Genomic DNA, 43141 nt, shown 5'->3' with positions numbered 1-43141 from the left:
CCTCCAAGATGAGCCGCAACATCCTCATCGAAGCCCTCTTCCGCGTCACCGGCTGGGGCATCACCTCCCGCATCAACAAGCTCACCGGCAAGAAGCAGAAGTAAGCAGCCGGCATCCCGGTCTGCGATCGAGCGTCCCGCCCTTCGGTGTTGAACGGGCGGGACGCTCTGCTGTTGCCCGTGCCGATCCGGCGCAGGGCCGGGCCGGGGGAGCCGTTGGGCGCGCCTAACCGGCAATCCGGGGTCGGTGATCCCAAGCTGGTCCCGTACGGGACCCGGCCTGGGCCCGCCGAGCCGACCAGGGAGCCGATGTGACGCCGTCCCCGACCGACCAGACCGCCGGAGCCGAACCGGCCGGTGGCGGCACCGGGACTCCGGCCCCCGCTCCGCTGCGGGTCGACGTGTTCACCGGCCCGGAGACGGCGTTCTTCGCCACCTCCAGCCTGATCATCGGCGAGCGCACCGCGATCCTGGTGGACGCCCAGCTCACCCGCAGCGCCGGCCGGGAACTCGCCGAGTGGATCGCCGGCAAGGACCGCCGGCTGCTGGCCATCGTGATCACCCACCAGCACCCCGACCACTACTTCGGCGTCGAGGAGGTGCTCCGGCTCTTCCCCGAGGCCCAGCTGCTGGCCGCACCGCCGGTGGTGGACGCCATCGCCCGGACGGCCGCCGCCAAGGTGGCCCAGTGGAAGCCGGTGTACGGGGACGACATCCCGGACCAGCCGCTGCTGCCCGCGCCGCTGCTGCCGCAGCCGCTGATGATCGACCGCCAGCTGATCCGGGTGCTGCACCTCGGCCAGGCCGACTGCGGCGCGTCCACCCTGGTGCACGTCCCGACCGCGCGGACCGTCGTCGCCGGTGACTTCGTCTACAACGGCACCCACGTCTGGACGGCCGACACCGACACCGCCCAGCGCGCCGAGTGGATCCACAACCTGGCCCGGATCGCCGACCTCGGCGTGGAGCGGGTGATCGCCGGCCACCGGGCGCCCGGCGCGGACGACGACGCGATGCGGGTGATCTCCTTCACCGGCGAGTACCTGCAGGACTTCGACCAGGCCCTCGCGGACCACCCGCACGACGCCGAGGCGCTGGTGGCGGCGGTCAACGAGCGTTACGGCGGCCTGACCCTCCCCGCGATCCTGGAGCTGGGAGCCGCCGCCAACACCGCCCGCCACCCCCTGGAACGCCGCGCACCGCAGCCCGACGAGAACGGCATCATCGACGCCGAGATCGTCGACGAACCCTGAGGGCCAGGTTTTCAGCCAGGCTCTGGGGCGGTACCGCCGATACTTGGCGTATGACGGCCTACGACGCGATGGTGCTGGCGGGCGGCGGTGCCCGCAGGCTCGGCGGGGCGGACAAGCCGGCCCTGCTGGTCGGCGGGCGGAGCCTGCTCGACCGGGTCCTCGCCGCCTGCCCCGACGCGGGGACGACCGTGGTGGTCGGGCCGTGGCGGGAGACCGTACGCGACGGGGTGCGTTGGACGCGCGAGCAGCCGCCCGGCGGCGGGCCGGTCGCGGCGGTCGCCGCCGGGCTCGGGTACGTGACCGCCGACCGGGTGCTGCTGCTCGCCGCCGACCTGCCCTTCCTCGACCGGCCGACTGTCATCCGCCTGCTCGCGGCTCTCGGCGATGCCCCCGAGGACCCTTCCGAGGACCCTGACCGGCCGGACGCGGCGCTGCTGGTCGACGCCGCCGGCCGCGACCAGCCGCTGGCCGCCGCCTACCGGACGGCCGCGCTGCGCGCCTCGCTCGCCGCTCTCGGCGACCCGGCCGGACTCCCGTTGCGCCGCCTGACCGCCCCGCTGCACACCGTACGGCTGGCGGACCCGGCCGGGGTGGCGTACGACTGCGACACCTGGGAGGAGCTCGCGCAGGCCCGCGAGCGGGAGCGCGCGGAGAGCCGCCGGGAGGGCTGCTGACGGGCTCTCCGCACGGCCCGTCAGCCCCGGTGGTGAGGGAAACGACGCGCGATGGTCATCCCCGGAACCTTCCATGCGGCGCCGGATCAGGCAGCATGGGGGCCATGGAGCGCACGCTGGATGACTGGGTCACCGAGGTCAGCACCGAACTGGGGATCGACCTCGAGGTGGATGTGCGGGGGCTGCTCGACCTCGCTCGGGTGGTCGCGCACGGGGTGGCCCGCCCGGCCGCCCCGCTGACGGCCTTCCTGATCGGCTACGCCGCAGCCCAGCAGGGCGGCGGCCCGGCCGCTGTGAAGGCGGCGAGCGACCGCACGGCCGCGCTCGCCGAACGCTGGGCCGCGGACGCAGACGCAGACACAGCCCCCGCCGACGCAGATACAGCCCCTGCCCATCCCCAAGCGGGACCGGCGTGAACGGGCTGACCGCGCTCTCCGACGTGACCGAAGCCGTACCGACGCCGCAGCACCTGCGCGACTGCCCCTGGCCGCAGGCCCGCCGGGCCGCCCGGCTGGCCGGCCGTCGGCCGTTGCCCGCGCTCGACGTGGCGCTCGCGGACGCGCTCGGCCACACCCTGGCCGCGCCGCTCGCCGCGCTGACCGACCTGCCCGCCTTCGACACCTCCGCGATGGACGGCTGGGCGGTCTCCGGCCCGGGCCCCTGGCGGACCGCCGGACGGGTCCTCGCCGGACAGCCCGCCGCACCGATCGCCGACGGCGAGGCGGTGGAGATCGCCACCGGCGCCCAGCTCCCACCCGGCGCCACCGGCGTACTCCGGCGCGAGCACGGCCGCCTCGCACCGGGCGGCACCGCGCCCGTCACCGGCACCGCGCCCGGGCTGCTGCACGCGCTGGGCAGCTCGGTGCCCCCCGGGCAGGACGTCCGCCCGCGCGGCCAGGAGTGCCGGCGCGGCGAGCCGTTGCTCCCGGCGGGCACGCCCGTCACCCCGGCGGTGCTCGGCCTCGCCGCCGCCTGCGGGCACGACAGCCTCACCGTGCACCGCCGTCCGACCGTCGAACTCCTGGTGCTCGGCGACGAACTCGTCGAGTCCGGCCTCCCGCTCGCCGGGCTGGTCCGGGACGCGCTCGGCCCGCTGCTGCCGCCGTGGTTGCGGGCCTCCGGTGCCGAGCTGCTCGGCCGACGGCAGGTCAGGGACGATCTCGGGCTGCTCCGGGACGCCGTCCGGCACTCGCCCGCCGACGTGGTGATCACCACCGGCGGCACTGCCGCCGGACCGGTCGACTTCCTGCACGCGGCCCTGGCGGAGGCCGGCGGCCGACTGCTGGTCGACGGTGTCTGCGTCCGTCCGGGGCACCCGATGCTGCTCGCCGAACTGCCGGGCGGGCGCCACCTGGTGGGGCTGCCGGGCAACCCGCTGGCCGCCGTCGCGGGTACCGTCACGCTCGCGCTGCCGCTGCTGCACGGCCTGTCCGGGCGCCCCACGCCCGTCGCGCTGCCGGAGACCGCCGCCGCCGTTCTCCCGGGACACCCGACCGACACCCGGCTGCTGCCGGTGGTCCGGACCGAGCGCGGTGTCGCACCGCTCGCCTTCGACGGCCCGGCGATGCTGCGTGGTCTCGCGCTGGCCGAGGCGCTCGCGGTCGTCCCGCCCGGTGGCCTGCCGTCCGGTGCCCGGGTCGAGCTGCTGGCGACCCCGTGACGCGCCGCCCGGCCCTGCTCCGCCCCCGGGGCGAGAGCGGGCCGGAAGTGGACGGCATCCTGCTGCCCGCCCGGCAGGCCGCACCGCCGCTGCGGCAGGTCGGGTTACGGCTGGCGCTGGCGATCAGCGTGCTGGCCGCCACCACGGTGATCGTCTGGCTGGACCGGTCCGGCTACCACGACAACGCGGGCGGCACGCTCAGCTTCCTGGACGCCGCGTACTACGCGACCGTCACCCTCTCGACCACCGGTTACGGCGACATCACCCCGGTCAGCGCCGGTGCCCGGCTCACCAACATCCTGGTGATCACGCCACTGCGGGTGGTCTTCCTGATCATCCTGGTCGGCACCACGCTCGAGGTGCTCACCGACGTACCCGCAAGCAGTGGCGGCTGAACCGCTGGAGGTCAACCGTGCGGGAGCACACCGTCGTTGTCGGGTACGGCACCAAGGGGCGCAGCGCCGTCGACACCCTGCTCGGGCAGGGCGTGGCCAAGGAGTCGATCGTGGTCGTCGACCCGCAGCGCAAGGTGATCGACCAGGCGGCCAGGGACGGTCTGGTCGGCGTACTGGGCGACGCCACCCGGACGGATCCTCGGACGGCCTGGCCCTCGTACGGCCTGATCCTTGTACGGCTCGACCTTTGTCGGGCAGGGCGCACGCGCGGGAGTGCTGGGAGCGGACGGCCGTCGCGGCGTAGCGTGGCGGGCATGCGAGCAATCATGATTTCCGAGCCCGGTGGTCCAGAGGTACTGACCTGGGCGGAGGTGCCCGATCCGGTACCCGCCGAGGGTGAGGTGCTGGTCGAGGTGGCCGCGACGGCCGTGAACCGGGCCGACCTGCTGCAGCGTCAGGGGTTCTACAACCCGCCGCCCGGTGCGTCGCCCTACCCCGGGCTGGAGTGCTCGGGCCGGATTGCCGCGCTCGGCGCCGGGGTGTCCGGCTGGGCGGTGGGCGACGAGGTGTGCGCGCTGCTGTCCGGCGGCGGATACGCGGAGCTGGTCGCCGTTCCGGTGGGCCAACTGCTGCCCGTACCGAAGGGGTTGAGCCTGGTGGAGGCCGCCGCGCTGCCCGAGGTGGCCGCGACGGTCTGGTCCAACGTGTTCATGGTGGCCCATCTGCGGCCGGCCGAGACGGTGCTGCTGCACGGCGGGGCGAGCGGGATCGGGACGATGGCGATCCAGTTGGCGAAGGCGGTCGGTGCGCGGGTGCTGGTGACGGCGGGCAGCGCGGAGAAGCTGGCGCGCTGTGCGGAGTTGGGCGCGGACGTCGGGATCAACTACCGCGAGCAGGACTTCGTCGAGGCGGTCCGGGAGGCCACGGACGGAGCCGGGGTGGACGTGATCCTGGACATCATGGGCGCCAAGTACCTGCAGCGGAACGTGGACGCGCTGGCGGTGAACGGCCGGGTGGTGATCATCGGCCTGCAGGGCGGGGTGACGGGCGAGATCAACCTGTCCACGCTGCTCGCCAAGCGCGGCGCGGTGGCGGCGACCAACCTGCGGGGCCGTCCGCTGGCGGAGAAGGCGGCGATCGTCGCGGCGGTGCGCGAGCACGTCTGGCCGCTGATCGAGTCGGGCGTCGTCAAGCCGGTGGTGGACCGCATCCTGCCGCTGACGGACGCGGCCGCCGGACACCGGGTGGTGGAGGCCGGCGAGCAGGTTGGGAAGGTCGTCCTGCAGGCCTGAGGGCAGGCGGCTCACCGGAAGCCGGGGGCGGGCTGGAAGTCCGGCCGCCGCAGCGGCGCATACCGGCCGCATAGCAGGGCTAGGCCGCCTCTGGACCGCCCCGGCCTAGCTTCTGGGACATGGCAAGGGCGGCCGTCATCCTCGATGGTCCGACCGCCCGGCCTTCCGTTCCGGGAGAAGGAGAAGACCATGGCTGACATCAACGAGCCCACCATCGACGAGACCGAGTCCGAGGTCGAGGCGCACGCCGAGGAGGTGCTCGCGCTGCAGGGCGTCGACGCCCCGCCGTCCCAGCTGGCGGGCAGCACCGTCAGCCTCGCCGCCTGCGCCTGAGCGACACCCCGCCCGGTGGCGTGCCCCGCAGCCCGACGGCTGCGGGGCACGCCACCGGCACGGGACGCGGCCGGCTCGCCTCCGTACGGCCCGGCCGCGCCCCGCCGCTCCCGAACGGCCCGCCGCTGTCGCGCTCCTGGAGAGGTCTCATGAACCAGCTGATCGGATACGCGGTCGCGGATCCGGACTTCTACGCGCCACTGGACACCATCGGCTCGCGTGGTGAGCTCTTCCGCCCGAGCCGGGTCCCCGAGGGCTGGCACCGGGCCGAGTCCGGGGTGTGGACCATGTGGTACCGCGAGAAGGTCCGCGCCGGGACGGACGGCTGGAAGGTCCACGTCTCCGCGCGCCCGGACCGGCTGAGCCAGGTGCTCGACCTCGCCGCCGAGGTCTGCTTCGAGCACGGCGTGCCGTTCAAGCACCTGGCCTCGCAGACCTTCCACCACTGGACCCACCACAAGCACGCGTCCCGTCCACAGAGCGGGAAGTTCGTCGCCGCCTACCCGGCGGACACCGCCGCCGCCCGCCTGCTGATGGAGCGGTTGAGCGCGGCACTGGCCGACGAGGACGGACCGTACATCCTGACCGACCGGCGCTTCCCGGGCTCCCGTACGGTCCACTACCGCTACGGCGCCTTCACCCACCAGGCCCGGGTGCAGGCCGACGGCACCCGGTTGCCGCTGGTCCGGGACGGTGGCGGCCGGCTGGTCGAGGACCAGCGCGGCGTCCGCTTCCAACTGCCGGACGGGATCACCGATCCGTTCGCCCGGCCGACCGCCGCGAGCCGTGGCACGACGAGTTCGGCGGCTGCCGGGCCGACGGCTTTCAACGGCTTCGTGTTCGAGGAGGCGATCCGGCACAGCAATTCCGGGGGCACCTACCGTGGCACCGAACAGGCCACCGGCCGAACGGTGTTCATCAAGGAGGCCAGGGCGCACAGCGGCGTCGTGGAGGACGGCGTCACCGCGCCCGAGCGGCTGCGCGCGGAGTGGCGGACCCTGCGGGCCCTGCACGAGGCCGCGCCGGGTCTGGCGCCCGAGCCGCTGGCGTACTTCCGCCGGTGGGAACACGACTTCCTGGTCACCGAGTTCGTCGACGGCACGATCATGAACCACTGGATGGCCGCCAACCACCCGATGCTCACGGCCGGTCGGACGCCCGCCGACCAGGCCGCGTACTTCGCCCGCTGCGAGCGGCTGGTCGCCGGGGTCGAGGAGGCGCTGCAACGGCTGCACCGCTGCGGCTACCTGTTCGTCGACGTGAGTCCGGGCAACGTCCTGGTGGACGAGGACGACCACGTGCGCCTGGTCGACTTCGAGGCGGCTCACCGCCCGGGCGCCGCCTTCACGCCCCTCGGCACCCCCGGCTACGCGCCCCCGCAGGCCCTCGTCGCGGACGACCTCGCGGTGCACGACGAGTACGGCCTGTCGGCCCTCGCGCAGCTGCTGGTCGGCCCGTTCCACCAGGTCGTCCGGCGCAATCCCGACGCGCTCGCCCATCTGCGCCACGACGTCACGGAGTCCGGGCCCGTCCCGGACCGGCTCTGGGCCCGCGTCACCCGGTTCCACCGGCCCGGGGCCGGCCCGCAGCTGCCAGGCCCCGAGGAGGTGGCCGCAGACCCGCAGACCCACCTCGCCGACCTGCGGGACCGGATAGCCGACGGTCTGCTCGCCATGGCCGATGCCGGGCACCCGGCCCGGATGTTCCCCACCATCGCCGAGGGGTACCAGACCAACACCCTGTGCCTGGCCTACGGCGCCGCCGGCGTCGTGCACGCCCTGCACCGGGCGGGTCGGCCGCTCCCCGAAGGGGTGCTGGCGCGGCTCGGCCGCGAGGCGCTGGCCGGGGCCGACGCCCTGGCGCCCGGCCTCTACGTCGGTCTCGCCGGGATCGCCCGGGTGCTCGCCGACCAGGGCCGGCTCGACGAGGCGCGGGCCCTGCTCGACACCGCCGACCGACACCCGCTGACCGAGAGCTGCGCCACCCTCTACGGCGGTTCCGCCGGAGTGGCCCTGGCCCATCTCGCCCTGTACGGCCACACCCGCGACGAGCACCATGTCGACCGCGCGCTCGCGCTCGCCGAGGCGCTGCCCCCGGACGACCTGCTGCTGCCGCACCTCGGCGCCGACGACGCCACCGGCCTGGTGCACGGCCGCTGCGGACTCGCGCTGATGCTCCAGCAGCTCGCCGCCGTCACCGGCGACCCACGCCATCTCGCCCGTGGCGTGGGCCTGTTGCACGCCGAACTCGACCGGGAGTCCTTCCCCGACGAACTCGGGATGACCTTCCCGATCTCCGTCACCGACCAGCGCACCCTGCCCTACCTGTACAGCGGCTCGGCCGGGATGCTGCACACCGTCGGCCGCTACCTGCGCGTCGTCGAGGACGAGCGGCTCAGCGCCGCCCGGCCCCGGCTGCTCGCCGCCCTGCGCACCACGTTCACCGTCATGCCCGGCCTCTACCAGGGGCTGTCCGGCCTCGGGCTCGCCCTCGCCGAGCACGCCGACGCCACCGGCGACCCGGCCGACCGGCAGGACGCGCTCCGGGCGGGCCGGGGCCTGTTCAAGTACGCCGTCCCGCACCCCAGCGGCGTGCGGATCCTCGGCGATCAGCTGCTGCGCTTCAGCGCCGACCTGTGGAGCGGCTCGGCCGGCGTCCTGCTCTTCCTCACCCAGCTGCTGGCACCCCGGCCCGACCCGCTGTTCACGGTCGACGCGCTGTCCGGTGTCAACGCGCCGTCCTTGGTCGACGCACTCGGCTGACCGACCCGCCGTCAGACCGGGCCGGGCGGCCGTACCTCCCAGGGGAGCACCGTGAAACGGGAAAGCACAGTGAAACGCGAGCCGAACCTCCACCGCGAGCCGAACCTCCACCGCGAGCCGAACCTCCACCGCGATCTGAACCTCTACTGGGCCGGGCAGACGGCCTCCACGTTCGGCTCGGTCCTCACCGGGATCGCCCTGCCCCTGGTGGCCGTGGTCGAGTTCCGCGCTTCGGCCGGCCAGCTCGGTCTGATCGGTGCGGCGGCCACCCTGCCGGTCATCCTGCTCGGTCTGCCCGCCGGGGCCCTCGCCGACCGGATCACCCGTCCTCGGCGCGCCCTGCTGGCGCTGGACACGCTCTCCGCGCTGGTGGTCGGCGTGGTCGCCCTCGGCCTCGCCCGGCACGCCGCCTCGATCGGCTGGCTGATCGCGCTCGACGTGGTCCAGGGCGCGGTCGCGACGCTGCTGGGGTCCCTCTACTTCGTCCATCTGCGACAGCTGGTCGGCGCGGAGACGATCGGAGCGGTCCGGGCCCGGCTGCAGGCCGGGCAGTTCGGCGCGGCCATGGTCGCGCGGGTCCTGGTCGGCCCGGTCATCGCCGGGTTCGGCGGTTCGGCGGCGTTGGCCGTGGACGCCGTCAGCTACCTCCTCAGCGTGCTGGCCCTGCTGAGCATGAGTGCGCCGACCGAGCTGCCGCGCGGGGCGGGCCGGGACGGGAGCGGGTCGCTGCGCTGGGCGGCCGGTGGACTGCGGTTCTTCGCCGGACACCCGTTCCACCGCGCGCTGCTGGTGTTCGTGGCGGTCCCGGCCGCCTCGCTGGCCGGGGTCGACGCGCTGACCGCGCCGTTCCTGCTGCGCACCGTCCACGTGCCGACCGGCGCCTACGGGCTGGCCTTCGTCCTGTCCGGTGCGATGGGGCTGACCGGATCGGCCGTGGCGAGCCGGCTGCTGCGCCCGGGCCGTGATCCTCGGCAGCTCGTGGTGGCGGGCTTCGCCGGGGCGATGGCGTGCACCCCGCTGCTGCCGCTCGCGGCGGGCCCGGTGCCGCTGGCGACGGCCTGCGCGGCCCTGGGCATCGGCCTGCCGGTGTTCTTCGCCGCCATCGCGAACGTGGCCCTGGTCACGGTGTTCGGCGTCGACGTCCCCGAGGACGCGATGGGCCGGACGATGGCCGCGCTGTACGTGCTGACGGCTTCGGCGGCGATGTCCGGCGCGCTGGCCGGCGGCGCCCTCGGCGACGCTCTCGGGGTCCACCCGGCGCTCTGGGCGCTGGACGCGGCCGCGCTCGGCGCCGTGGCGCTGGCCGCGCCGTGGGCCCTGCGCGCGGCCCGGCAGCTGCGCGAGGCCGCGCCCGCGTCGGCGCTCCCCGAGGCGGTGCAGGTATAGGACCGGACTCCGTGGGTGGTCCCGGCCCGACTGGTGGGGGTCACGGCAAGAACACGGGGGCCGGTGCCCGATGTCGCTCCACCCGCGCGGCGGCAGCATCGGACGCGCACGGTCGGACGGAGAGTTCCAGGCCGGCCCGGAACCGTCCGCCGAAGGGGAGCCACCATGCAGCCGCCGGATCACGCGCCGCTACCGGGCACCGTGCGCTTCGCCATCCTCGGCCCGCTCGCCGTCGAGGTCGACGGCCGACCGATGCCGCTCGGCCCGCCCAAGCAGCGGCTGGTGCTCGCCACTCTGCTCTGCCGTCCCAACACCCGGGTCTCCGTCGACCTGCTGATGGAGGCGGTCTGGCCGGAGGAGCCGCCCCGGACGGCCCGCAAGAACCTCCAGCTGTACGTCTGGGCCGTCCGTCGGCTGCTCGGGTCGGCGGGCGGCGACGACCGGCTCACCCACACCCTCGGCGGCTACCTGCTCAAGGTCGCCGAGCCGGAGCTGGACGCCCTGCGGTTCCGCGCGCTCGCCCGGGCCGGCCGCGAGCACGCCGCCCGCGCCGCCCACGCCGAGGCCGCCCGCCTGTTCCGGCAGGCGCTCGACCTGTGGCAGAGCTCGCCACTGCCCGAGCTGCCCGGCTCCGAGCTGCTGCGCGCCGAGGCCGATCTGCTGTCCGAACGTCGGATCGCCGTCCAGGAGGACTGGGCGGAAGCCGAGTTGGCGTTGGGCAACGCCCAGGAGGTGGCCGACACCGTCCGCGAGCTGGTCGACCGCCACCCGCTCCGCGAACGCCTGCGCGCCGCCCAGCTGACCGCGCTGTACCGCACCGGCCGGCAGACCGAGGCTCTGGCCGCGTACGACGGCCTGCGCCAGCAGCTGGCCCGCGAACTCGGCCTCGCCCCCAGCCTTGCGCTGCAGGCGCTGTACCGCTCGATGCTGGCCCAGCAGTCCGGCCCTGCCGAGCGCCGGGCGCCGGGCGCGCCGCCCAGGGGACTCCCGCACACCGTGTCCGCCGACAGCCTTCCTTGTGACACCGCCGACTTCACCGGCCGGATCCAGCAGGTCGCCGCCCTGGTTGACGCGCTGCACAGCGGCGGCGGGCGGACGGTGGTCGCGGTCGGGCCCGGCGGTACGGGGAAGACCGCGCTCGCCGTCCACGTCGCGCACCGGCTGCACCAGGAGTTCCCGGACGGCCGGGTGCTGGTCGCTCTGCGTGACGAGCGCCGCGCCGCCCGGCCGACCGCCGCCGTCCTGGCCGAACTCGCCCGGCTCACCGGCCTTCCCGGCCCGCTCCCGGAGGACATCGCGCAGGCCGCCGCCCGCTGGCGGGCCTGGCTGGCGGACCGCCGCATCCTGCTGGTGCTGGACGACGCACCCAACGAGTCGGCCGTCCGGCCGCTGCTTCCCGGCGCCGGGGCGAGCGCGGCCCTGGTGACCTCGCGGACCCCGCTGGCCGGCCTGGCCTCGGTGGACCGCCTCGGCCTCCCGCTGTACTCCCCGCCGGAGGCCCTCGACCTGCTCGGCCGGATCATCGGCCCGGACCGGCTGGCCGGCGACCGTGCCGCCGCCGAACGCATCGTGGCCGCGAGCGGCCTGCTGCCGCTGGCCGTCCGGGTCGCCGGTCTGCGCCTCGCCGTCCTGTTGCACCTCCCGCTCCGGGAGTTCGCCGACCGGCTGGCCGAACCCCACGCGGTGCTGGACGAGTTGGCCGCCGGTGATCTCACCGTCCGTTCCCGGTTGGCCGACTGCTGGCGGGACCTGCCCGAGCAGGTCCGCACGGCCGTCCTCCGCCTCTGCCGGCTACCACTGTCCCGGCCCTTCACACGGGACGACGCCGCCACGGCCCTGGGCTGCGACCCCGGCCGCGCGCTACGCCGGCTCGAAGCCCTGGTGGACACCAGCGTGGTCATCTCCCCGAGTGGCGAGGTCACCGCGCACACCGCGCAGTACGCCCTGCCCAGGCTCCTCCACCTGTACGCCCGAGAACTGGCCGCCCGAGAACTGGCCGCAGCCCAGGCGACGCAGGAGGCGGCCGTGCCGCTGCTCGCCGGGGCCTCCGAACGGAGTTAGCGATGCGAGCTCGGTCGGACGCGCGAGCGCGGCACCTTTCTGCTGACTGTCAGTCACCACCACTACCGTCGGGGTGGACCCGTAGAGATTCGGAGTCCGATGCGGAGGTTCGAAGGGCCTCTTGTGCGAGTCGGGCGTCTGCTGCCACCCTCAGCGCTGTGATCAGTCCGTCGGTAAGCACTGTGGCCGGACCGGCTGCGGACCCCTGGTGGTCGCGGGGCCTGTCCGCAGCCGAGCGGCCCGCCGCCCGGATCGGCGCGAGCCGGCGGCCGGACTGGGCCGCCTTCGTCGAGACGGTCCTGGCGACCTCCGCCGAGCCGGTCGTGCCACCCGGGGACCTGCCCGGCACGACCGGGTTCAGGGCGGTGACGGCGCCGTTCGCCGAGCTGGCCGCGACCCGGCTGCCGACGGCCGGCTCCGTGGCCGGGGTCGACCTGCCCGCCGTCCGGGCGCTGTTCGTGGACCAACTGGCCGACGCCCTGGCCCGGCAGGCCGCGCGCACCCTGGTCCTGGAGCTCAACGTGGCCAGGGTGGACGGACGGCTGGTCGGTGCGGCGCCGTCGACGCGGTTCCGCCACTTTCTCGCCCTGGCCGCGAGCCGCGACGGTCTGCGCTCCCTGTGCGACGAGTACCCGGTGCTCGCCCGGCTGCTGGCCCGGACGGCGCTGGCGGCCGCCGAGGCCCTGACGGAGCTGCTGGCCCGCTTCGCCGCCGACCGGGCCGACCTGGTCGCCACCCTGCTGTCCGGCGTCGATCCCGGAGCGCTGGTCGCGGTGCGGCGGACCACCGGTGACGGACACCGTCGCGGTCGCAGCGTCGCGGTGCTGCACTTCGCCGACGGTCACCGGGTGGTGTACAAGCCGAGATCGCTCCGCGCGCACCGGCACTTCAACGAGGTGGTCGACTGGTTCAACGAGCAGCCCGGGACGCCAGGACTGCGAACCCCCGCACTGCTGGACCGGTCCGGCTACGGCTGGGTGGAGTTCGTCGCCCCCCAACCCTGCGCGAGCCCCGGGCAGTTGGAGCGGTTCTATCTACGCCAGGGCGGGTGGCTCGCCCTGCTGCACGCCGTGGACGGCACCGACCTGCACTTCGAGAACCTGATCGCCTGTGCGGACCACCCCGTCCTGGTCGACATCGAGACCCTCTTCCACCCGCCCAACCCGGCAGGCCCGGACCGGGCGGACCAGGACCCGGCGGCGCTGGTGCTGGAGGCGTCGGTGCAACGGACCGCACTGCTGCCCCGGCTGGTCATCGGTGACCGGACGGCGTGGGACGCCTCGGGCCTCGGTGGCGACCCGGGGACGCGCTCGCCGACCGAGGTCGTGGCCTGGGCGGCCGCCGGAACCGACGAGATGCGGCTGATCCGCCGGGCCGTCGAGCTGACCGGTGCCGGCAACCGTCCCCGGCTCGACGGGGTGGACGCCGACCCGGCGCAGCACACCGAGGCGCTGGTCGCGGGCTTCCGCGCGGGCTACCGCGCGATCACGGCCGGACGGGCGGACCTCACCGGTCCGCACGGCCTGCTGCACCGGTTCGCCGACGCCGAGGTACGGGTGATCACCCGGGCGACCCAGGCGTACGCGACGCTCCTGGACGAGTCGACCCACCCCGACGTCCTGCGCGACGGGGTGGAACGGGACGGACTGCTGCGGCTGCTGGAGACGGACGTGCTCGGCCGCCCGGCCCGGCCCGGTCTCGTCGACGACGAGATCGCCGAACTGTGGGACGGTGACGTCCCGTTGTTCACCGCCAGGCCGGGCAGCACGGACCTGTGGACCGGTACGGGCCGCCGGATACCCGACGCCCTGGACCGGCCCGGCCTGGACCGGGTGGCGGACAAGCTCCGGGCGATGGGGCCGGCCGACCTCGACGAGCAGGAATGGATCATCCGGGCGTCGATGGCCAGCAGGTCGACGGCGCCTGCCCACGCCCCCGGCGCCCTGCGGCCGGAACCGCCCGCCCACGCCCCCGGCGCACTGCCGGAACCGCCCGCTCAGGCCGCCGGGCCCGCTCCGGACCCCGGACGGCTGCTCGCCGCCGCCCGGCGCATCGGGGACCAGCTGGTCGATCGGGCCCACCAGGGTCGGCAGTGTACGAACTGGCTCGGGCTGCACCTGCTCGGGGACCGCTACTGGCGGGTCGCGCCGGCCGGCGCCGACCTGGGCGGCGGCTACCCGGGGCCGGCCCTGTTTCTCGCGCAGCTCGCCGCACTCACCGGGGACGCACGCTACGCGGAGACGGCCCGTCGAGCACTGCGGCCGGTCCCGCGCCTGCTGGACCGGCTCGCGGCGCGGCCCGACGAGCTCGGTGCGGTCGGATCAGGGGCGTTCGGCGGACTGGGCGGCCTGCTCCACGCGCTCACCCAGGTCGCCGGGCTGCTGGACGACCGCGAGCTCCACGGTTGGCTCGAACCGGCCACCGCCCTCACCGTCGCCGCCGCCGGGGCGGAGCACTCGTCGGGGGTCGCGGACGGTACGGCCGGTGGCCTGGTGGCGCTGCTCACCGTGCACCGGGCCACGGGCAGCGCCGAGGCCTGGCGTGGCGCGCGGAACTGCGCGGTCCGCATGCTCGGCCGCCCGCTGCCCGCCGCACCGGGCTTCACCGCCGGTGCGGCCGGAGTCGGCTGGGCGCTGCTGCGGTTCGCGGCGGCCGGTGGCGGAGCCCGGTACGAGCGCGCGGGGTTGGCCGCCCTGCGCTCGGCGGCTCGTGCGGCGGGTGGTCCGTCCTGGTGCGCGGGCCTGCCTGGTGTCGCGCTGGCGGTGGCCGACGGCGCGGTCGCGGTGGCCGACCCGGAACTGGCCGCGCTGGTCGAGCGGGCCGTTCGCGAGGTCGTGGCCAGGGGTCCGCTGCCCGATCACAGCCTGTGCCACGGCGAACTCGGCGTCCTCGAACTGCTCGGCCGGGCCACCGGACCGGCCGCCCGCGCCGCCCGGGACCGCCGGGCCGGAGCACTGGCGGCCACCCTCGAACGGACCGGGCCACGCTGCGGCACCCCCGGTCACCTCGCGTCTCCCGGCCTGCTGACCGGTCTGGCCGGCATCGGCCACGGCCTGCTGCGGCTCGGGTTCGCGGACACGACGACTTCGGCACTGCTTCTGCGGCTGCCGAGCGATGAGCGGTTGTCATCCCGGGGGCCGCTCCCTTGTAGAGATCGCGACCAGTCAGAGAATGACCAGTCAGAGAACGACCCGTCAGAGAAGGAGACCCAACGCCATGGACGACCGGAACACACTTGGTCAGTGGAAGCAGTCGAGTGGGCGGCGGAGTCAGGCCGCCGATCACCCGGCCGGTGAGATCCAGCTGCGGGCCGGCGGCGGGCTCGCCCGTCGCGCCGATCTGATGAGTGAGGCGAACGACCCGCAGAACCCCTTCCCGACCATGAGCATCATCTGAGACCGACCCGACCGGGCAACGCGGAACGGCCGCCGGACCGGTGGATCACCGGTCCGGCGGCCGGTACTCCGTAGGCGTACCGGCCGATTGCCCGACCGGACGATGTCCGTCGGAGCCATCCACTACCGTGTGGCCATGCCAACTACTTCGCCGGTTGTCGTCGGCCGTGACGTCGAACTCGCCTTGCTGCAGGAGGCCCTGACGGAGCTGCAGGGTGGCTCCGGCCGTGCGGTGTTCCTGTTGGGGGAGGCTGGGATCGGCAAGTCCCGGCTGATCGGCTGCTGTGCCGAACGGGCCGCCGCCGTGGGCCTGCCGGTCCTGCGCGGCCGGGGGAGTGCGATCGGTGCGGGCACCCCGTTCCGTCCGATCGTCGAGGCGCTGAGTTCCCGCTTCCGGACCAGCGGGCCTCCCGAGAACCCGGAACTCGGTCCGTACCGGCCGGTGCTGGCCCGGGTGATCCCGGAGTGGCGGCAGACGCCGGCCCCGGACTACCCCGAGAGTCTGGTCGAGCTCGGCGAGGCGCTGCTGCGGCTGCTCGCCGTGCTCGGACGGGAGGCCGGCTGTGTCCTGGTGCTGGAGGACCTGCACGAGGCGGACTCCGAGACGGTCGCCGTGGTGGAGTACCTGGCCGACAACCTGGCCGGACTGCCGGTGCTGCTCGTCGTCGCGCTGCGACCGGAGCCCGGGGCCGCGCTCGATCTGGCGCGCTCGGTCGAGCGGCGCCGGACGGGCTCGGTCGTCACACTTCAGCCCCTGCCGAGATCGGCGGTCCGGGACCTCGCCGCAGGCTGCCTGGGTGTCCCGGCCGGCCGGGTGCCGGCTGCGGTGGTCGAGCGACTGACCGTCGGAAGCGACGGGAATCCGTACCTGGTCGAGGAGTTGCTCGGCGAGATGGTCGCCTCGGGGGCGCTGCGAGCGGGTGGCGGCGGCTGGCAGGTGGCCGGCGACCTCTCGGGGAGCGTCCCGGCGGCGGTCGTCCACCTCTACGGCCAGCGGATGGCCCTGCTGGACGCCCCGGCGCGTGAACTCCTGCTGCTCGCGGCGATCCTGGGGCCGAGGTTCTCGGCCGTCACCCTGCAGGTCATCACCGGGCACGACGACGCCGACCTGTTCGCCCACCTGAGGGCCGTGGTCGCGGCGAACTTCGTCGTCCCCGACGAAGCCGTACCGGGTGAGTACTCGTTCCGGCACGCGCTCATCGCGGACGCCGTGCTGGCGAGCATCCCCGCAGCCGAACGGGCCGCCCCGGCTCGGCGGGCCGCCGCCGCGATGCAGCAGGCAGAGCCGGAGCTCTCCGCGGATCTCTGCCAGCTGGTCGCCAAGCTGCTCCTGGCGGCGGGCGACCGGACCGGCGCGGCCCTGCTCTACGCCGACGCCGGTCGCCGGACGCTGGCCGACGGTGCGTCGGGATCGGCCGTCCTGCTCCTCGAGCGAGGCCAGGAGCTCGGGGCGGCGGCGGACCGCGCCGACATCACGGCGTCACTGGCGTGCGCCCTGGCCGAGGCCGGTCAGCTCGACCGCGCCATCACCCTCACCGACGCCCTGCCGCCGATGGGTGCGGCGAGCCCGGGTGCCGAGAGCAGGATCGCGCTGCACACCCGGCTGGCCTGGGCGGCGGTGATAGCCGAACGCGGCCAGGACAGCGCCGCCCAGCTGGCGGCGGCCCGGAAGCTCCTCGGCAACCGTGGCGGACCGGAGCAGACCGCCGCGCTCGCCGTGGTCGAGGGACACCTCGCGCTGCTCCCCGGCCAGGACGAGCGGACCGTCGACGCCGAACGGCTGGCTCTCGAGGCGGCCGAGGTGGCGGAGCGCGAGAAGCTTCCGGTACTGGCCTGCCAGGCCTGGCAGTTGCTCGCGCTGCTGGCCCGCGAACGCGGTTTCGACGACGCGGACGGCTGTCTGGAACGCATGCTCACCGTGGCCGAGACGCACAGCCTGCCGGTCTGGCGCCTCGAGGCCCTGCTGCGGTTGGGGGCCAACGCGTTCATGCGGACCGGCGACGCCCGCAGGCTCGAACAGGCCGGAGTGGCCGCTCAGGAGCTGGGCGCGATCATGCTGCACCAGCGGGTGGAGAGCCTGCTCGCGATGAACGCGGTGCTGCGGGGAGATTCGGCGGCGGCCGAGGACATCTTCGCCCGATGTCTCGACACCAGCGCCCGGATGCGAAACCTGGACACCCATCGCTATCTGTTGCTGGTCTCGGCCATCCTCGCCGCGCACCGTGGCCGGCGACGGGAGATGGACCAGGTGTTGCTGGCCTTCCGCCAAGCCGGGGGTGAGAGTTCCTTCCTGACGCCGGTGATGCTGGGGCTGTGCCGGGCCGTCTGCGCGTTGCTGGAGGAGGACCGCGAGGCGGCGGCTGCCGAGCTGGCCGCCGGCGCGGAGTGGGAGGCCCGGCACCCGAACGTGTTCTACCTGGCCGGGCGGTACGGCCTGCGGCCGCTGCTGGCGGTCCTGGCCGGCACTGCGGGGCGGGCCGAGTACCTCGTCGCGGCCCGGGCCCCGGCGGCGGAACTGGCCTGGAACCGGCAGTTCCTGCTGCTCGCCGACGCGGTCCTGCTGGGGCGGGAGGGCCGGGGTGAGGAGGCCGCACAGGCCGTCGACCAGGTGTGCCGGACGGGCGGCCTCTTCCCGACGGGCCATCACCTCGGCCTGCGCCTGGTCGCGGAGGCGGCGCTGGCCGACGGCTGGGGTGACCCGGTGGGTTGGCTGCGGACGGCCGAGGAGTACTTCCACGGCCTCGACGTCCCCTCGGTGGCGGCGGCCTGCCGGGCCCTGCTCCGGCAGGCCGGCGTGAGCGTCAACCAGCACCGCAGCGGGAGTCGACTGATACCCGAGGCACTGCGCAGATACTGCCTCACCCCGCGCGAGTACGAGGTCCTGACCCTGCTGGTCGAACGGCCCGGCAACCAGGACATCGCGCGACGGCTGTCCATCTCACCGCGCACGGTCGAGAAGCACATGGCGAGCCTGATGAAGAAGACCGCCCGGCCCGACCGCGCGGCCCTGTGCCTCCTGGCCACCGAGTTCTCCGAGGCCGGCTGAGCCGAGGCCGGCTGAGCCGGGGCCGGCTGACTCGAAGCCCGCGAGAGAGGGCCGCAGCGCCGAAGCTCACAGGGGGTGTCCGAACAGGACACCCCCTGTGAGCTTCGGCGTTCCTGGCGGACCGTCAGGTCTCTGCGGGGCCGACGGCCGACCGGTCGGGTACCCGTTCGGAAGATGGGTGCCGCGTCCCCATGTCCCGCTCCGGCCGCGCCGCAAGGATAGGCAGCAGCAGACGGAGACCCGAGCCGGGCTCGACTGGCCCTTCGCCATCAAGGAGGCGCGGCGATGACAGGTACAGATGGCGCAGCAACCACCCAAGTCTCGGGCCGGGACACCGAGTTCCTTCCGGAGATCGTCCGGTCGCTGCTGCAGGCCCGGGGCGGATCGCCCTGGACGGTGACATCCGAGGAGTTCTGGTGCCGGGTCGACCCCGACCAGCGCCGGAACCGGCCGGCCCAGGGCTGGAAGCTGCACGTCTCGGCGACCCCGCTCTCCGCGCCGTTGATCCTCCACCGCTGCGCGTCCGTGCTGATCGACGACCGGGCCTCGTTCAAGTTCGCCGGGACCCTCCGGCGGGTGGCCGAACTGGTCGACGCCCGCTACGACCGCTCCGCCGGCGGCAAGTTCCTCACGGTGTATCCGGACGACGACGAGCAGTTCCGCCGCCTCGCCGAGCGCCTCCATCTGGCCACTACGGGGCTGCCCGGTCCGGGGATACTCTCCGACCGGCAGTACCGGCCCGACAGCCTGGTGCACTACCGCTACGGTGCGTTCCGGAGTGTCGTGCGGCTCGGCAACGACGGCACCTGGGACCACATGTTGACGGCGCCCGACGGGGAGCTGGAGGAGGACCGGCGACTGGCCTGGTACAGCCCGCCGTCCTGGGCGCGCTCGCCGCTCCCCGACCCGCCCGGCGCGAGCGCCGAGCGGCCGACCGCCGTACTGCTGGGCGGCCGGTACGTGGTGAAGCGGGCCATCCGGCACGCGTACAAGGGCGGGGTGTTCCTGGGTACGGACCAGGAGACCGGCCGCGAGGTGGTCGTCAAGGAGGCCCGGCGGCACGTCGGCGCGGGCCTGAACGGTGAGGACATCGCCACCCGGCTGCGCCACGAGGCCGCCATGCATACGCTGCTCGCGCCGCTCGGGCTCTCCCCGCAGGCGCTCGCCGAGTTCGGCCAGGGCGGGAACCAGTACCTGGTCCAGGAGCGGATCGCCGGGGAGACCTTGCGGAACTGGGTGGCCGGCCAGTCGGTTCGCCTGCTCGGGCCGGTGCTGCACCTGGCCGGGCAACTGGTCGCCGCAGTGGCGGCGGTGCACGAGGCCGGACTGGTCCTGCGTGACCTGAACCCGAACAACCTGATGGTCACCGCCGAGGGCCGACTGCGGCTGATCGACCTGGAGACGGTCTGCCGACCGGGTGAGCCGGCCCGCCGGAGCTACACCCCCGGCTACGGCGCGCCCGAGGTGGTCGCCGCACCGGCCGACGGGCCCGCGCCCGGCTGCGAAGCCGATCTCTTCAGCCTCGGTGCGACCCTGTTCCACCTGGTCGCCGGCCTGGATCTGCTGCTCGCGCCGGACCGGCCGACGACACGTCCCGAGGACGAGCGGCGCTTCGAGCTGGTCAGGAAGGTCCTGGCCGGGAGCGGCGAGCTGCGGCGCCTCGAACCCGTGATCCTCGGCCTGCTGGCCGAGGAGCCCGAGACTCGCTGGAGCCTGCGGCGGGTACGGGAGTTCCTCTCCTCACTCGCCCACGCGCCGGGTGCCGGCGACGAAGCCGGTCCGCCACCGGACTCACGTCTGGCGCCCGAGGAGGAGGAGCGGATGATCACCGACGGCCTCGCCCACCTCCTTGCCGGCCGGACGCCCGACGCCCGCTGGTTGTGGCCCGTCGAGGGCTTCGCCCTCCGCACCGACGCGCTGAACGTGCAGTACGGCGCCGCCGGTGTACTGGGGGTCCTGACGGCGGCCGCCGAGGTCCGGGACGATGCCCGGCTGCGGCTCGCCGTCGCCGAGACCGCGCAGTGGATCGCCGACCGCTTGGGGAAGGGTGAACAGACGCTGCCCGGCCTGTACTTCGGCCGGTCGGGGACAGCCTGGGCACTCCTGGACGCCGCCCGGTCGACCGGGGACGACGCGTTGGCCGCCACCGCGCTGGGGCTGGCTCGCCAGGTGCCGCTGGACTGGCCGAACCCGGACGTCTGCCACGGGGTGGCGGGGGCCGGCCTGGCCCAGCTGCACTTCTGGCAGGTCACCGGGGAGGCCTGCTTCCGCACCCGGGTGGTCGAGGCCGCCGAGCGGCTGGTGACGGCGGCCCGGTCGGGCCGGTCGGGCGTGGTGTGGCCGGTGCCGGCCGACTTCGACTCTGTCCTGGCCGGCGCGACCCACCTCGGCTTCGGCCACGGTGTCGCCGGCGTGGGGACCTTCCTGCTGCTCGCCGGAGTGGCGGCCGAGCGTACGGACTTCGTCGACCTCGCCCACCAGGCGGGGGACACGCTGGTGGCGGCCGCCCGGTCGGACGGCACGACGGCCGGCTGGCCGATGAGCGACACCGGCGCCGGGCCCGTCCATCCGCCGTACTGGTGCAACGGTTCCTCGGGGGTCGGCACCTTCCTCATCCGGCTCTGGCAGGCCACCGGCCTCCCGCAGTACCGGGAACTGGCCGAGCAGTCGGCGGCGGAGGTGTACCGCAGGCGCTGGGAGGCCTCGCCCACCGCCTGCCACGGCCTGGCCGGAAACGCCGACTTCCTGCTGGACCTGGCCGCTGCGCTGGACGACCCGCGCTACCACCGGTGGGCCGCCGAGCTCGTCGCCTGCGCCCACGCGCGCCGGGTGTTCCGTGCCGGGCTGCTGCTCGTCCCCGACGAGAGCCTGATGGGCGTGTCGGCGGGCTACAGCACCGGCCTGTCCGGGCTGCTGGGAACGCTGCTGCGGCTGCGTCACGGCGGCCCGCGGATGTGGCTGCCGGACTCCCCGGCGCTGTCCGCCCACGCGCAGCCGCCGAGCGACCTGGCCGACGCCCGGGCCGGACGGCGATGACTCCGCGCACCCGGCGCCGCGCGCCGGTGCGCGGTGACCACACAGACCTGCCAGGAGGCCGGACGAGCCGGTCTCGACGACACGGTAGGAGAAGGGAGGTGATTCAGATGACGAACGACGTCAACGCGCTGCAGACGCTGGACAGCGAGGAGATGGAGGCCACCAGCGCCAATCCTCCGGAGTGCACTTACACGTGCTACTGGACCAGCTGGTAGAACTCTGCCGGCAGCTCACCGGCTCTGGCCCCGCACCCGCCACTGGGTGCGGGGCCAGACCCGTGCCCGCCTTGACCGCCCGGAGCGGGCTTATGCCCGGAATGCCCGGAGCACCCGAATATGTGACGCTGGTCCGGAGCTGTCCCGTCGCCGCCCGCGTCCCAGCGCGGCCGGCCGTCGGAAGGACCTCCGTCCGTGGCCGCAATTCCGTACGTGTTCTCCGAGCTCCTCTCCGCCCTGCCGACCGGCTGCGCCGCGTCGCGCCGTTGGGCGGCTCTGACGGCCGCCGGGCTGGCCGTCCCGTTGCTGCTGGCCTGCCCGGCGGCGGCCGCCGGTACTTCGGACACCCCGGGCGCGGCGGCGGCCGTGGCACTGCCCATGCCGTCCATACCCTCGTCCGCCATACCGTCGCTCCCCGTCCTGCCGGAGCCGTCCGTCCCCCCGATGCCCACCCTGCCGCCCCTGCCGCCCCTGCCGCCCCTGCCGCCCCTGTCGATCGTGCCGCCCGTGCCGCCGGTCCCCACCGCGACCGAGACCCCGTGCCCGCCCACCCCCTGCCCACCGACCTCGGCACCGGACCCGGCCACGCCCACCCCCGCCCGGTCGACCCCGCCCTCGGCCCCCGCCGGTGCCCCGGTCACCCCCGGCCCGTCCGCGACGCCGCCGCCGAGCACTCAGCCGTCGGCGACCTCTCCGAGGCCCGAGCCGCAGACTTCGGCCGACCGGCCCGCCGAGGTCCTCCCGAGTGCGGAGCCTTCGGCGGCCGACTCCCGCAGGCCGGTGCCGGTGCTGGAGCCGGAGACCGCCCAGCCCGAGGCGGACACTCCCGCCGCTGCTGACCCGGTGACCGACCCGCCCGCCGACGAGGCCGATGCGGCGGACGCCGCCTACCCCGTCGCCGACCAGCCGCAGCCGCCCGCCGCCGGTCCGGCCGTCACCGCCGCGCCCGCCGTGCGGCGCCCGGTCGCGCAGCCGGCCGCCGAGGCGGCCACCCCGCTCCGCTGGACGGACCCCTCGAACCGGCAGTTCCCGCTGGGCGCGGGCCTGGCGCTGATCGGGGCGGGGCTGGCCCTGGTGGGCCTACGGCTGCGCGGCCGCTGACCGGACGGGCGCGCGGCTCGACCGCCGCAGATCGGCGGGCCGCTGAGCGGACAGCCGCTGACCGGAGGGCCGGGCACCCGGCATCATGGTCAGTCAGTTGACCCTCTCCATGCTCGAAGCATATGAAGGAGCTATGACTAACCCGATGAACGAACCGTCAAAGCCGGAGTCGTACCAGGCGTCGGGCGGACAGCCGGGGGACGGGCCGAAGGTGCTGATCGTCGGCCCGGACGGGATGCCCATCGGCGCGGTGCCGGGCTCGGGGTTCGGCCGCACCGGGGACGGCGAGATGGTCGAGCCCCGGGAGTTGCCCGTGACCGAGATGGTCGAGCAGCCGGCCAAGGTCATGCGGATCGGCAGCATGATCAAGCAGTTGCTGGAGGAGGTGCGCGCGGCGCCGCTGGACGAGGCCAGCCGGGTGCGCCTGAAGGAGATCCACAAGAGTTCGATCAAGGAGCTGGAGCTCGGGCTCGCGCCCGAGCTGGTGGAGGAGTTGGAGCGGCTGTCACTGCCGTTCACCGACGACACCATCCCCACCGAGGCCGAGCTGCGGATCGCCCAGGCCCAGCTGGTCGGCTGGCTGGAGGGTCTCTTCCACGGCATCCAGACCGCCCTGTTCGCGCAGCAGATGGCCGCGCGGGCGCAGTTGGAGCAGATGCGCCGTGCTCTCCCGCCCGGCAGCCACGGCGCCGAGCAGGACTTCGAGGACCCGAACGACGGCCGTGGCCTGCGCTCGGGCCCGTACCTGTAGGCCGGACCTGACCGGGCCTGGCCGGAGCGTCCCGGGTCCGGCCGGCCGGTGGCACCCGGGACACAGCGCCGCCCCTGCACCGGGTGTGACGGGCCGGAGCCGATACCCTGACCCGAGTCGTCGGCCCCCGGCCGGCGGCCGGGGTCGGCGGGGCCGAGGGCCTGTGCGATCGCGCGCCCGGACCGCCCGTCCGGACGGGGACCACACGTCGCGGTCGCGGTGCCACACCCGGCCGAGGGGGAAGCAGAGGACCATGAGCGAGTACGGCACCACGGCCGGGGAGCACACCCTGGACAACGGCCGGTACGTGCTGCAGCATCTGCTCGGCCAGGGCGGCATGGCCTCCGTGCACCTGGCCTACGACGCGAAGCTGACCCGCCAGGTCGCGGTGAAGACGCTGCACACCGAGCTCGGTCGGGAGCAGTCCTTCCGCGAGCGCTTCCGCCGCGAGGCGCAGGCCGTCGCACGCCTCCAACACCCCAACATCGTCTCGGTCTTCGACAGCGGCGAGGAGGTCGGCCCGGACGGGGTCACCACGCCGTACATCGTCATGGAGTACGTCGAGGGCAAGGCCCTGCGGGACCTGCTCAACGAGGCGATCGCGCAGCACGGTGCGATGCCCGTCGAGCAGGCGCTCGAGATCACCGCAGCGGTGCTGTCCGCGCTGGAGGCCTCGCACGACCAGAACCTGGTGCACCGGGACATCAAGCCGGGCAACGTGATGGTCACCACCAAGGGTGTCGTCAAGGTGATGGACTTCGGCATCGCGCGGGCGCTGCAGTCCGGGGTGACCTCGATGACCCAGACCGGCATGGTGGTCGGTACTCCGCAGTACCTCTCGCCGGAGCAGGCACTCGGCAAGAGCGTGGACGCCCGCTCCGACCTCTACTCCGTGGGCTGCATGCTGTTCGAACTGCTCACCGGTGAACTGCCGTTCGACGGTGACTCGCCGTTCTCGATCGCCTACAAGCACGTCCAGGAGGAGCCGCCCGCGCCCTCCGGCCGCAACCGCGCGGTGCGGCCCGGCGTGGACGCGCTGGTGGCCCGCGCGCTGCGCAAGGACCCGGCTCACCGCTTCCCCACCGCCGTGGCCATGCGCGAGGAGCTCAAACGCGTCCTGGCGGGGGAGCAGACCGGCGTCAACACCCCGCAGGCCGGCCCGCCGCTGGTGATCGGCGAGGGCCCGCGCTCGGTGCACGCCGCACCTTCGCTGACCGACTTCCCGCAGGTCATGGGCGACATCCGGACCCCGGCCCCGCAGATACTGCAGCCGTACCAGGCGCCCACCCCGCCGCCGTACGGGCCGCAGACGCCGCCGCCGTACCCGCAGCAGCACACGCCACAGCCCTACCCGCAGCAGCAGCAGCAGATGCCGATGCAGCAGCAGTACCAGGCGCAGCAGCAGGCCCAGCAGACCCCGCAGCCCTTCCCGCAGCACTACCGGACGCCGCAGCCCTTCCCGCAGCAGGCGCAGACCCCGCCGCCGTACGGGCCCGGGCCGCAGGGCCCGCCGTTCGTGCCGTTCGCCCCGAAGCCGGCGAACAGCAACAACGGGTGTTTCACCGCGCTGGTGGTGGTCGGTGTGATCATCGGCGTGATCGTGCTCGCGGCGGTCATCGTCGGGATCGTGGCCGCGCAGAAGCAGAAGGACCTCACCAACTCGTACTCGGGCCTGCGGAACCCGGCGGCCGCTCCCCGGCTGGGGCCGGACGGCCGGATCCTGCCACCGGCCCCGGTGCAGGGCGTTCTCCGCTGAGCCCGCCGAAGCGGTAGCGTTCGGGGGACGGAACCGATAGGGCGACTGCGCACCGAGCGAGGGCCCGGGGCGAGGAGCAATGGCAGAGACGAAGCAGCCGGGCGACGGCGAGGCGGAGCACGTGCCCGACTCCGCCGAGTCCACCCAAGCGACCCCCAAGGTGTCCGACGTCACCGCCGAGACGAAGGCGCTGCCCGCAGCCGCCGCGCAGACCCCCGGACGCGGCACCGCCGCACCGCTGGGCACCGTCGGCGACGGCCGTTACCGCCTCACCCACCGCCTCGGGCGGGGTGGGATGGCGGAGGTCTTCGCTGCTCAGGACGTGCGGCTGGCCCGTACCGTGGCGGTCAAGCTGCTCCGTTCCGAGCTGGCCCAGGACGACGTGGCCCGGCTGCGGTTCACCCGCGAGGCGCACTCCGTCGCGGGGCTCAACCATCACTCGATCGTCGCTGTCTACGACACCGGCGAGGAGCACCACGACGGCGAGTCCACGCCGTACATCGTGATGGAGATCGTCGAGGGCCGGACCGTCCGCGAGCTGCTGGTGGACGAGGACGCGCCGCCGGTCGACCAGGCGCTGATCATCACCGCCGGGGTGCTGGAGGCGCTCGCCTACAGCCACCAGCACGGCATCGTGCACCGCGACATCAAGCCCGCCAACGTGATCATCACGGGCACCGGCGCGGTCAAGGTGATGGACTTCGGCATCGCCCGCGCCCTCACCGGCGCCGCCAGCACCATGACGCAGACCGGCATGGTGATGGGCACCCCGCAGTACCTCTCGCCCGAGCAGGCGCTCGGCAAGGCCGTCGACCACCGCTCCGACCTGTACGCGGCCGGGTGCATGCTCTACGAGTTGCTGACGCTGCGTCCGCCGTTCATCGGCGAGACCCCGCTCGCGGTGGTCTACCAGCACGTCCAGGACGCGCCCGTGGCGCCCTCGCAGGTCAACTCCCGCGTCCCGGTCCAGCTGGACGAGCTGGTGCTGCGCTCGCTGGCGAAGAACCCGGACGACCGGTTCCAGAGCGCCGACGAGTTCCGCGCCCATCTCCAGCACGCGCTGCGCGAGATGCACGGCGCGGCCGGGGCGGCGGGTTGGGCGGCCGGCGCCGGGGCGGCCGCCGGGTTGGGCGTGGGCGGCGGTTACCTCGACCACGACGGTCCGTCCAGCGGCGGTACGGCCCTCACCGCGCCGCTCGGCGCCGTGGGCGGCGCCGAGCCGACGGCGATGCTGCCCTACCAGGTGGGTTCGCCCTACAACACCCCGCCGGCGGCGTACCCGCCGGCCGGCGGCGGTGGCGGCCACTACGCGGACGGCAGCGGGGACGAGCACGACGGCGGCGGTCGCAAGCCGTGGTTCTGGCTGGTCGGCGCGGTGGTGCTGGTGCTCGCGGCGACCGGCGGGATCGTGCTCGCGATGAGCGGCGGCACCAAGACCCCGACGCTGCCGACGACGCCGCTGACCAGCGTCTCCTCCGCCAGTGACACGCCGTCCGACAGCCCCTCGCTGTCACCGAGCCACTCCACCAGCACCAGTGGCAGCAACGGTGGCACCGGCTCGGGCGGTACCAGCTACTCGCCCAGCGAGTCCCCGAGCAGCTCGCCCTCGGCGAGCCGCTCACAGTCCGCCTCGCCGTCGACCTCCCCCTCGACGTCGCCGTCCACCTCCCCGACCGACACGACGTCCTCCTCGCCGTCGTCCTCCGAGTCGTCCAGCGCGCCGCCGGCCTCCCAGTCGCCCACCACCCCGGCCACCCAGCCGCCGCCCTCCAGCTCCAAGCCGGGCCCGAACAAGACCTGAGGGGCCCTGTCCACGGCGGTGACCAGGTGCTCAGTTGGCGAAGGCGTCCAGGACCTGTTCGTACTCCTGGCACCACCAGGTGAGTTGTCCTGCGGCGGCGGGGAAGAGCGGGTCGGCGCGGAGGTCGCCGCGCTGGTAGCGCCACTGGAGCATCCAGAAGTCGTTCAGGCGTTCCCACCAGACCCGGTGCACCGCCGCCGCCAGCTCGGCGGTGGTGGCCGCCCGGGTGGCCCGGTAGGCGCGGGAGTAGCGGCGGACCCGGACGAGGTCCAGGACGCCGGTCTCCTGGTCGTTGAAGATCAGGGTGGCGGCCCGGACCGCCTCCTCGGCGCGGGGCCGCTGCCCGAGCTTGTCCCAGTCGATCACGGCGGCGACCCGGCTCCCTCGGTAGAGCAGGTTGAGGCCGTGGAAGTCGCCGTGCGTCCAGCCGGTGGGCGGGGCGTCCCCGGGGGCCGGGCGCCGGTGCCGGTGGGCGGCGAGCAGGTCGAGGCGTTCGGCGAGCCGCTGTTCGGCGAGGGCGTCGAAGGCTCCGTACGGCCGGTGGCGCCGGACCTGCCGCCGCAGGTCGGCGATCAGCCGCTCGGTGTCGGCGGGGTCGGCGGAGCGGTGGCCGTTGGGCTGCCGCACGGGGGCGCAGACGCGTTCCAGTGCGCCGTGCAGTTGTCCGAGCAGCGCGCCGAGTTCACCGCACTGCTGTTGGTCGAGCCCGGTGCCGTGCCGGTGCCCGCCCTCGATCCAGGGGAAGAGCGCGAACCGCCGCCCGCCGTACGCGGTCACGGTGTGCCCGTTCCGGGCGGGCAGCGGTGGGGCGGCCGGCAGGCCGAGGGCGCGCAGCGCGGTGGTGGCCCGGTGCTGGGCGGTGATCGCCGTCCGGGAGGCGGTGGCGCGGTCGACGTAGCACTTGAGGAAGTACCGGCCGCTCTCCGTGCTGACCCGGTACCCCCGGTTGAGCAGCCCCTCGGAGACCGGGGTCACCTCCCGCGCGGTCCCTGCCCGGTAGGCGCGCAGCACCCCCGCGACCACCACTTTCGGAACAGGGGGGCTGAGGGTGCCGACGGGGGGTGCGGAGCTGTCCGGCCGGGCCGGAGCGCACAGGATGATCTGGCCGTACGTCACTCAACAGAGCGTAGTGGGGTGGCGTAGGGGTACTTGACATAGTGTCAAATATCTGCTCAGTAGCCCTGATCCGCCTGATGGCGCGCGACATAGGCGGCGGCCTGGGTCCGGCGTTCCATCCCCATCTTGGCCAGCAGGCTTGAAACGTAGTTCTTGACGGTTTTTTCGGCCAGATGCAGCTCGTTGCCGATCTGACGGTTGGTCATGCCCTCGCCGATCAGGTCGAGGATGCGGCGTTCCTGCTTCGTCAACTGGGCGAGCCGCTCGTCCTCCTTCTCGCCGCCGTCGCGCAGCCGGGCCAGCACCCGGCTGGTCGCGACCGGGTCCAGCAGGGACTTGCCCGCCGCCACATCGCGGACGGCCGAGAGCAGGTCGGTGCCCCGGATCGCCTTCAGTACGTACCCGGAGGCTCCGGCCATGATGGCGTCGAAGAGCGCCTCGTCGTCGGAGAAGGAGGTCAGCATCAGGCACTTGATGCCGGGCTGTTGGGAGCGCACCTCGCGGCAGACCTCGACGCCGTTGCCGTCCGGCAGGCGGACGTCCAGGACGGCGACGTCCGGACTGACGGCCGGGATCCGGATGAGCGCCTCGGCGGCCGTGCCGGCCTCGCCGACCACCTCGATGTCGCCGTCCATCGACAGAAGATCGTGGACACCCCGTCGGACGACCTCATGATCATCTAGCAGGAAAACCCTGATTCGTCCGTTTCCAGTCACGCCCAAATGCTCCCATACCGGCACATGGATGACCTATCGCCCATGCTGGTACGAACACAGAATCGATGCCGGTTACCCCCTTACGCGGAGAGCTTCGCCCGGATAGCGTGCGCAGGTGTCCTGACGGCCACCGTTCTGAGAGCTGCGCCACACCCGCACTCCCAAAACGAGAACAAGTAGGACGTCCTAGCGCAAGCGCGCCAAGGGGCGCCGCTGGGTAACGTTCTCGTGAGGGACGCCGTCGGAAAGGGAACACCACCTGCCCCGCAGTCGGCGCGCACACCCACGCGCGCTTGCGGGGAGGTGACCGGACCGGTCACCGGCGACCCCGGGCGGCCGGACAGACCGAGGAGTGAACGTGACCGTCAAAAGCACGGCGAGGGCGCGCAAGAAGGCCGCCCCCGGCGCCCCTGACAATTCCCGTACGGGTTCGGACACCCAGACGGAACTCGTCCAGCTGCTCACACCGGAAGGCGTCCGGGTCGAGCACCCGGACTACCCGCTGGTGACTTCGCCGGAGGAGCTCCGCGCGCTCTACCGCGATCTGGTGCTGGTCCGGCGTTTCGACGCCGAGGCGACCGCACTGCAGCGCCAGGGCGAGCTGGGCCTGTGGGCCTCGCTGCTCGGCCAGGAGGCCGCGCAGGTCGGCTCCGGGCGCGCGATGCGCCCCGGCGACTACGCCTTCCCCACCTACCGCGAGCATGGCGTGGCCTGGTGCCGCGACGTGGACCCGCTGAACCTGCTCGGCATGTTCCGTGGCGTGAACCACGGCGGCTGGGACCCGAACGAGAAGAACTTCCACCTCTACACGATCGTGATCGGCGCCCAGGCGCTGCACGCGACCGGGTACGCGATGGGCATCACCAAGGACGGCGCGGACGACGCGGTGATCGCGTACTTCGGTGACGGCGCCTCCAGCCAGGGCGACGTCAGCGAGGCGTTCACCTTCGCGGCGGTCTACAACTCGCCGGTGGTGTTCTTCTGCCAGAACAACCAGTGGGCGATCTCCGAGCCGACCACCACCCAGACCAAGATCCCGCTCTACCGCCGCGCCTCCGGCTTCGGCTTCCCGGGCGTCCGGGTGGACGGCAACGACGTGCTGGCCTGCCTGGCGGTCACCCGCTGGGCGCTGGACCACGCGCGCAACGGCGGCGGCCCGGTGCTGATCGAGGCGTTCACCTACCGGATGGGCGCGCACACCACCTCCGACGACCCGACCCGCTACCGGCTCACCGAGGAGACCGAGGCCTGGAAGGCCAAGGACCCGATCTCCCGCCTGAAGGCCTACCTGGAGGCGGAGGGCCTGGTCGACGACGAGTTCCTCGCCGGCATCGAGGCCGAGAGCGTGGCGCTGGGCCTGCGGGTGCGTGAGGGCGTGCGCAGCATGCCCGACCCGGACCCGACCCTGATCTTCGACCACGTGTACGCCGAGCCGCACACACTGGTGGACGAGGAGCGGGCCGAGTACGAGGCGTACGCGGCGTCCTTCGAGGGCGGGGAGAACCTCTGATGGCTGGTCAGCTGAGCATGGCGAAGGCGCTCAACAACGCCCTTCGCAAGTCGCTGGAGAGCGACCCGAAGACCCTGCTGATGGGCGAGGACATCGGAAAGCTGGGCGGTGTCTTCCGGATCACCGACGGCCTGCAGAAGGACTTCGGCGAGGACCGGGTGATCGACACCCCGCTCGCCGAGTCCGGCATCGTCGGCACCGCGATCGGCCTCGCGCTGCGCGGCTACCGCCCGGTGGTGGAGATCCAGTTCGACGGTTTCGTCTACCCGGCCTTCGACCAGATCGTCTCGCAGCTCGCCAAGATGCACGCCCGCGCGCTGGGCCACGTCAAGATGCCGGTCACCATCCGCATCCCCTACGCGGGTGGCATCGGCGCGGTCGAGCACCACAGCGAGTCGCACGAGGCGTACTTCGCGCACACCGCCGGCCTCCGGGTCGTCACCCCCTCCAACGCGCACGACGCGCACTGGATGCTCCGCCAGGCGATCGCCTCGGACGACCCGGTGATCTTCCTGGAGCCCAAGCGGCGCTACTGGGACAAGGCCGAGGTCGGCGACGCCGCCGACCTGCCGCTGCACTCGGCCCGGATCGTCCGCCCCGGCGCCGACGCCACGCTGATCGCGTACGGGCCGATGGTCAAGGTCTGCCAGGAGGCCGCCGCGGCCGCCGAGGAGGACGGCCGCCGCCTGGAGGTCGTCGACCTGCGCTCGCTGTCGCCGATCGACTTCGCCGTGCTGGAGGAGTCCGTCAAGCGGACCGGGCGCGGCATCGTCGTGCACGAGGCGCCGGTCTTCCTGGGCATGGGCGCCGAGCTCGCCGCCCGGCTCACCGAGCGCTGCTTCTACCACCTGGAGGCGCCGATCCTGCGGGTCGGCGGCTACCACGCGCCGTACCCGCCGTCCCGGGTGGAAGAGGCCTTCCTGCCCGACCTCGACCGCGTGCTCGACGCCGTCGACCGCTCGCTGGCGTTCTGAGAGAGGAGCGACCCATGACCACTGAAGTGCGCTCGCTCCGCGAGTTCAAGATGCCCGACGTCGGCGAGGGCCTGACCGAGGCCGAGATCCTGACCTGGTACGTCAAGCCGGGCGACACGGTGACGGACGGTCAGATCGTCTGTGAGGTGGAGACCGCGAAGGCTGCGGTCGAGCTGCCGATCCCGTTCAACGGGACGGTCGAGCAGCTGTTCTTCCCGGCCGGCACGACGGTCGACGTCGGCACCGTGATCATCTCGGTGGCGGTCGGCGAGGGAGCGGCTCCGGCGGCTCCCGCCGCTGCGGCCCCGGCCGCGCCGGTGGCGGCTCCGGTCGTCCAGGCCGCCGAGGCCGTCGAGGAGGCCGTCCCGGAGCGCCGCGAGGTGCTCGTCGGGTACGGCCCGCGCACGGGCGGCGCGCAGCGCCGGGCCCGGAAGACGGCGGCCGCTCCGGCTCCCGTTGCCGCTCCTGCTGCCGTCGCGGTGCCCGCGCAGGCGGCGCCCGTCGTCGGCGAGCGCCCGTTGGCCAAGCCGCCGGTCCGCAAGCTCGCCAAGGACCTGGGGATCGACCTGCGGGCCGTCACCCCGACCGGTCCGGACGGGGTCATCACCCGCGAGGACGTGCACGCCGCCGTGGCGCCCGCCGCTCCGGCCGTGGTCGAGGCTCCCGTGGTGGTGGCTCCTGTGGCGGCCGAGGCACAGCCCGTGCTGAGCGGTGCCGGGGATGTCCGGGTGCCGGTCAAGGGCGTCCGGAAGATGACCGCCCAGGCGATGGTGGCCTCGGCGTTCACCGCTCCGCACGTCACCGAGTTCGTCCAGGTCGACGTGACCCGGACGATGAAGCTCGTCCGCGAGCTCAAGGAGACCGGCGAGCTGGGCCAGGGCGTCCGCGTCAGCCCGCTGCTGCTGGTCGCCAAGGCGCTGCTGACGGCCGTCCGGCGGTATCCGGAGGTCAACGCCAGCTGGGACGAGGCCGCCCAGGAGATCGTTATCAAGGGCCAGGTGAACCTCGGCATCGCCGCGGCCACCCCGCGCGGGCTGATCGTCCCGAACATCAAGGACGCCGGCTCGCAGACCCTCACGCAGCTGGCGGTCTCGCTCGGCGGGCTGATCGACACCGCCCGCCAGGGCAAGACCTCGCCCGCCGAGATGTCGGGCGGCACCATCACCATCACCAACGTGGGCGTTTTCGGCGTCGACACCGGCACCCCGATCCTCAACCCGGGCGAGGCGGCCATCCTCGCCTTCGGCGCGGTCCGGGAGCTGCCGTGGGTCCACAAGGGCAAGGTGGTTCCGCGTCTGGTGACCACGCTGGCCCTCTCCTTCGACCACCGCATGGTCGACGGCGAGCTCGGCTCCAAGGTCCTGGCGGACACCGCCGCGATCCTGGAGCGCCCGAAGCGCCTCATCACCTGGGGCTGACGGACACACCGACGCCGAAGGGCCCGGCTCCCCTGACGGGAACCGGGCCCTTCGGCCGTCCGGATAAAGGTGCATCCCGGCCGTTGGTTGCGGGTCTCGGCAACCATGCGGCGGCGGCCTGCGGGTTGGGCCGGATGCCGTAGCGGATTGCGCCGGACCGGCGAACCTCGGGCCGGGGTGGTCTACGCCACCGAGCCGTGCGGGTACGTCTTCGCGATCCCCCACCCGAGCGCCCGCCGGGTGACCGGAGCACCGAGGACGCACCCGTATGCCGCCTGGCAATCCTGGCCGTCTCGCCCCGAGTCTCGCCGTGCTCGTGCTGCTTTCGGCCGCTGTACTGCCCGCCGTGCTGGAGGTCGCGTCGCCGGCGCCGTTCGACGCGATCGGCACGTCCGGGGCGCTCCCGGACCGTGCGGTGCCGCCGCGCACCGCACTCCGGGCGGACCTGCGGGCGGTGGGGACCGCGCCGACCGTCGACATAAGGCGCACCGGTGTGCCCACCAACCGGATCACTCTGGTGCTGCTCGGGGACGGCTACACCGAGGACCAGCAGGAGCTGTTCCGCCAGCAGGCGGACCGCGCCTGGCGCTCGCTGATGGACATCGAGCCGTTCCGCAGTTACCAGGGCTTCTTCAACATACGGCGGGTCGAGGTGGTCTCACCGGTCGCGGGCATCGCGGAGACCGAGAACCACAGCCGCAAGCTGAACACCCCGCTCGGCATGCACTTCTGGTGCGAGGGCACCGCCCGGCTGCTCTGCGCGGACGAGTCCGCGACCGCCCGGTACGCGGGCGAGGGGGAGGGGCCGCAGTACCTGATCGCGCTCGCCAACTCCAGCGAGTACGGCGGCGCCGGCGGCACCGGGGTGACCACTCTGGCGGGCGGCAGCCCGGACGCCGGGCGGATCATCCAGCACGAGATAGGGCACACCGTCGGAGACCTGGGGGACGAGTACGACAGCGCCCCGGGGGACTCCGACTACCCGAACCTGGCCGCCGTGAACGCGGACGAGATGGGCCGCACCCACGTGAAGTGGTGGCACTGGCTGGGCGCGCAGTCCCCGGACGGCGGCGGCACCGTCGGGGCGTACCGCAGCGCCAACGGCGTCTACCGGCCGACCGTCGACTCGGTGATGCGGACCCTCGGCGGCACGTACAACCTGCCCTCCCGCGAGGCGATCATCGAGCAGATCTACCGCCGGGTGAGCCCGATGGACGCGCCCGTACCGGCAGCCGGTGCCGTCTCCGGCCGGCCCCGGCTCCAGGTCAGGCCGGTGGCGCTGGCGGGCGGGCGGCAGCTGCGGGTGGACTGGCGGGTGGCCGGCGTGCCGGTCGAGCCGCAGGCGCCGGACCGCAGCTGGCTCGACACCGACACGCTCGCGGTCGCCCCCGGTCAGAGCGTGACCGTCACGGCGACCGTCCGGGACACCACGGACTGGGTACGCGACGAGACGTTCCGGGACCAGCGGATGACCAGGACGGTGACGTGGACGGTGAAGGGCTGAAGCGCTCGTAGTCATGCGGGCTGACATGGGTGGTTCGCGTCCGTCGCGCGCCCCCTGCGGGGCTGATCATGCGATTGGATGACTAGTCTGTTCGGGTGACCGTGGACCCAGCCAGCCCAGCCCGCGCCGGGTCAGTCCCCGGTCCCCGCAGCCCCTCCGCACCTGAACCCGTCGGCTCGGGTGTGCGGCAGCCGCCCGGCGGGCGGGCGGCCTGGTTCGCCTGGGCGATCGGTGTCAGCGCCTACGTCCTCGCGGTGCTGCACCGCACCAGCCTCGGCGTGGCCGGGCTCGACGCCACCCACCGGTTCGGCATCAGCGCCTCCGAACTCTCCACCTTCTCCATCGTGCAGGTCCTCGTCTATGCGGCGATGCAGATCCCGGTCGGGCTGCTGGTCGACCGCTTCGGACCGCGCCGCGTCCTGCTGGCAGGCGTCCTGCTGCTCAGCGTCGGCCAGCTCGCCTTCGCCTTCAGCCCCACCTACGGGCCCGCGCTCGCCTCGCGGGCGGTGCTCGGCTGCGGCGACGCGATGACGTTCATCAGCGTCCTGCGGATCTCCGCACGCTGGTTCCCGGCCGCCAAGAACCCCATGGTCGCCCAGCTGACCGGCCTGGCCGGCACGGGCGGCAACCTGGTGACCACGGTGGTGCTGGCCCAGGCCCTGCACACCGAGGGCTGGACCGTCACCTTCACCACCATCTCGCTGCTCGGCATCGCGGTGTTCGCGCTGATCGCACTGCTGCTCCGGGAGACCCCGCCGGGAGCCGTGATCGCCGCCCCGCCGGTGGAGCGCCCGGTCTCCGTCCGGACCCAGATCCGGGACTCCTGGCGGGAGCCCGGTACCCGGCTCGGGATGGCCGTCCACTTCACCACCCAGTTCCCGGGCAACGCCTTCGCACTGCTCTGGGGCCTGCCCTACCTGGTCGAGGGCCAGGGCATGACCAGAGGCGAGGCCGGCGGCATGCTGACGCTGCTGGTGCTCAGCAACATGCTCTTCGGGCTGCTCTTCGGCCGACTGCTGCTGCGCTCCGCCCGGGCCCGGATGCCGATCACCATGACCGTGATCGGCGCGACGGCCGGCTGCTGGGCCCTCGTCCTGGCCTGGCCGTCCGGGCACCCGCCGGTCTGGCTGCTGGTGATCCTGCTCGTCGTGATGGGCAGCAACGGCCCGGCCTCCCTGGTCGGCCTCGACTACGCCCGCTCCCACAACCCGATCGAACGCCTGGGCACCGCCTCGGGCATCGCCAACATGGGTGGCTTCATCGGCACGATGATCACGCTCCTGGGCGTCGGCGTCCTCCTCGACACCCTGGCCGGCCCGGCGGGGTACACGGCGGAGACTTATCGCTGGGCGTTCTGCTGGCTGTACGTGCCGATGGGGGTCGGGACGGTCACGATTCTGCGGCTTCGGGGGAAGCTGGGGCGGGCGGGGGCATTCTGACCTGCGAAAACGCCCTATGCCTCACTTCAAGTGAGGCATAGGGCGCATTGTTCGCTTCGGCTACGCGGGCAGCTGGCCCGTCGCCTTCAGCAGGTCGGCGACCTCCTGGACGGTGGCGTGGAACCGGAGCGGGCCGACCTCGACCAGCAGCAGTCCGTTGCGCGGCGTCGGACGCGGCCTCGGCGGGGGCTCGGGCATGGGCTCCGGTGTGGGCGGGGTGTGGGCCAGCCGACGGGTCAGGTCGACCAGCTTGAGCTTCTCGCAGCGGGGGATGGCCGTGCCGCCCCGGATGCCCACCCGCTCGACGCTCGGGCACTGGAAGTACGCCCCGAACGGCGGCCCGCTGTCGTCCTCGCGCTTCGGGACGCGGAATTCCATCTCCCCATGCCGGCAGTGCACCGTCCCGTCGGAGCGGACGTGGATCCCCGGACCGCCGTTGTCCTGGTCGATCTCGGCGAGGATCTGCACCTGCTGCCCGACCGCCTCGGCGAGGGTCTGCGCCATCCGCTGCTGCTGCTTCGGGATGTCGGTGTCACCGCGCCGGATCGACGGGAGCAGGTCCCCGGTGACCCACGCCTGGAAAGGCTTCGAATTACGCTTGTCGGAGCGCATGATCAGCCGGTACAGCCCGGCTTCACTGATCACGCTGAGCATCGGGTTTCCGCGCTCGTAGGGTTTCCGACCTGCGGGAACTCGGTAACCCTCTCCCTGAGAGAGGGTTACCGATCGCAGGTCGATGGTCTGGGTGTGCTGCGGGTCGAGGCTCTTGGCGGTGTCGCTGGGGTTGACCCGCCCCAGGACCTTGCACACGTCCGCCGTGACGAACCACGGCTCGCCGTTGATCATCACCACCCTGATCGGCTGTCCCGTCACGGGGAAGCTCGACCGCACCAACACCATCGCGTCCTCGTTCATGACGCCCCTCCTTCTTCCGGTTATGGGCTGACCGGAACAACGAGGCCGAACGGGTGACGTACCGGTACCAGTGGGCCGTACGGGAGCACGAAGCGCGCCACCCCGCGCGCGTTCTTCGCGTTACATCCGATCAGATGTAACGCGCCCGCAGGTACGTCGAGCTGTCAGGGCGTCAGCGCGAAGTTGGCCAGAATCCGGGCGGCCAGCTCCTCGTCGCCCTCGATCTTGACCGGCCCCGGGCGGCCACGGCCGCAGGCGAGCCGTAGGTACGTCTCCCACCCGAGGGTGAACTGGACGTCCGGCGCGAGGCTGACGCGCTCGTCCACCGAGGCTTGCCCGTCGGCGTCCACCCGAACGGTGCGGAGGAACTCGAGCGGGCCGGTCACGTCGAAGGCGACGGTGCTTCCGACCGGGGTGCCGGCCAGCTTGCCGACGACCTTCGGCAGGCCGAGGAGCAGGAAGTCGCGGGTGACCACCGCGCCCGGCGAGTCCAGGTTGCCGGGGACGCCGACGGCCCGCCGCAGGTCCTGCTCGTGCACCCAGACGTCGAACACCCGGCGGCGCAGCAGCTCCGCGTACGAGAGCTCGTAGGAGGCCGGGCCGGCCGGGAAGCGGACCACGTCGTCGGGCTCGTTCTTGGCGTTGCGCAGCGCGCGAGAGCGGCGGATGACGGTGTAGTCGAGCTCGCCGGTCATCTCGGGCGCGGTGTGGCAGCGGCGCTTGTCGACCGGCAGCTCCATGTAGCGGGCGAAGTCGCCGGTGATGTGGCGCAGATCACGCGGCAGCGAGTGGATCGGCCGAGGGTCGCCGAGCAGCTCGGACTCGACCGCGATGACGTGCGCGACCACGTCCCGCACGGACCAGCCGGGGCACTCCGTGGGCCGGTTCCAGGCGTCGGTGGGCAGCGCGGCCACCAACTCCGATATCGATTCGATGGACTGCGTCCACGCGTCGATGTAAGCCTGCACGGTCTGGTTGTCCGTCACGGGAATCTCCGGCCCTCCGTCAGCTTCCTTGCCGCGTCGCCCAAGGGTTGCGAAGACCGGGAATCCCGGCTTCCGGGCGCACGCGCTAACCGCACGTTACGCTGCCGGGTGACAGCCGGGCAGCGCTTTCGGGTGACGATCGTAGGACTGGTCTTATGGACGGTGGTAGTGTGCGCGCCTCATTGATCCAACTAGCGGTCTCCGACCACGAGCCCGCTGCTGAGCGGCGGGCCAGGGCAGCGGCCCTGGTACGGGCACAGGACGCCGCTGATCTGGTGGTTCTCCCCGAGCTGTGGCCGCTGGGAGGGTTCGCGTACGACGCCTGGTCGGACGGCGCCGAACCTCTCGACGGGCCCACCTCGGACGCCATGTCGGCGGCGGCGAAGGCCGCCGGGGTCTGGCTGCACGCCGGCTCGATCGTCGAGCGCGACCCGGACGGGCCGATCTACAACACCTCCCTGCTCTTCGCACCCGACGGCGAGCTGGTGCACACCTATCGCAAGATCCACCGTTTCGGCTTCGACAGTGGCGAGGCCGTCGTGATGGGCGCCGGGCAGGAGATCGTCACCGCCGCCACCGACCTCGGCACGCTCGGCCTGGCCACCTGCTACGACCTGCGCTTCCCCGAGCTATTCCGCGCGCTGCTGGACGCCGGTGCCGAGCTGCTGGTCGTCCCGGCCGCCTGGCCGGAGCGGCGCCGTGAGCACTGGACGCTGCTCGCCCGGGCCCGTGCGGTCGAGGAGCAGGCGTACGTGCTGGCCTGCAACACCGCCGGGACGCACGGCGGCGTCGAACAGGCCGGCCACAGCATCGTGGTCGACCCGTGGGGCCGGGTGCTCGCCGAAGCCGGCGCCGGCGAGGAGGTCCTCACAGTGGACTTCGACCCGGCGGAGGTGGCGAAGGCCCGCGCCGAGTTCCCGGTCCACCGGGACCGGCTGCTGGGCATCCCCGCACCGGTTCAGCGCTGACCGGCGGCTGCTCCCGCTCCCAGCGACCCGCCTCCACCGACCCGCCTCCATCCACCCACTCCCGACTACCTGGTGTTGTCCTGCGACGACACCAGGTAGTCGGGATGTGCCCGGGTCGGGTCCGGGTAGAAGGTCCCGCGCATTCGGCTCTCATTTTTGAGAAGATGAGCCGTCGTCGCGTTCGAATCGGATGAGCGCGAGCCCGGCCCCGAGCCCGGAGAGGAGGCCGTCGCCCAGATGTTCGGCAGAGTCGATTCCAGCTCGGTCGATTCCGGCGGAGTCGGTGCCTCCACCCCGATCCAGCGCAACAGCCTCCGGGAGCAGATCGCGGGCGCGCTGCGCGACGAGATGATGGCCGGGCGGCTCGCCGCAGGCCGCAACTTCACGGTCAAGGAGATCGCCGAGCTGTACGGCGTCTCCGCTACCCCGGCGCGCGAGGCCCTGGTCGACCTGGCCGCGCAGGGGCTGCTCCGGGCGGAGCACCACCGGGGGTTCACCGTTCCGGAGTTCACCTGGGCCGACTATCTGGAGATCTTCGAGAGCCGGGCGCTGCTCACCGACAGCGCTTTCAGCCTGCTCGGCACGCGGGGCAGCGGCTACGACTGGACCCGGCTGTCCTCGCTGCGCCGCCGCGCCGAGGCGGCGGACCGGGCCGCCCGGTCCGGGCAGCTCGACGTGCTGGTCGGTTGCGACCGCAGGTTCTGGCAGGAGGCCGGCGCCCTGCTGGGCAACCGCCGGATGGCCGGCTACCTGGACTGGCTGCGGGTGCAGTCCTGGATGTTCGCGGCGCCCTACCTGCGCTCGGCCCAGCGGCTCGACGGGGTGTGCTGGGACCGCAACACGGAGCTGGTCGACCGGATCGAGGCGCGGGACGTGTCCGGGGCGCACCGGACGATCAGCGAGTACAACCTCTTCACGATCGAACTGCTGGCCCGGCTGACCGGGAACTCGCTGGACTCGGTGTCGGTCCTCCCATTGCTGACCTCGCGGATCACGGCGGGGCTCGCTGCGGAGACCGCGACCGTCCCCGCCGAGAAGCCGGAGAAGCCGGAGAAGCCCGGGAAGCCGGAGTGCGCCGAGCGGGCGGAGCGGTTCGAGGCTGCCGAGGCGGCCGAGGTGTCGCAGCTGGGCCTCGGCGCCGTGCCGCTGCCGCGCTTCGTCCCGCCCGGTCGGCTCGGCCGGCCGCTGTTGCCGGGGGGCGGCGGCACGCTGGGCCGGTAGGGTGGGCGGTCGTTGCCCGCCGACCGGAGAGGACGAGCCGGCCCATGGCCTGCGACCTCTGGCTCGTCCCGCTCGTGGACGTGCTGATCCAGAGCCCCGAGAACCCGTTCCGGGAAGACCTGCTTCGCTACAACGCCGCGCTGGCCGGCCACGGCCTGCCCCAGGTGCCGGTCTACGAGTACGTGCCGGGCTTCAGCGGCTCGGTCGAGCCGATAGCCGCGTTCGACTACGACTCGCTCCACTTCCTGCGCCGCGCCTACCTGTTGGGCCTCACGGGCTTCCAGGTCACCCCGGTGGACGAGCTCGGCAGTGACTACGAGCAGCTGTTGGAGATGTTCGAGAGCACGGCCGAACAGTCGCACCTGGTCTGGCACTTCGACCACGCGGGCGCGTACGTGCCGATCGACTTCCAGCTCCCGCTGGTGGTGGACAGCCTGCTGGAGTCCGGCGGGCCGCTCGGCTCCTCCCACGGGCTGCTGCGCGAACTGCTCGCCGTCGCACCGATCCTGGGGATAGACCCGCTCACCCCGCCGCAGCCGACCAGGCCGCTCGGGCCCACCGGCCTGGAGCAGCCCTTCGGCCCGCCGCTGGACGACTTCCATCCGTACGCGCGCGAGCGCCACGCCTGGGCCGGCCTGTACGCGGCGGCCACCCGCAGCGTCTCCCAGGGCTCGATGGTCGTCTTCGCCTGAGCGAGCCCTGCGCGGTCGGCCCCTGCGTGGTAAGCGCGGCAGGGGCGGACCGTTACCGCAGGGGCCCCTCCGGCGGCCGCTGGCGGGGCATGGTGGGCCGGGTGCCCGGGGAGGGCAGTGCGCGCACCTGGGCGCCCGTGACGATCTCGCTGCGGCCACCCCAGGTGCCCGGTGCCTGGGTGGGCAGCTTGGTCATGGTGGCGCGGAACTCCAGCATCCAGTCCGAGGTCTCGCTGCGGACCAGCTCCGACACGTCCTCGCAGAACCGCCGCAGCACGCCGAGGCAGCGCTCCGCCGCCTCGCCCGCCGTGCCCTCGGTCGGGCCGAGCACCTCGCGTACGCACTCCGAGGCCCAGTCGAACTGGAACGCCTCCAGCCGCCGTTGCAGCGCCTGGGCGGTGCTGACGTCCCGCATCCAGCCGGAGGTCAGCCCGAAGGCCCGGTCCGCGCCGAAACAGGCCGCCGAGAGGGCCAGCGAGACGTAACCCCACTCCGCCGCGCGGTCGGCGAGGCCGGTGAGGGCGACCAGTGGAGCCGTCACCCCCACGGCGGCGAAGGCCGCCGCACCGAACCGCAGCAGTCGCGCCCAGCGGCGCTTCCAGAGCCGGTCGCGGCGGTACCAGTCGATCGCCTCGACCGCCCGCTCCTCGGACCAGCGGTAGAGCTCCTCCAGCCGCTCGGCGGGCTCTCCCCAGTCCCCGAGCGGGAACTGCCGGGCACTCAGATCCGCACGGCGACGGGTGGGCGCCCGTCCGGGCAGGGTTGCGGCGGGTTGGTCCTCCTCACCGACTTCCTTGCCCCAGGGACTCTCCTCGGGCTGCATTTCCGGCTGGCTCACCTGTGGGGCTCCCTGTGGCGGGCGGACTGCTGAGGCCCTGGCTGGTACCGGGCCTGACTGCATGTTTGGCTGGCTGAACGCTGGACCTACGGCGCGTCGGACTGGTGCGCGATGCCGGACCGGACGCCGTCCGGACCGGCACGGTGTCGGGGGTTCGGCACCACGGGTGGTCGCCCGTGGAGTCGCGCACCGGCGGCTGCCGGCTGTTGTCCAACAGCACTTCTTACCGCCAAATGGCTGATCATGGGGGCGCTTCCGCAGCGATCGTTACCGGAATTCACCCGTTCAAGCCGAGGTGGGAGAGTTCCGGGGGGTGCGGGAGTTTCACCCGTCCGAGCGAGCCCCCGCGGCCCCGCCGCCATGACACCTGCCATGACAGCCGCCGGCGCGAGCGGGGTAGCCCGGACCCGGCGGCTGGATGTTCCTCCAGCTCAGTGCCCGGTCGGCGGCGTCCGTTCTGGAGCTTCCGACGGGACCGGAGAGCAGCCGGAGCGAGCCACCGACTACCCTTCCAACCGTGAAGGTCCTCGTCATCGGCGGCGGCGCCCGCGAACATGCCCTGTGCCGCTCTCTTTCCCAAGATTCCGACGTCACCGAGTTGCACTGCGCCCCGGGTAACGCCGGGATCGCGCAGGTGGCGACGGTGCACCCTGTCGACCAGCTGGACGGCGCGGCCGTCGCCGCGCTCGCCCGGCAGCTGGCCGCCGACCTGGTCGTGGTCGGCCCGGAGGCTCCGCTCGTCGCGGGCGTCTCCGACGCCGTGCGTGCGGCCGGTATCCCCGTCTTCGGTCCGTCCGGGGAGGCCGCCCAGCTGGAGGGCTCCAAGGCGTTCGCCAAGGACGTGATGGCCGGCGCGAACGTCCCCACCGCGCGCAGCTACGTCTGCACCACCCCGGCCGAGGCCGCCGAGGCGCTGGACGCCTTCGGTGCCCCGTACGTGGTGAAGGACGACGGCCTGGCGGCCGGCAAGGGCGTGGTGGTCACCTCCGACCGCGCCGAGGCGCTGGCCCACGCCGCGTCCTGCGAGCGCACCGTGATCGAGGAGTACCTGGACGGCCCGGAGGTCTCGCTGTTCGCGATCACCGACGGCGTCACCGTGCTCCCGCTGCAGCCCGCCCAGGACTTCAAGCGCGCCCTGGACGGCGACGAGGGTCCGAACACCGGCGGCATGGGCGCGTACTCGCCGCTGCCCTGGGCCCCCGAGGGCCTGGTCGCCGAGGTGCTGGAGACCGTCCTGCAGCCGACCGTGGACGAGCTGCGCCACCGGGGCACCCCGTTCTCCGGCCTGCTGTACGCCGGGCTGGCGCTCACCTCGCGCGGCACCCGGGTGATCGAGTTCAACGCCCGTTTCGGCGACCCGGAGACCCAGGTCGTGCTGGCCCGGCTGCGGACCCCGCTGGCCGGTGTCCTGCTCGCCGCCGCCAACGGCACGCTGGGCCAGCTGGAGCCGCTGCGCTGGGACGACGGCGCTGCCGTCACCGTGGTGATCGCCTCCGAGGGCTACCCGGCCGCGCCGCGCACCGGTGACGTGATCGAGGGCCTGGCCGAGGCGGAGGCCGCCGACGGCACGGTGTTCGTGCTGCACGCGGGCACCCGGGCGGGCGAGGACGGCGAGGTGCTCAGCGCCGGTGGCCGGGTCCTCTCCGTCACCGCGACCGGCACGGACCTCGCCGAGGCCCGCACCCGGGCCTACGAAGGCGTCGGGAAGATCACGCTCAAGGGCGGCCAGCACCGCACCGACATCGCGCTGAAGGCAGCCGAGTAGCGCGGCCGGCAGCAGGCTCACCAGCAGGGGTGTGGGGGGGGGGGGGGGGAGGGCGGGCCCCCCCCCCCCCCCGGGGTTCACGGGGGCCGGTTAGTGGGGTGTGCGGGGGCGGGGGGGGACGCCGGGGCCCCCCCACAACGGGGGGGGGGTTTTGATTGACGGC

The 43141-nt window shown here is 73.5% G+C and carries 29 protein-coding genes and 4 pseudogenes; 28 read left to right on the top strand and 5 right to left on the bottom strand.

Translation table 11 applies throughout. The annotated features are described in order from the left end of the window. The 19 genes and pseudogenes from P3T29_RS29180 to P3T29_RS29090 form a co-directional block, all read left to right on the top strand. A pseudogene (locus P3T29_RS29180) lies at positions 1 to 104 on the top strand (dolichol-phosphate mannosyltransferase); the annotation flags it as partial. A gap of 206 nt (positions 105 to 310) precedes the next feature. Further along, the gene (locus P3T29_RS29175; protein WP_280719672.1) at positions 311 to 1252 is read left to right on the top strand and encodes an MBL fold metallo-hydrolase; all 942 of its coding nucleotides are present in this window, start codon (positions 311 to 313) and stop codon (positions 1250 to 1252) included. A gap of 50 nt (positions 1253 to 1302) precedes the next feature. Continuing rightward, positions 1303 to 1899, top strand: a pseudogene (locus P3T29_RS29170) (NTP transferase domain-containing protein); the annotation flags it as partial. Positions 1900 to 1996: 97 nt separating this feature from the next. Continuing rightward, positions 1997 to 2342, top strand: a pseudogene (locus tag P3T29_RS29165) (DUF6457 domain-containing protein); the annotation flags it as partial. 23 nt (positions 2343 to 2365) lie between these two features. After that, complete coding sequence (locus P3T29_RS29160; protein ID WP_280719675.1) at positions 2366 to 3586, top strand: molybdopterin molybdotransferase MoeA; 1221 nt, start codon at positions 2366 to 2368, stop codon at positions 3584 to 3586. Positions 3587 to 3633: 47 nt separating this feature from the next. Then, positions 3634 to 4178, top strand: a pseudogene (locus P3T29_RS29155) (potassium channel family protein); the annotation flags it as partial. A gap of 117 nt (positions 4179 to 4295) precedes the next feature. Next, on the top strand, positions 4296 to 5273 hold the full coding sequence (locus P3T29_RS29150) for an NAD(P)H-quinone oxidoreductase (RefSeq protein WP_280719674.1): 978 nt from the start codon (positions 4296 to 4298) through the stop codon (positions 5271 to 5273). Positions 5274 to 5462: 189 nt separating this feature from the next. After that, positions 5463 to 5606, top strand: coding sequence for a hypothetical protein (locus P3T29_RS29145; RefSeq protein ID WP_280719671.1), 144 nt, complete (start codon positions 5463 to 5465; stop codon positions 5604 to 5606). Between the two features lie 149 nt (positions 5607 to 5755). Further along, positions 5756 to 8368, top strand: a complete 2613-nt coding sequence (gene lanKC, locus P3T29_RS29140; protein WP_280719670.1) for a class III lanthionine synthetase LanKC — start codon at positions 5756 to 5758, stop codon at positions 8366 to 8368. Positions 8369 to 8437: 69 nt separating this feature from the next. Next, complete coding sequence (locus P3T29_RS29135) at positions 8438 to 9754, top strand: MFS transporter (RefSeq protein ID WP_280719669.1); 1317 nt, start codon at positions 8438 to 8440, stop codon at positions 9752 to 9754. A gap of 165 nt (positions 9755 to 9919) precedes the next feature. Continuing rightward, positions 9920 to 11815 (top strand): BTAD domain-containing putative transcriptional regulator, encoded by a 1896-nt coding sequence (locus P3T29_RS29130; protein ID WP_280719668.1) that lies wholly within the window; start codon positions 9920 to 9922, stop codon positions 11813 to 11815. A 158-nt stretch (positions 11816 to 11973) separates the two neighbouring features. Continuing rightward, entirely contained in the window at positions 11974 to 15111 is a 3138-nt protein-coding gene (locus tag P3T29_RS29125) for a type 2 lanthipeptide synthetase LanM family protein (RefSeq protein ID WP_280719667.1), read from the top strand. Between the two features lie 235 nt (positions 15112 to 15346). Next, positions 15347 to 18256, top strand: a complete 2910-nt coding sequence (locus P3T29_RS29120; RefSeq protein WP_280719666.1) for an AAA family ATPase — start codon at positions 15347 to 15349, stop codon at positions 18254 to 18256. 285 nt (positions 18257 to 18541) lie between these two features. After that, positions 18542 to 21292 (top strand): class IV lanthionine synthetase LanL, encoded by a 2751-nt coding sequence (lanL, locus tag P3T29_RS29115; RefSeq protein ID WP_280719665.1) that lies wholly within the window; start codon positions 18542 to 18544, stop codon positions 21290 to 21292. Positions 21293 to 21399: 107 nt separating this feature from the next. Next, positions 21400 to 21507 carry an ALQxL family class IV lanthipeptide gene (locus P3T29_RS29110; protein WP_280719664.1) on the top strand — a complete coding sequence of 36 codons (108 nt, stop codon included), beginning with the start codon at positions 21400 to 21402 and terminating at the stop codon, positions 21505 to 21507. Positions 21508 to 21702: 195 nt separating this feature from the next. Beyond that, positions 21703 to 22608, top strand: coding sequence for a hypothetical protein (locus P3T29_RS29105; RefSeq protein ID WP_280719663.1), 906 nt, complete (start codon positions 21703 to 21705; stop codon positions 22606 to 22608). A 145-nt stretch (positions 22609 to 22753) separates the two neighbouring features. Next, positions 22754 to 23359, top strand: a complete 606-nt coding sequence (locus P3T29_RS29100) for a bacterial proteasome activator family protein (protein ID WP_280719662.1) — start codon at positions 22754 to 22756, stop codon at positions 23357 to 23359. Between the two features lie 253 nt (positions 23360 to 23612). After that, positions 23613 to 25115 carry a protein kinase gene (locus P3T29_RS29095; protein ID WP_280719661.1) on the top strand — a complete coding sequence of 501 codons (1503 nt, stop codon included), beginning with the start codon at positions 23613 to 23615 and terminating at the stop codon, positions 25113 to 25115. 79 nt (positions 25116 to 25194) lie between these two features. Continuing rightward, a complete protein-coding gene (locus P3T29_RS29090; protein WP_280719660.1) occupies positions 25195 to 26916 on the top strand; it encodes a protein kinase in 1722 nt (573 codons plus the stop codon). Positions 26917 to 26946: 30 nt separating this feature from the next. On the opposite strand, the gene P3T29_RS29085 is transcribed toward P3T29_RS29090, so the two are convergent. Both P3T29_RS29085 and P3T29_RS29080 read right to left on the bottom strand, forming a co-directional pair. Continuing rightward, the gene (locus P3T29_RS29085; protein ID WP_280719659.1) at positions 26947 to 28032 is read right to left on the bottom strand and encodes a phosphotransferase; all 1086 of its coding nucleotides are present in this window, start codon (positions 28030 to 28032) and stop codon (positions 26947 to 26949) included. Between the two features lie 56 nt (positions 28033 to 28088). Beyond that, positions 28089 to 28748 carry a response regulator transcription factor gene (locus P3T29_RS29080; RefSeq protein WP_280719658.1) on the bottom strand — a complete coding sequence of 220 codons (660 nt, stop codon included), beginning with the start codon at positions 28746 to 28748 and terminating at the stop codon, positions 28089 to 28091. Positions 28749 to 29100: 352 nt separating this feature from the next. On the opposite strand from P3T29_RS29080, the gene pdhA reads away from it, so the two are divergent. From pdhA to P3T29_RS29055, 5 genes are all read left to right on the top strand, one after another. Next, the gene (gene pdhA, locus P3T29_RS29075; protein WP_280719657.1) at positions 29101 to 30258 is read left to right on the top strand and encodes a pyruvate dehydrogenase (acetyl-transferring) E1 component subunit alpha; all 1158 of its coding nucleotides are present in this window, start codon (positions 29101 to 29103) and stop codon (positions 30256 to 30258) included. Beyond that, positions 30255 to 31232 carry an alpha-ketoacid dehydrogenase subunit beta gene (locus P3T29_RS29070; RefSeq protein ID WP_280719673.1) on the top strand — a complete coding sequence of 326 codons (978 nt, stop codon included), beginning with the start codon at positions 30255 to 30257 and terminating at the stop codon, positions 31230 to 31232. The genes pdhA and P3T29_RS29070 overlap by 4 nt, the downstream gene beginning before the upstream one ends. A 14-nt stretch (positions 31233 to 31246) precedes the next feature. Further along, positions 31247 to 32650 (top strand): dihydrolipoamide acetyltransferase family protein, encoded by a 1404-nt coding sequence (locus P3T29_RS29065; protein ID WP_280719656.1) that lies wholly within the window; start codon positions 31247 to 31249, stop codon positions 32648 to 32650. 310 nt (positions 32651 to 32960) lie between these two features. Continuing rightward, entirely contained in the window at positions 32961 to 34154 is a 1194-nt protein-coding gene (locus P3T29_RS29060; protein ID WP_280719655.1) for a M64 family metallopeptidase, read from the top strand. Positions 34155 to 34336: 182 nt separating this feature from the next. Continuing rightward, positions 34337 to 35593: an MFS transporter gene (locus P3T29_RS29055; RefSeq protein WP_280719654.1), complete on the top strand. Its 1257-nt coding sequence runs from the start codon at positions 34337 to 34339 to the stop codon at positions 35591 to 35593. 60 nt (positions 35594 to 35653) lie between these two features. Here the strand turns inward: P3T29_RS29055 and P3T29_RS29050 are convergent, their stop codons facing one another. After that, positions 35654 to 36508, bottom strand: coding sequence for a Bro-N domain-containing protein (locus P3T29_RS29050; RefSeq protein ID WP_280719653.1), 855 nt, complete (start codon positions 36506 to 36508; stop codon positions 35654 to 35656). Positions 36509 to 36672: 164 nt separating this feature from the next. After that, positions 36673 to 37494 carry a maleylpyruvate isomerase family mycothiol-dependent enzyme gene (locus tag P3T29_RS29045; RefSeq protein WP_280719652.1) on the bottom strand — a complete coding sequence of 274 codons (822 nt, stop codon included), beginning with the start codon at positions 37492 to 37494 and terminating at the stop codon, positions 36673 to 36675. A 170-nt stretch (positions 37495 to 37664) separates the two neighbouring features. On the opposite strand from P3T29_RS29045, the gene P3T29_RS29040 reads away from it, so the two are divergent. From P3T29_RS29040 to P3T29_RS29030, 3 genes are all read left to right on the top strand, one after another. Next, positions 37665 to 38462, top strand: a complete 798-nt coding sequence (locus tag P3T29_RS29040; RefSeq protein ID WP_280719651.1) for a carbon-nitrogen family hydrolase — start codon at positions 37665 to 37667, stop codon at positions 38460 to 38462. A 237-nt stretch (positions 38463 to 38699) separates the two neighbouring features. Continuing rightward, complete coding sequence (locus tag P3T29_RS29035) at positions 38700 to 39683, top strand: GntR family transcriptional regulator (protein WP_348532873.1); 984 nt, start codon at positions 38700 to 38702, stop codon at positions 39681 to 39683. Positions 39684 to 39727: 44 nt separating this feature from the next. Then, complete coding sequence (locus P3T29_RS29030; protein WP_280719650.1) at positions 39728 to 40375, top strand: hypothetical protein; 648 nt, start codon at positions 39728 to 39730, stop codon at positions 40373 to 40375. 52 nt (positions 40376 to 40427) lie between these two features. Here P3T29_RS29030 and P3T29_RS29025 read toward each other — a convergent pair whose 3' ends face one another. After that, positions 40428 to 41213 carry an SLATT domain-containing protein gene (locus P3T29_RS29025; RefSeq protein WP_280719649.1) on the bottom strand — a complete coding sequence of 262 codons (786 nt, stop codon included), beginning with the start codon at positions 41211 to 41213 and terminating at the stop codon, positions 40428 to 40430. A gap of 517 nt (positions 41214 to 41730) precedes the next feature. On the opposite strand from P3T29_RS29025, the gene purD reads away from it, so the two are divergent. After that, on the top strand, positions 41731 to 42978 hold the full coding sequence (gene purD, locus P3T29_RS29020) for a phosphoribosylamine--glycine ligase (RefSeq protein WP_280719648.1): 1248 nt from the start codon (positions 41731 to 41733) through the stop codon (positions 42976 to 42978). Positions 42979 to 43141 lie beyond the last annotated feature (163 nt).

This window comes from Kitasatospora sp. MAP5-34, from assembly GCF_029894335.1.
Classification (GTDB): Bacteria; Actinomycetota; Actinomycetes; order Streptomycetales; family Streptomycetaceae; genus Kitasatospora.
This window is presented reverse-complemented; position numbering and strand designations above follow the sequence as displayed.

Coding starts and splice junctions, on each gene's coding strand:
- lanKC (WP_280719670.1), top strand. CDS start 5,756: ATGAACCAGCTGATCGGATACGCGGTCGCGGATCCGGACTTCTACGCG.
- P3T29_RS29145 (WP_280719671.1), top strand. CDS start 5,463: ATGGCTGACATCAACGAGCCCACCATCGACGAGACCGAGTCCGAGGTC.
- P3T29_RS29100 (WP_280719662.1), top strand. CDS start 22,754: ATGAACGAACCGTCAAAGCCGGAGTCGTACCAGGCGTCGGGCGGACAG.
- P3T29_RS29130 (WP_280719668.1), top strand. CDS start 9,920: ATGCAGCCGCCGGATCACGCGCCGCTACCGGGCACCGTGCGCTTCGCC.
- P3T29_RS29095 (WP_280719661.1), top strand. CDS start 23,613: ATGAGCGAGTACGGCACCACGGCCGGGGAGCACACCCTGGACAACGGC.
- P3T29_RS29150 (WP_280719674.1), top strand. CDS start 4,296: ATGCGAGCAATCATGATTTCCGAGCCCGGTGGTCCAGAGGTACTGACC.
- P3T29_RS29030 (WP_280719650.1), top strand. CDS start 39,728: ATGGCCTGCGACCTCTGGCTCGTCCCGCTCGTGGACGTGCTGATCCAG.
- P3T29_RS29050 (WP_280719653.1), bottom strand. CDS start 36,508: ATGAACGAGGACGCGATGGTGTTGGTGCGGTCGAGCTTCCCCGTGACG.
- P3T29_RS29120 (WP_280719666.1), top strand. CDS start 15,347: ATGCCAACTACTTCGCCGGTTGTCGTCGGCCGTGACGTCGAACTCGCC.
- P3T29_RS29110 (WP_280719664.1), top strand. CDS start 21,400: ATGACGAACGACGTCAACGCGCTGCAGACGCTGGACAGCGAGGAGATG.
- P3T29_RS29035 (WP_348532873.1), top strand. CDS start 38,700: ATGTTCGGCAGAGTCGATTCCAGCTCGGTCGATTCCGGCGGAGTCGGT.
- P3T29_RS29065 (WP_280719656.1), top strand. CDS start 31,247: ATGACCACTGAAGTGCGCTCGCTCCGCGAGTTCAAGATGCCCGACGTC.
- lanL (WP_280719665.1), top strand. CDS start 18,542: ATGACAGGTACAGATGGCGCAGCAACCACCCAAGTCTCGGGCCGGGAC.
- P3T29_RS29090 (WP_280719660.1), top strand. CDS start 25,195: ATGGCAGAGACGAAGCAGCCGGGCGACGGCGAGGCGGAGCACGTGCCC.